Annotated in this window: 52 protein-coding genes, 1 tRNA gene and 2 rRNA genes (2 of these 55 cut by a window edge); 13 read left to right on the top strand and 42 right to left on the bottom strand. The window is 62.8% G+C overall.

Translation table 11 applies throughout. From position 1 onward, the window contains the following. The 4 genes from gpmI to G452_RS19530 all read right to left on the bottom strand — a co-directional run. On the bottom strand, positions 1–1,223 hold the 5' portion of the coding sequence (gpmI, locus tag G452_RS0113065) for a 2,3-bisphosphoglycerate-independent phosphoglycerate mutase (protein WP_022662707.1). The gene continues 313 nt to the left of window position 1, outside the view; only the first 1,223 of its 1,536 coding nucleotides appear in the window; its start codon is at positions 1,221–1,223; the stop codon falls past the left edge of the window. After that, a complete protein-coding gene (rsfS, locus tag G452_RS19535) occupies positions 1,220–1,630 on the bottom strand; it encodes a ribosome silencing factor (protein WP_022662706.1) in 411 nt (136 codons plus the stop codon). Before rsfS ends, gpmI begins: the two co-directional genes overlap by 4 nt. Further along, positions 1,627–2,229: a nitroreductase family protein gene (locus G452_RS0113055; RefSeq protein ID WP_022662705.1), complete on the bottom strand. Its 603-nt coding sequence runs from the start codon at positions 2,227–2,229 to the stop codon at positions 1,627–1,629. Before G452_RS0113055 ends, rsfS begins: the two co-directional genes overlap by 4 nt. Before the next feature lie 66 nt (positions 2,230–2,295). Continuing rightward, positions 2,296–3,129 carry a DUF547 domain-containing protein gene (locus tag G452_RS19530; protein WP_022662704.1) on the bottom strand — a complete coding sequence of 278 codons (834 nt, stop codon included), beginning with the start codon at positions 3,127–3,129 and terminating at the stop codon, positions 2,296–2,298. Between the two features lie 268 nt (positions 3,130–3,397). On the opposite strand from G452_RS19530, the gene G452_RS0113040 reads away from it, so the two are divergent. The 3 genes from G452_RS0113040 (at position 3,398) to G452_RS0113030 (ending at position 5,817) form a co-directional block, all read left to right on the top strand. Beyond that, positions 3,398–4,705 (top strand): phenylacetate--CoA ligase family protein, encoded by a 1,308-nt coding sequence (locus tag G452_RS0113040; protein WP_022662703.1) that lies wholly within the window; start codon positions 3,398–3,400, stop codon positions 4,703–4,705. Positions 4,706–4,743: 38 nt separating this feature from the next. Then, positions 4,744–5,175, top strand: a complete 432-nt coding sequence (locus tag G452_RS0113035; RefSeq protein ID WP_022662702.1) for an ACT domain-containing protein — start codon at positions 4,744–4,746, stop codon at positions 5,173–5,175. 297 nt (positions 5,176–5,472) lie between these two features. Continuing rightward, positions 5,473–5,817 carry an Hpt domain-containing protein gene (locus G452_RS0113030; protein WP_022662701.1) on the top strand — a complete coding sequence of 115 codons (345 nt, stop codon included), beginning with the start codon at positions 5,473–5,475 and terminating at the stop codon, positions 5,815–5,817. Positions 5,818–6,104: 287 nt separating this feature from the next. Here the strand turns inward: G452_RS0113030 and dapB are convergent, their stop codons facing one another. Genes dapB through uvrB form a run of 4 tightly spaced genes read right to left on the bottom strand, consistent with a single transcriptional unit; the run spans position 6,105 to position 12,293 of the window. Beyond that, entirely contained in the window at positions 6,105–6,881 is a 777-nt protein-coding gene (gene dapB, locus G452_RS0113025; protein WP_022662700.1) for a 4-hydroxy-tetrahydrodipicolinate reductase, read from the bottom strand. After that, entirely contained in the window at positions 6,878–9,226 is a 2,349-nt protein-coding gene (gene ligA, locus G452_RS0113020) for an NAD-dependent DNA ligase LigA (protein WP_022662699.1), read from the bottom strand. The genes dapB and ligA overlap by 4 nt, the downstream gene beginning before the upstream one ends. Continuing rightward, complete coding sequence (locus G452_RS19525; RefSeq protein ID WP_022662698.1) at positions 9,223–10,281, bottom strand: potassium channel family protein; 1,059 nt, start codon at positions 10,279–10,281, stop codon at positions 9,223–9,225. The genes ligA and G452_RS19525 overlap by 4 nt, the downstream gene beginning before the upstream one ends. Beyond that, the gene (uvrB, locus tag G452_RS0113010; protein WP_027189238.1) at positions 10,278–12,293 is read right to left on the bottom strand and encodes an excinuclease ABC subunit UvrB; all 2,016 of its coding nucleotides are present in this window, start codon (positions 12,291–12,293) and stop codon (positions 10,278–10,280) included. The genes G452_RS19525 and uvrB overlap by 4 nt, the downstream gene beginning before the upstream one ends. Before the next feature lie 100 nt (positions 12,294–12,393). Here uvrB and G452_RS19520 point away from each other — a divergent pair, with 100 nt between their 5' ends. The 4 genes from G452_RS19520 to G452_RS0112990 all read left to right on the top strand — a co-directional run bounded on the left by G452_RS19520 (position 12,394) and on the right by G452_RS0112990 (position 14,456). Further along, entirely contained in the window at positions 12,394–12,903 is a 510-nt protein-coding gene (locus G452_RS19520; protein WP_022662696.1) for a hypothetical protein, read from the top strand. Further along, positions 12,903–13,214, top strand: a complete 312-nt coding sequence (locus G452_RS0113000) for a hypothetical protein (RefSeq protein WP_022662695.1) — start codon at positions 12,903–12,905, stop codon at positions 13,212–13,214. Before G452_RS19520 ends, G452_RS0113000 begins: the two co-directional genes overlap by 1 nt. Further along, complete coding sequence (locus tag G452_RS0112995) at positions 13,211–13,930, top strand: sulfite exporter TauE/SafE family protein (RefSeq protein ID WP_022662694.1); 720 nt, start codon at positions 13,211–13,213, stop codon at positions 13,928–13,930. Before G452_RS0113000 ends, G452_RS0112995 begins: the two co-directional genes overlap by 4 nt. Positions 13,931–14,021: 91 nt before the next feature. Then, positions 14,022–14,456: a hypothetical protein gene (locus G452_RS0112990; RefSeq protein WP_022662693.1), complete on the top strand. Its 435-nt coding sequence runs from the start codon at positions 14,022–14,024 to the stop codon at positions 14,454–14,456. Positions 14,457–14,544: 88 nt separating this feature from the next. Here G452_RS0112990 and aat read toward each other — a convergent pair whose 3' ends face one another. The 4 genes from aat to G452_RS0112970 are packed head-to-tail and all read right to left on the bottom strand — an operon-like array spanning position 14,545 to position 18,586. Continuing rightward, positions 14,545–15,228 carry a leucyl/phenylalanyl-tRNA--protein transferase gene (gene aat / locus G452_RS0112985; RefSeq protein WP_022662692.1) on the bottom strand — a complete coding sequence of 228 codons (684 nt, stop codon included), beginning with the start codon at positions 15,226–15,228 and terminating at the stop codon, positions 14,545–14,547. A 26-nt stretch (positions 15,229–15,254) separates the two neighbouring features. Then, positions 15,255–17,603, bottom strand: coding sequence for an ATP-dependent Clp protease ATP-binding subunit ClpA (clpA, locus tag G452_RS0112980; protein WP_022662691.1), 2,349 nt, complete (start codon positions 17,601–17,603; stop codon positions 15,255–15,257). A gap of 6 nt (positions 17,604–17,609) precedes the next feature. After that, positions 17,610–17,924 carry an ATP-dependent Clp protease adapter ClpS gene (gene clpS / locus G452_RS0112975; protein ID WP_022662690.1) on the bottom strand — a complete coding sequence of 105 codons (315 nt, stop codon included), beginning with the start codon at positions 17,922–17,924 and terminating at the stop codon, positions 17,610–17,612. Positions 17,925–17,977: 53 nt separating this feature from the next. Beyond that, positions 17,978–18,586 (bottom strand): class IV adenylate cyclase, encoded by a 609-nt coding sequence (locus G452_RS0112970; RefSeq protein WP_022662689.1) that lies wholly within the window; start codon positions 18,584–18,586, stop codon positions 17,978–17,980. A 64-nt stretch (positions 18,587–18,650) separates the two neighbouring features. Between G452_RS0112970 and crcB the strand changes: the two genes are divergently transcribed. Then, positions 18,651–19,025: a fluoride efflux transporter CrcB gene (gene crcB, locus G452_RS0112965; RefSeq protein ID WP_022662688.1), complete on the top strand. Its 375-nt coding sequence runs from the start codon at positions 18,651–18,653 to the stop codon at positions 19,023–19,025. A gap of 44 nt (positions 19,026–19,069) precedes the next feature. Then, positions 19,070–19,414, top strand: a complete 345-nt coding sequence (locus G452_RS0112960) for a DUF190 domain-containing protein (protein WP_022662687.1) — start codon at positions 19,070–19,072, stop codon at positions 19,412–19,414. A gap of 10 nt (positions 19,415–19,424) precedes the next feature. On the opposite strand, the gene G452_RS0112955 is transcribed toward G452_RS0112960, so the two are convergent. The 18 genes from G452_RS0112955 to G452_RS0112870 all read right to left on the bottom strand — a co-directional run bounded on the left by G452_RS0112955 (position 19,425) and on the right by G452_RS0112870 (position 37,249). Then, entirely contained in the window at positions 19,425–20,282 is an 858-nt protein-coding gene (locus G452_RS0112955; protein ID WP_022662686.1) for a CheR family methyltransferase, read from the bottom strand. 9 nt (positions 20,283–20,291) lie between these two features. Next, the gene (locus G452_RS0112950) at positions 20,292–22,583 is read right to left on the bottom strand and encodes a chemotaxis protein CheA (protein WP_022662685.1); all 2,292 of its coding nucleotides are present in this window, start codon (positions 22,581–22,583) and stop codon (positions 20,292–20,294) included. A 60-nt stretch (positions 22,584–22,643) separates the two neighbouring features. Further along, positions 22,644–24,761 (bottom strand): methyl-accepting chemotaxis protein, encoded by a 2,118-nt coding sequence (locus G452_RS0112945; RefSeq protein WP_022662684.1) that lies wholly within the window; start codon positions 24,759–24,761, stop codon positions 22,644–22,646. 103 nt (positions 24,762–24,864) lie between these two features. Next, the gene (locus G452_RS19515) at positions 24,865–25,401 is read right to left on the bottom strand and encodes a DUF2062 domain-containing protein (RefSeq protein ID WP_022662683.1); all 537 of its coding nucleotides are present in this window, start codon (positions 25,399–25,401) and stop codon (positions 24,865–24,867) included. 17 nt (positions 25,402–25,418) lie between these two features. Then, a complete protein-coding gene (gene fusA / locus G452_RS0112935) occupies positions 25,419–27,470 on the bottom strand; it encodes an elongation factor G (protein WP_022662682.1) in 2,052 nt (683 codons plus the stop codon). After that, positions 27,467–28,360 (bottom strand): hypothetical protein, encoded by an 894-nt coding sequence (locus G452_RS0112930; protein WP_022662681.1) that lies wholly within the window; start codon positions 28,358–28,360, stop codon positions 27,467–27,469. Before G452_RS0112930 ends, fusA begins: the two co-directional genes overlap by 4 nt. 45 nt (positions 28,361–28,405) lie before the next feature. Further along, positions 28,406–29,140 (bottom strand): outer membrane protein assembly factor BamD, encoded by a 735-nt coding sequence (locus G452_RS0112925; RefSeq protein WP_022662680.1) that lies wholly within the window; start codon positions 29,138–29,140, stop codon positions 28,406–28,408. Then, positions 29,133–30,062 (bottom strand): thioredoxin-disulfide reductase, encoded by a 930-nt coding sequence (gene trxB / locus G452_RS0112920; RefSeq protein WP_022662679.1) that lies wholly within the window; start codon positions 30,060–30,062, stop codon positions 29,133–29,135. The genes G452_RS0112925 and trxB overlap by 8 nt, the downstream gene beginning before the upstream one ends. 4 nt (positions 30,063–30,066) lie before the next feature. Next, the gene (trxA, locus tag G452_RS0112915; RefSeq protein ID WP_022662678.1) at positions 30,067–30,387 is read right to left on the bottom strand and encodes a thioredoxin; all 321 of its coding nucleotides are present in this window, start codon (positions 30,385–30,387) and stop codon (positions 30,067–30,069) included. Positions 30,388–30,545: 158 nt separating this feature from the next. Further along, complete coding sequence (gene tsaD / locus G452_RS0112910; protein ID WP_022662677.1) at positions 30,546–31,613, bottom strand: tRNA (adenosine(37)-N6)-threonylcarbamoyltransferase complex transferase subunit TsaD; 1,068 nt, start codon at positions 31,611–31,613, stop codon at positions 30,546–30,548. A gap of 10 nt (positions 31,614–31,623) precedes the next feature. Further along, positions 31,624–32,631, bottom strand: coding sequence for a class 1 fructose-bisphosphatase (fbp, locus tag G452_RS0112905; protein WP_022662676.1), 1,008 nt, complete (start codon positions 32,629–32,631; stop codon positions 31,624–31,626). 73 nt (positions 32,632–32,704) lie between these two features. Continuing rightward, positions 32,705–33,499 carry a PDC sensor domain-containing protein gene (locus G452_RS19510; RefSeq protein ID WP_022662675.1) on the bottom strand — a complete coding sequence of 265 codons (795 nt, stop codon included), beginning with the start codon at positions 33,497–33,499 and terminating at the stop codon, positions 32,705–32,707. Positions 33,500–33,573: 74 nt separating this feature from the next. Further along, entirely contained in the window at positions 33,574–34,383 is an 810-nt protein-coding gene (locus G452_RS0112895; RefSeq protein WP_022662674.1) for a tetratricopeptide repeat protein, read from the bottom strand. Then, the gene (locus G452_RS0112890) at positions 34,367–34,687 is read right to left on the bottom strand and encodes an FtsB family cell division protein (RefSeq protein ID WP_022662673.1); all 321 of its coding nucleotides are present in this window, start codon (positions 34,685–34,687) and stop codon (positions 34,367–34,369) included. Before G452_RS0112890 ends, G452_RS0112895 begins: the two co-directional genes overlap by 17 nt. 6 nt (positions 34,688–34,693) lie before the next feature. Next, positions 34,694–34,972: a hypothetical protein gene (locus G452_RS0112885; protein ID WP_022662672.1), complete on the bottom strand. Its 279-nt coding sequence runs from the start codon at positions 34,970–34,972 to the stop codon at positions 34,694–34,696. Between the two features lie 25 nt (positions 34,973–34,997). After that, positions 34,998–35,555: a CDP-diacylglycerol--glycerol-3-phosphate 3-phosphatidyltransferase gene (gene pgsA / locus G452_RS0112880; protein WP_022662671.1), complete on the bottom strand. Its 558-nt coding sequence runs from the start codon at positions 35,553–35,555 to the stop codon at positions 34,998–35,000. 104 nt (positions 35,556–35,659) lie between these two features. Next, positions 35,660–36,550, bottom strand: coding sequence for an Mrp/NBP35 family ATP-binding protein (locus tag G452_RS0112875; protein WP_022662670.1), 891 nt, complete (start codon positions 36,548–36,550; stop codon positions 35,660–35,662). A 54-nt stretch (positions 36,551–36,604) separates the two neighbouring features. Continuing rightward, entirely contained in the window at positions 36,605–37,249 is a 645-nt protein-coding gene (locus G452_RS0112870; protein WP_022662669.1) for a protein-L-isoaspartate(D-aspartate) O-methyltransferase, read from the bottom strand. Positions 37,250–37,415: 166 nt separating this feature from the next. Here G452_RS0112870 and G452_RS0112865 point away from each other — a divergent pair, with 166 nt between their 5' ends. The 3 genes from G452_RS0112865 to G452_RS0112855 all read left to right on the top strand — a co-directional run bounded on the left by G452_RS0112865 (position 37,416) and on the right by G452_RS0112855 (position 40,246). Continuing rightward, entirely contained in the window at positions 37,416–37,844 is a 429-nt protein-coding gene (locus G452_RS0112865) for a CBS domain-containing protein (RefSeq protein WP_022662668.1), read from the top strand. Between the two features lie 136 nt (positions 37,845–37,980). Beyond that, a complete protein-coding gene (locus G452_RS19505) occupies positions 37,981–39,318 on the top strand; it encodes a M23 family metallopeptidase (protein WP_022662667.1) in 1,338 nt (445 codons plus the stop codon). 355 nt (positions 39,319–39,673) lie between these two features. Further along, positions 39,674–40,246: a hypothetical protein gene (locus tag G452_RS0112855; protein ID WP_022662666.1), complete on the top strand. Its 573-nt coding sequence runs from the start codon at positions 39,674–39,676 to the stop codon at positions 40,244–40,246. A gap of 121 nt (positions 40,247–40,367) precedes the next feature. On the opposite strand, the gene lon is transcribed toward G452_RS0112855, so the two are convergent. The 9 genes from lon to G452_RS0112810 form a co-directional block, all read right to left on the bottom strand. Beyond that, positions 40,368–42,824 carry an endopeptidase La gene (lon, locus tag G452_RS0112850; RefSeq protein WP_022662665.1) on the bottom strand — a complete coding sequence of 819 codons (2,457 nt, stop codon included), beginning with the start codon at positions 42,822–42,824 and terminating at the stop codon, positions 40,368–40,370. 111 nt (positions 42,825–42,935) lie between these two features. Further along, on the bottom strand, positions 42,936–44,183 hold the full coding sequence (clpX, locus tag G452_RS0112845) for an ATP-dependent Clp protease ATP-binding subunit ClpX (protein WP_022662664.1): 1,248 nt from the start codon (positions 44,181–44,183) through the stop codon (positions 42,936–42,938). Between the two features lie 9 nt (positions 44,184–44,192). Beyond that, the gene (gene clpP / locus G452_RS0112840; protein ID WP_022662663.1) at positions 44,193–44,795 is read right to left on the bottom strand and encodes an ATP-dependent Clp endopeptidase proteolytic subunit ClpP; all 603 of its coding nucleotides are present in this window, start codon (positions 44,793–44,795) and stop codon (positions 44,193–44,195) included. Between the two features lie 136 nt (positions 44,796–44,931). Beyond that, the gene (tig, locus tag G452_RS0112835) at positions 44,932–46,380 is read right to left on the bottom strand and encodes a trigger factor (RefSeq protein WP_022662662.1); all 1,449 of its coding nucleotides are present in this window, start codon (positions 46,378–46,380) and stop codon (positions 44,932–44,934) included. Positions 46,381–46,430: 50 nt separating this feature from the next. After that, positions 46,431–46,515 (bottom strand) — tRNA-Leu (locus G452_RS0112830). Positions 46,516–46,601: 86 nt separating this feature from the next. Beyond that, positions 46,602–47,966, bottom strand: a complete 1,365-nt coding sequence (gene thiD, locus G452_RS0112825) for a bifunctional hydroxymethylpyrimidine kinase/phosphomethylpyrimidine kinase (RefSeq protein WP_022662661.1) — start codon at positions 47,964–47,966, stop codon at positions 46,602–46,604. 118 nt (positions 47,967–48,084) lie between these two features. Beyond that, the gene (locus tag G452_RS0112820; RefSeq protein WP_022662660.1) at positions 48,085–48,513 is read right to left on the bottom strand and encodes a hypothetical protein; all 429 of its coding nucleotides are present in this window, start codon (positions 48,511–48,513) and stop codon (positions 48,085–48,087) included. Between the two features lie 151 nt (positions 48,514–48,664). Continuing rightward, positions 48,665–49,582, bottom strand: coding sequence for a MerR family transcriptional regulator (locus tag G452_RS0112815; protein ID WP_022662659.1), 918 nt, complete (start codon positions 49,580–49,582; stop codon positions 48,665–48,667). A gap of 401 nt (positions 49,583–49,983) precedes the next feature. Further along, positions 49,984–50,676, bottom strand: coding sequence for a hypothetical protein (locus G452_RS0112810; protein WP_022662658.1), 693 nt, complete (start codon positions 50,674–50,676; stop codon positions 49,984–49,986). A gap of 233 nt (positions 50,677–50,909) precedes the next feature. On the opposite strand from G452_RS0112810, the gene G452_RS0112805 reads away from it, so the two are divergent. Next, positions 50,910–51,299: a MucR family transcriptional regulator gene (locus G452_RS0112805; RefSeq protein ID WP_022662657.1), complete on the top strand. Its 390-nt coding sequence runs from the start codon at positions 50,910–50,912 to the stop codon at positions 51,297–51,299. Between the two features lie 135 nt (positions 51,300–51,434). On the opposite strand, the gene G452_RS0112800 is transcribed toward G452_RS0112805, so the two are convergent. The 3 genes from G452_RS0112800 to G452_RS0112790 form a co-directional block, all read right to left on the bottom strand. Continuing rightward, positions 51,435–53,600: a malate synthase G gene (locus G452_RS0112800; protein WP_022662656.1), complete on the bottom strand. Its 2,166-nt coding sequence runs from the start codon at positions 53,598–53,600 to the stop codon at positions 51,435–51,437. An 838-nt stretch (positions 53,601–54,438) separates the two neighbouring features. After that, positions 54,439–54,553: ribosomal RNA gene (gene rrf / locus G452_RS0112795) — 5S ribosomal RNA — on the bottom strand. Positions 54,554–54,588: 35 nt separating this feature from the next. After that, a 23S ribosomal RNA gene (locus tag G452_RS0112790) occupies positions 54,589–56,506 on the bottom strand (it continues 1,013 nt past the right edge of the window).

Raw genomic sequence — 56,506 nt, 5'->3', positions numbered from 1 at the left:
GCCTCCATCTTTCCGGAATGGCCGACCATGTCCAGATTGGCGAGGTTGCAGACGAGCAGGTCGTAGTCCGGCATCAGCTCCAGCAGACGGGACGCGACCTCCGACGCGCTCATTTCGGGCTTGAGGTCGTAGGTGGCCACGTCGCGGGGCGAAGCGACCAGCTCGCGGTCCTCACCGGGAAAAGGCTCCTCGCGGCCGCAGTTCAGGAAGTAGGTCACGTGGGCGTACTTCTCGGTCTCGGCGATGCGCAGCTGGCGCAGGCCGAGTCCGGAGACGACTTCGCCCAGGCAGCCGTCCAGACGCTGGGGCGGAAAGGCCACGGGCAGGGGAAATCCGGATTCGTAGCGCGTCATGCTGGCCAGGCCCGCAAGGCTCGGCACGTCGCCTCGCTCGAACTCGTCGAAATCCTCGCTGAAGAAGGCGCGCGTGAGCTGGCGCACGCGATCCGCGCGGAAATTGAACAAAAACACGCCGTCGCCGTCCCGGATCACGCCGTCAACGTCTTCGATGAGCCGAGGCTTGACGAATTCGTCCGTTTCCCCGGCGACGTAGGCGTCGCGCAGTCCGCGCAGCGGCCCTTCGCAGCGCTCGCCCACGCCGTGCACCAGCGCGTCCCAGGCCACCTTGGTGCGGTCCCAGCGGGTGTCGCGGTCCATGGCGTAGTAGCGGCCCATGAGCGTGGCGATGCGCCCGGCGCCCATGCGCCTGCGGGCGTCGCGAAAATCCTTGACGTAGCCCATGCCGCTGGTGGGCGGCGTGTCGCGCCCATCCAGGAAGGCATGCACGAAAATGTCCTCCAGGCCCCGGTCGCGGGCCATTTCCACCAGCGCGTACAGGTGCTCCTGGTGGCTGTGCACCCCTCCGTCCGAAAGCAGCCCGAGAAAATGCAGCCTGCCGCCCTTGGCCTTGGTCGCGTCCATGAGCTCGACCAGCGCGGGATTCTCGAACAGCGAACGGTCCTCAAGGGCCATGTCGATGCGGGTCATGTCCTGATAGACGATCCTGCCCGCGCCGATGTTCATGTGGCCGACCTCGGAATTGCCCATGAAGCCTTCGGGAAGGCCCACGGCGCGGCCGCAACAGCTCAGGGAGGTGTTCGGCCAGCGTTTCAGCAGCCGATTCAGATTCGGAGTCCGGGCCTGGGCCACGGCATTTCCCGGTCCGGCGGGCGCAATGCCCCAGCCGTCCAGGATCAGCAGCAGCGTCGGCTTGCAGCCGCTCATTCCGCGTCCTCGTCGTCGCTCCCGGCCGGGGCGGCCTTGGGCTCGAAAAGGCGCTCCGCCTCGGACCAGAGCCCTTCGATATTGTAGAGCGAGCGCTTGTCGTCCTGGAAGATGTGCACGACCACGTCGTTGAGATCCACCAGGATCCAGGCGCCGCTCTGGTAGCCTTCCATGCCGAGATAGCCGAGCTTCTGCTCGCCGGAACGGTCCAGGAGCATGTCCGCCAGGGACTGGGCATGACGCACGCCGCGCGCCGAAGCCACCACGATGGTCTCGGTGATGGGACAAAGCCCCTCAACGTTCATGGCCGTCACGTCCACGGCCTGCTTCTCGTCCAGCCATTCCACCACGAGCCGCGCCTTTTCGAGGTTGCTCGGGGAACCGGGCACTTTTTCCGTCTTGTTCATCGTTTTTCCACTTTTTCCGGGCCGTACTCCGCAAGAACCACCTCGCCGAGCCCACGCTTGGGCACGTGATGCACTTCCTGCGCGTCGCGCCAGTATTGTACGCTTCCGTCCTGGGGCATAGGTTCGAGCACGACCTCTTCGGCAGGCTCGCCCAACGCCAGAACATAGAGAATATCCACTGTTTCCGGGATGTCCAGATCCGCCCGCAATCCCTCGCGGTCCAGAGCGCCCAGCATGCAGCCGCCGATCCCCTCCGCCCGCGCCGCCAGGAGCATGGTCTGGCAGGCGATGCCCGCGTCCACCTGGGCGTGGGAGGCCTTTTCCCGGTCCGCGCAGACGACGACGTACCCAGCGGGACGTTCGCCCGGCTGCGGCCCTGGCCAGTCCTTCAGATAGGCGGCCCAGACCAGCCGGGCGAATATCCGCGCGTTGGTCGCCGCATCGACCGAAAGGACATAGCGCAACGGCTGAAAATTTCCGGCGGATGCCGTCCGGCGTGCAAGGTCCGCCAGCCCGCGCAGCGTGTCCGGAGACAGGCTTTTGTTTTCCCGAAACCGCCGCACCGATCTTGTGGCGAGCACAAGTTCTTGAAGATTCATACGCTCTCCGAATCGCCCCGTCTTGTATAGAAATTGCGGCGCGGAGGCAATGCACGCCGCCATACCCTACTGCGCGCCCCTGCTCCCGCTCCCGGATCGGCCCAGATCGTTGAGGCTCCAGTCATACGGGAGATAGCGAAGCCGCAGGGTTCCCCCTTCGGAAGCCTGGTCCATGGCCCGCAGAAGCTCCGGCCCGGCCAGGCCGCGCACGAAGGCCTCGGCCCCCTGCGCGAAATCCTCCGCATACCATCGAAAGATACGGCTGAGAAAGAGTTCCCCGTCGCGCACGAAAACCGCATCCGGGTCGTTGACGAACGCCCGGGCCGCATCGTCGAGCTGCCCGTCCACCCGATCGGGCGCATACAGCTCCGCCCGCAGAGGCGGACAGCTGACCGCCGAACAGTTCAAGGCGAAATGAATGCGCGGATCCGCGAAGCGCCGCCGCAAGACCTCGTGCTCGATGTAGTCCAGGCTGACTTTTCTTCCCGCGTAATTCACGAATTCGATGCTCCAGGGACTCTCGAACCAGGAGCCGATGTCCTTGATGGACTTCAGGTCCGGATAGCGCGTCAGGATCAGATGCAGGGTCGCGGCGTTGTAGAGGTCGATGTGAAACGCCAGGGACTGCTCCGCGCTCATCTCCTCCGGGCGCGCACTGGCCAGCAGGGCCAGAAAGGCGTCCAGCCTGGCCGTCTCCCCGGCGAGCGTGGCGTAGTCCACCAACCCGCCGCGCACCACCTCGCCCAGCAGCGCGTCGAAATCGTTCCAGGTCCGCTCCGCCTGCGGCGAGTCCAGCCCCGGCAGAATCGGTTTTCCCGCACTCCCGGCGTCGGCATGGCCGTAAGCCAGGACAAACAGCGCGGCCGCGACCGCAAATATCCGCTTCGTTTTGCTTCTCACGTCTTTTCCATACACGCGGCAGCCCGAAAAGAGAACGCCCGCAGCGGCGAAAAAGTCCCCCCGACCTTGACGGAGAACCGTGTTTCAGGCATGGAGATTCCATGCTTGATAACGCCCTTTTCCAGCGCTTTACCGGTTTCTTCAGCGGCTTCTTTACGGAGCCTCAAGAGCCCGTGGCGTAAGGAGGCGTAAGCACGTCGAACCAAGGCCGCGGGCGCACCCGCGGCCTTTTTTGTTCCGCATTTCAGCCCCAAAAGGAGGACCGGAGATGATCTTCGACGTGGAACATGAAACCCTGCCCCGCGAGGAACTGGAAGCGCTGCAACTGCGCCGCCTGCAATCCCTCGTGGAGCGCGTCTACCACAACGTGCCGTTCTACAAGAAACGCCTCGAGGAAAAAGGGGTTCGCCCCGGCGACATCCAGAAGCTCGACGACGTGCGCCACCTGCCCTTCACCGAGAAGCAGGATCTGCGCAACAATTATCCGTACGGCATGTTTGCCGTCAGCATGGAGAACATCGTCCGCATCCACTCCTCGTCCGGCACCACGGGCAAGGCCACCGTGGTCGGCTACACCCACCGCGACGTGAAGAACTGGGCCTCGCTCATGGGCCGCTGCTTCGCCGCCGCGGGCGTCGGCCCCGGCGACATCCTCCACAACGCATACGGCTACGGCCTGTTCACGGGCGGCCTGGGCGCGCACTACGGCGCGGAAGCCGTGGGCGCGACGGTCATCCCCATGTCCGGCGGAGCCACCCGCCGACAGATCATGATCATCAAGGACTTCATGGCCACGGCCATCTGCTGCACCCCGTCCTACTCGCTGCACCTTGCGGAAACCGCCGAGGAACTGGGCATCGACTTCCGCAAGCTGCCCCTCAAGGTCGGCATCTTCGGCGCGGAGCCCTGGTCCGAGTCCATGCGCAAGGACATCGAAGCCAAGCTGAACATCCAGGCCCTGGACATCTACGGCCTTTCCGAGATCATGGGACCGGGCGTGGGCATCGAATGCGCCGAGGCCCAGAACGGCCTGCACATGCAGGAAGACCACTTCCTGCTGGAGATCATCGACCCGGTTTCCGGCGAACCCGTGGCCCCCGGCGAGATGGGCGAACTGGTCATCACCACCCTGACCAAGGAAGCCATTCCCCTGCTGCGCTACCGCACCCGCGACCTGACCCGGCTGGAATACACCCCCTGCCGCTGCGGCCGGACCACGGCGCGCATGATGCGCGTCCAGGGCCGCTCCGACGACATGCTCATCATTCGCGGCGTGAACGTCTTCCCCCAGCAGATCGAATCCATACTCCTGGACACCGACGGGCTGGCCCCGCACTACCAGCTCGTGGTCGACCGCAAGGGCACCATGGACACCCTGGAGGTACGCGTGGAAGTCAACGAAGGCGTGTTCACGGACGAGATCAAGGGCCTTCAGTCCCTGGAAAAGAAGGTCCAGGGCTCCATCAAGGAATTCCTCGGTGTGACCGCCTCGGTCAAGCTCGTGGAGCCCAAGGGCATCGAACGCTCCATGGGCAAGGCGCAACGCATCATTGATTTGCGCAAGGAAGCCAAGTAACATCGCCATGCGAAACCAGAAAACCAGAGAGGAGAGCCATGAAGGTTGATCAGCTGTCCATCTTTCTTGAAAACAGAGCCGGCCGCCTGGCGGAAGTGACCAAGATCCTCAGCGACTCCGGCGTGAACATCCGCGCCCTGTCCCTGGCGGATACTTCGGACTTCGGCATCCTGCGCCTGATCGTCTCGGACTTTGAAAAAGCTCGCAACGAACTGAAAAACCAGGGCTTCACCGTTGGCCGCACCACCGTGGTGGCCGTCGAAGTGGACGACCAGCCCGGCGGCCTGCACAACATCCTGAGCATTCTCCAGGCCGAGAACATCAACGTGGAATACATGTACGCCTTCGTGCACCAAAGCTCGAACCACGCGGTGATCATCTTCCGGTTCGACCGCACGGACCAGGCCATCGAACTGCTCAAGAAGCACAACCTGACCATCATCCCGGGCGAAAAGCTCTACAGCCTCTAGCCCGTTCCGGACGGGGAGATTCCGGTCTCCCCGTCCTCTTCCCCATCCGAACGCGACGCGATTTCCGGCACCGCACCCGCTGCGAACGCTGCCGCCTCGGCTCCCGGCGAATCCTCGGCGCGTTTCGTTCTGTTGGTTCGCGAGGATTCACCCTGCCCTCCCCGGTCTTGTGTCCAATAAAATACTCAAACACATTGCCGAAGCCGCCCGTCATGCGTATAAGGGCCTGAATACCGTCAACCGCGTTGCCGGAACAACCGGGCTGTCACGCCGGGCCGACAAGAAAAAGAGAAAGAAATGCACAACGCCCCCATCAGCAAAGCCTGGTTCGAAAAAATGAAGGGAAAGGAACCCTTCGTAACCCGCCTCTTCACGGTCTTCCTGCGCGAGGAACCGCTGCGCGTGGCCAAAATCCACGCCGCCGTGGAGGCCCGCGACCTGGAACAGGTCAAATACCTCGCCCACTCCCTTAAAGGTGCGGCGGCGACCATGGGCGCGGAGCCACTCCGCGAAACCTGTCTCGAACTGGAAATGGCCGCCAAGGACAACGACGAGGCCGAAAGCACCCTCGCCCTGGAACACATGGACCGGGAGGTCCGGCGGGTGTACGAGCTGATGCAGGACTGGCTCAAGGAACAATAGCCGTCAGGAAGAAGAATGCCTCCGGCGGCCAAGGGGCCCGCGGCCCCTTGGAACCCCATTCTGCGCGGCTGGTCCGCAAAAGATCTGTCTCCCCCTTCTCTACCAACAGCGAGGCCGCTTCCGGGCGCAAAGCGTCCGGAAGCGGCCTCGCTGAAGACCTCGCGAAAACACGTCTTACCTGAATGCCCCCCCCCGCGCCGAAGCGGGAATGCGCAGCATCCCGCTTCGGCGCAGACAGGGAGTCCAGAGGGCCGCGGGCCCTCTGGCCGCCGGAGGCATGCCTTTTCCTAGAACATGTCCTGCATGGTGTAGAGCCTGCCGGGCTTTTGCGCGCTCAGCCACTTGGCCGCGCGCAGCGCGCCCTGGGCGAAGGTTTCGCGCGAGTGCGCCCGGTGCGTGACCTCGATGCGTTCGCCCGGCCCGAAGAAGAACATGGTGTGGTCGCCGACCACGTCGCCGCCGCGCAGCGTCTGCACGCCGATCTCGTTCTTGGGCCGCGCGCCGATGATGCCGTCGCGGCAATGCTGCTTCACTTCGTCGTAATCCCAGCCGCGCGCCTCGGCCAGACATTGGGCCAGCTTGAGGGCGGTGCCGCTGGGCGCGTCCTTCTTCATCTTGTGGTGCGTCTCGACCATTTCCATGTCGTAGGCCGGGCCAAGGGCCTTGACCAGTTCGGGCAGGATCTTGAGCAGCACGTTGACGCCCACGCTCATGTTCGGAGCCCAGAACAGGAGCTGCTTCTTCGCGGCCTCGGCCAGCACGGCCTGCTGGGCCTTGTCCAGTCCGGTGGTTCCGATCACTGCGGGGTTGCCGTGCTTCCCGGCGATCTCGGCCATTTTCAGGGAGGCTTCGGGCGCGGTGAAATCCACGACAACGGCTCTGGGAGCGGCCTTGAGCAGTTCCTCCAGCTTGTCGGAAACCAGGCAATCCAGCAATTCCAGCCCGTCCGTGTTCCCGGAACGCTCGGTAACGCCCGCGAGATTGAGTTCCTCGTCCGCCTTGGCCAGCGCGGCCAGGGTCGCGCCCATGCGCCCCTTGGCGCCCATGATGATCACGTCGGTCATACGCCCTCCTTGTCTTCCTCCAGGCCCAGCAGGGCCGTGAAGGCTTCGTAATCCAGTATGTTCAGACCGAGTTGCCGGGCCTTGTCAAGCTTGCTCCCGGCCTTTTCCCCGGCCACCACGTAGTCCAGCTTTTTGGAGACGCTTCCGGCCACAATGCCGCCGCGCGCCTCCACAAGCTTCTCAGCCTCGCCCCTCGGGATGGGCAGGCCGCCCGTGAAGAGAAAACGCTTGCCCGCGAGCGGGCCTCCGGCATTGGTCGCGGCCTGGGTGCCCTTGGGCCAAAGTCCGATTTCGCGGAAGCGTTGCAGCAATTCGCGGTTCTTCTCGTTTTCGAAGTATTGGACGATGCTCTCGGCCACCACGCCGCCCACGTCCGGAATGTCCTGAAGTTCCTTTTGGCCCGCGGCGGCCAGGGCGTCGAGGTCGGCGTAGCGCTCGGCCAGGGCGCGGGCCGTCTGCTCGCCCACGTGCCGGATGCCCAGGGCGGCGATGAGCCGGGCCAGGGTGGCTTCCTCGCGGGCCTTGGCCACGGCGTCCACGAACTTCCGCGAGGATTTCTCGCCCATGCGTTCATAGGCCAGGAGCGTGGAAGCCCGCAGCAGGAAAAGATCGGCGGGCGAACGGAGCGAGCCGTCCGCCACGAGCCGCATGATCCACTCCTTGCCCACGCCTTCCATGTCCAGCCCGGCCTTGGACACGAAATGGACCATGCCCCGCTCCAGTTGCGCCGGGCAGGAGGCATTCACGCAGCGCAGGGCCACCTCTCCGACGGCGCGTTCGAGCCTGCTTCCGCAGGCCGGGCAATTCTCCGGCGGCAGGATTTCCCGCTCGGAGCCGTCGCGCTCGTCCGCAAGGGGCCGCACGAGCTGAGGAATCACGTCGCCCGCGCGCTGGACCAGAACCTTGTCCCCGATGCGGAAATCCTTGTTCGCAATCTCGTCGAAGTTGTGCAGCGTCGCACGCGAAACCTCGACGCCGCCCACGCCCACAGGCTCCAGCTCGGCCACGGGCGTGACCGCGCCGGTACGGCCGACCTGGAAGATCACGTCGCGCAGCACGGTGGCGGCCTGCATGGCCGGAAACTTCAGGGCCAAGGCCCAGCGGGGGGCGCGGGCCGTGAATCCGAGAAACGATTGCAGACGGCGGTCGTCCAGCTTGGCCACGACCCCGTCGATCTCGAAAGGCAGCTCGTCGCGTCGGCGCTGCAATTCGGCGAAATACCGCTCCACCTCGCCGGGCGAATCGCAGAGCCGCACTTCCGGGGGGATGGCGAAGCCCAGCCGGGCCAGCCCGCGCATGAGCGACTCCTGCGTGGTCCAGTCCGTGCCTTCTCCCTGGGCAAGGCCGATGCCGTAGGCCAGAAAGCGCAAGGGGCGCGCAGCGGCCACGCCCGGATCGAGCTGGCGCACGGAACCGGCCGCGGCATTGCGCGGGTTGGCGAAAACCTTGTCGCCCCGCTCGGCCTGCCGCTCGTTGAGCGCATGGAACTCGGCCTTGGACATGACCACCTCGCCGCGCACTTCCAGCAGCTCCGGCGGGTTGTCGCCGTGCAGGCGCAAGGGGATGTTGCGCACGGTGCGCATGTTCCGCGTCACGTCCTCGCCGATTTCGCCGTCTCCGCGCGTGACGGCCCGGACGAACCGCCCGCGCTCGTAGATCACCTCCACGGCCAGGCCGTCCATCTTCGGATCGACCCAAAACCGCCCCAAGGCCGTATCCGGATCGTCGAAAACGGCTGCGGGCAGGCCGGAGAGATCCGGAGGATTGCCGCTGAGGTCGAGCAAGTTGCGCCCCCCGGCCAGCCGGGCGCGCAGGGAGTCGAGGTCTTTCTCGAAGCCCTTTCGGTCCGCCCCATGGGGACGCAGCAGGCGCTCCTTGACGCTCCGCCGGATTTCCGGATTGTACTTGACCCGCTCGGCCTGCTCCAGCGCACGCCCCAGAGCGCGCTCCAGCGCGGCGCGGGCCTCGGCCTGGACGGTCTCGACAAAGGAATTGCGCAGTTTGTCCAGGGCGAATTCGCGCCAACTGGAAAAGTCCAGCCCCTCGGACGCGCTCTCGTCCGGCAGGACCATGCCGTTGTCCAGGCTCAGCAGGGGCAGGGAGTGCCGAACGGTCTCGAAGCCTTCGGCCGGAGCCCCGCCCACGCGGCGCGTGGGCGAATCGGGATCGGCAAGATCCGGATGGGCCTCCTCCAGCGCCTGGAGTTCCCGGAAAAGCTCGTCATACTCCGCATCCTCGATTTCAGGATCGTCGAGCACATAGTAGCGATGGTTGTGGTAATCGAGAAGCCGCCGCAGCTCGCGCACGCGCGCGGCAACGGACGACGGCGCGCCCTCCGGACTCACGAATGCCCCCCCTTGCCGTAGAGGTCGTGGTGCATCCGTTGCAGGTCGGTGCGGCGGCCGACCATGAGCAGCGTGTCTTCCATCTGAATGACTTCCTTGGGACCGGGGTTGAAGATCATTTCCCCGTTGCGTTTCTTGATGGCGATGATGATCAGGTTGTAATGGGCGCGAATCTGCGACTCGATGAGATTCTTGCCGTGCAGGTCCGAATCCTTGGGCACGAGCAGCTCCTCCATCTGGAGGTCGATCTTGCCCTGCATGGCGATTTCCAGAAAGTTGGTCACGGTGGGCCGGAGCACGTTCTGGGCCATGCGCACGCCGCCGATGAGGTGGGGCATGACCACGCGGTCCGCCCCGGCCAGCTTCAGGCGGGAAATGTGCGACTGCTGGCTGGCGCGGGCGATGATGGTCAGGCTCGGACAGAGCTGCCGGGCCGTGAGCGTGACGTAGACGTTGGCCGCTTCGGACGAGAGCGCCGAGATCAGCGCCTTGGCCTTGCGCAGCCCCACGGAGAGCAGCAGCTCGTCGTCCGTGGCGTCGCCCTCGATGCAGAGCACGCCGTCCAGCTCCATCTTCTGGATCAGATCCTGGCTCTGCTCGATGACCACGGGCACGAAGCCCTCGTTGCGGATCTCGTGCACGACCACGCTGCCGATACGGCCGTAGCCGCAGACGATGAAGTGGTTTTCCAATTTGCCGATGGCTTTCTGCATTCTGCGTCTCCCCCAGAGAACCTGCAAGCGGCCCTCCAGCAACACCTGGGAAAAAGAGGCCACGATGTACATGAATCCGCCCACGCCGCTCATGATCAGCGTGGCCGCGAACATGCGCCCGGTCTGCGAGAGCGGGTGCACCTCGCCGTAGCCCACCGTGGAAAGGGTGATGACCACCATGTAGAAGCTGCTGGCGAGATCCCAGCCCTCGATCCACATGAAGCCGACGATGCCGAAGGCGAATATCAGCAGCAGCAGGGCGCTGCCCACGATCAGGTTCCAGAACGTGCCCATGCGCTGCTTCATTTCGAAGATGCGCTTGTTCATGGCTTGCAGCGTCATGATCCCCCCAGTTGCAGAATGCGCTCGCGCAAGGGGCCGATGCGGTCGCGAAGCCCGGCGGCGCGCTCGAATTCCAGCTCCTTGGCCGCTTCGCGCATCTCGCGCTCCAGCTTGCGCACGATCTTTTCCAGTTGGCGAGGATCATCGCCGTACACGCCCAGTTCCTCGGCAGCCCTGGCGAACTCGACCTTTTCCGCCTCGGCCAGCTTGCTCGCCACCTGAAAGCCCTCGCCAAGGGCCTTGCGGATGCTCTGCGGCGTGATGCCGTTTTCGACGTTGTATTCGAGCTGGCGCTCGCGGCGTCTCCCGGTTTCGTCCATGGCCTTGCGCATGGCCGCCGTAACCTTGTCCGCATACATGACCACGCGGCCTTCCAGGTTGCGCGCGGCCCGGCCGAAGGTCTGGATGAGCGCGCCCGCCGAGCGCAGAAAGCCTTCCTTGTCCGCGTCCAGAATGGCCACCAGGGAGACTTCCGGCAGGTCCAGCCCCTCGCGCAGCAGGTTGATGCCCACCAGCACGTCGAATTCCCCGGCACGCAGCGCCCGCAGGATGGCCATGCGCTCGATGGTGTCGATGTCCGAATGCAGGTAGCGCGTGTTCACGCCCATCTGCTGGAAATATTCGGTCAGATCCTCGGCCATGCGCTTGGTCAGGGTGGTCACCAGCACCCGCTCCCCGCGCTTGACGCGGGCCTTGCACTCGCCGAGAAGATCGTCGAGCTGGCCCGCCGTGGGGCGCACTTCCAGCTCCGGATCCACAAGGCCCGTGGGCCGGATGATCTGCTCGACCACGAGCCCCTGCGCGCGGTCCAGTTCCCAGGGGCCGGGCGTGGCCGAGACGTACACGGCCTGCCCGATGCGATCAAGGAATTCCTCGAAATTGAGCGGCCTGTTGTCCAGGGCCGAGGGAAGGCGAAAGCCGAAATCCACCAACGTGGACTTGCGCGAACGGTCGCCGTTGAACATGGCCCCGACCTGGGGCACGGCGATGTGCGACTCGTCCACGAAGAGCACGAAATCATCGGGGAAATAATCGATGAGCGTGGCCGGGGGCTGGCCGGTCCTGCGCCCGTCCAGATGCAGCGAATAGTTCTCGATGCCGTTGCAGTAGCCCAGCTCCTCGATCTGCTCCAGGTCGAACATGGTCCGCTGCTCCAGGCGCTGGGCCTCCACGAGCCGGTTGTTCTCGCGGAACCAGGCCAGACGCTGCTGCAACTCGCTGCGGATGGCCTCGCGGGCGCGCTCCAGGTTGTCCTGGTCCGAAACATAGTGCGAACCGGGATAGATCACGGTCTTGCGCATCCGGGCCTTGACCTCTCCGGTGAGCGGATCGGTCTCCAGGATGGAGTCGATCTCGTCCCCGAAGAATTCCAGGCGGATGGCCTGTTCGCGGCTGTAGGCGGGAATGATCTCGACCACGTCGCCGCGCACCCGGAAGGTGCCCCGGTGGAAATCGTAGTCGTTGCGCTCGTAATGCACCTCCACCAGCCGCGCCAGGAGCGACTCCATGCTCATGGCCTGGCCCTGCTCCACGGGAATGATCATCTTGGCGTAGTATTCGGGCGAACCGAGTCCGTAGATGCAGGACACCGAGGCCACGATGAGCACGTCGCGCCGCGTGAGCAGCGCGTGGGTCGCGGCGTGGCGCAGCTTGTCGATGTCGTCGTTGATGGACGAATCCTTCTCGATGTAGGTGTCCGAGTGCGGGAGGTAGGCTTCCGGCTGGTAGTAATCGTAATAACTGACGAAATATTCGACGGCATTGTTCGGGAAAAGCGCCTTGAACTCTCCGTAGAGCTGCGCGGCCAGGGTCTTGTTCGGGGCCAGCACCAGGGCCGGACGATTGATTTCCGCGATGACGTTGGCCACGGTGAAGGTCTTGCCGGATCCGGTCACCCCCAGCAGCACCTGGTCGCGCACTCCCGAACCGAGATTCGCGACGATTTCGCGAATGGCTTCGGGCTGGTCCCCCGTGGGCGTGTATTCGCTGACGAGTTCGAAACGTTCCGGCATGATTTCCATCCTTTCCGCCCCGCGCATCCCCTTGTGCGCGCAGACGAAACATCGTATCATCGGCTCCCGATTCCAGCAATCAGCCGAAACGGAGCAGCCAATGGAAGTGACCGTCCTGACCCCGGAAACCGCGCCGCCGTGCGAACGCTGCTGCGCCGTGTCCATGATCATCAAAAGCTTCAAGGGCCGCCGCGACGTGGAAGTGCACCTCTTCCGCCCCGTCGGGAACGAAGAGGAGAAGCGCTACGACTGGTCCAAGCTTGTGGGCCCCTTGCTGCCGGAAGCCCCCTGCCCGCCCGAGTCGAGCAGGAAGGTTATCCTGGAGTCCTTTACGGTGCGGGAGCGGGACCGGATCATCAATTACCTGAAAGAGCAATACGCCACAAGGCTCAAGGCGCTGCGTTCCCGCCCGCTGGAATTCCCGGTTCCCGGCGGTCTGCCCGCCCTCTCCGACCTGGACGAAAGCAAGAGCATCGGCCTGATCCGCTTCGAACGCATTCCCAGCTATTCTCTGGACATTCCCCTGCACGGGCTTTACGACCTTTCGCAGCACCCGCCCATCGTCGACGCAGTGGACGCGGCGGACGCAAAAGACGCCGTGGAGGAATAATGCCCACCGACACCGCCCTGGCACTGATCAAGGCCTACAAGGAAAAACGCGCGCGCAACCCGGGGGCGGGCAGACGCACGCTGTTCAAATACCTGCTCTGGGACCGCTTCGAAGGGCGCATGATCATGGACTCCGAACTGGACGAAATGGCCGCGCAAAGCTCCAATCTCTACGAACTGACCCTCAAGGTGGTGGAGCGCGAGCGTCCGGCCCTGGCCTCGCCCGCAACCCGCCCGGCCCTGGAAAAGGAACTGCTCCGCTTCTTCCAGCTCAACGCGCCGGACCAGCTCCCCCAAAGCCCCACGGCATGAGCTGGGCCTGGCTCTGCCTCGTGGCGGTCCTGGCGGGATTCGTGCAGGGCCTCAGCGGCTTCGGCTCGGTGCTGCTCTCCCTGCCCCTGCTCTGCCTCTTCCTGCCGATCAAGACCGTGATCCCCCTGATCGCGCTGCTGGCCTTCTGCATCAACCTCTGGCTGACCCTGGAACTGCGCCGCCACCTTCGCCCCCGGCGGCTCGGCCTGCTCCTGGCGGCGACCCTGCCTGGCGTTCCCGTGGGCGTCTACACGCTCAAGACCGTGCCGGCGCAGTGGCTGGAAATCTTCGTGGGCGCCGTGCTGGTTCTCTTCGCCCTGCACTCGCTGCTGACCACGCCCAAATCCCGCACGCTCCACCCGCTCTGGGCCGCCCCCGCAGGCTTCCTGGCCGGGGTGCTCGGCGGCAGCATCGGCACCAACGGCCCGCCCATCATCCTCTACGCTTCGCTCCAGCCCTGGCCCAAGGATGAAATCAAGGCGTCGCTCTCCGGATACTTCCTGGCCGCGGGGCTGCTCGTTTCCGGCACGCACGCGGCCACGGGGCTGATCACCCCGGAGGTGCTCCGGCTCTTCGCCATGGCCCTGCCCGCCCTGGCCGCGGGGGTTCTCGGCGGCATCGCCGCCTACCGCCGCCTCGGAGAAGGTCATTACCGCAAACTCATACTCGGAGCGCTTTTCGCTCTCGGCGTGATGCTTTTTGTCCGCGCCGTTTGAACCGGGCATCTCTTTTTTTCACATAATCCTAAAGTCACCCGCACCTCCGGCCGATAATGCTGTCGCATGGCATACATCCCCAGGAGGAGACATGGACAACCTGTTGCATGCGACCTGCTTCAAGCAGGCCCTCGACCTCGCCAAGGCGGGGCGATGGGAAGAAGCGCGCGAAACGCTCCGGGATCTCCAGGACGAATATCTGGCCCTTTGCGAAGAAAACCAAGCGCTCAAACAGCAGCTCTGCGAGGTGGCGGACACGCTCGACCTTGCCGGAAACATGCGCTTCGACGGACGCAAATACTGGCTGGAGCTCGACGGGCGCCGCGAGGGACCATACTGCCAGGTCTGCTATGACCGCGACGGCAAGCTCATGCGCCTGCAAAAGCAACAGCGCCACTGGCAATGCAAGGGCTGCGGAAATCTCTATCTCATGCTTGAATCCTCCGAAAAGCAGGCCAAGCAGACCAGACAAAGCGCGGTTCCCTCCCGGCTGCTCAAGACTCCCATCCCCCTGTTCGTGAAATAACGCGCCGTTCAAATAATAAAATAAACGGACCCTTTCGAATAATACTCGGAAGGGTCCGCGACGTTTTCAAGGCCATGCAAAAACGAACCTACGGCGACTCGTGCCACGGCTCGCGCTCCGTGGGGTGCTCCAGGGCCAGGGCGAGACGCTCCAGGAACTCCTTGCGCCGGATCTCCCTCGCGCCGAACCGGAGCAGGTGCGCCGTGGTCTGCTGGCAGTCCACCAAATCGTACTGATGCCGCTCCAGACGGCGGACCAGATGCACGAAAGCGACCTTGGAGGCGTCCGGCTCGGAAAAAAACATGGACTCGCCGAAAAAGGCCCGGCCCAATGCCACGCCGTAGAGCCCTCCGGCCAGACGGTCGCCGAGCCAGGCTTCCACGCTGTGGGCCAGTCCCAGCTCATGCAGCCGGATGTAGGCTTCCATCATTTCCGAAACGATCCAGGTGCCCTCCTGTCCGGGCCTGGGCATGGACGCGCAGGAACTGATCACGCCTTCAAAGGCGCGGTCAAAGGTGATCTCGAACTTTCCGGAATTCAGGATGCGGCGCAGGCTGGAGGAAACGTGCAGTTCGGAAGGAAAGAGCACGAGCCGGGGATCGGTGCTCCACCAGAGAATGGGCGAGCCGGGAGCGTACCAGGGGAAAATGCCGCAGGAATAGGCGTTCAGCAGGCGTTGCGGCGAAAGGTCGCCCCCCACCGCGAGGAGGCCGTCCGGGTCGGCCTCTTCGGGGCTGGGGAAAATGGGTTCGTCGAAAAGTCGATAAATCATGCCGCGGGCCGGGGCCTAGGCTCTGCCTACTGCATCCGCCCGGTCACGAAGTCGAAGACGAAATCGCCGGAGGCCTCGTTGCCCTTGGGCTTGGCTCCCTGCACGTCCACGCCCTCGCGCAGGCGCACGACGACCTTGCCGCCCTTCTGAAGCTCGCCGAAGAGCAGTTCCTCGGCGATGGCGTCCTTGATTTCGCTCTGGATGATCCGGGCCATGGGCCGCGCGCCGAAGGTCGGATCGTATCCGAGCCAGGCCAGGCGCGCCCGCGCCTCTTCGTGAAGAACGAGCCGCACCCGGCGTTCGCGCAGCTGCTCATTGAGCTCGGCCACGAACTTGTCCACGATGCGCTCCATGATCGGCTGATCCAGGGAGGAAAACGGCACCACCGCGTCCAGACGGTTGCGGAATTCCGGGCTGAAGAGCTTCTCGATGGCCCGGAGCGCGCCTTCCTTGCGGTCGTCGTCCTGGCGGCGCTGGAAGCCGATGCCGCCCTTGGCGATCTCCTGGGCTCCGGCGTTGGAGGTCATCAGCAGGATCACATGGCGGAAGTCGGCCTTGCGCCCGTTGTTGTCCGTGAGCGTGGCGTAGTCCATGACCTGGAGCAGGATGTTGAAGACATCCGGATGGGCCTTTTCAATCTCGTCGAAGAGCACCACGCAGTGCGGGTTCTTGCGCACGCCCTCGGTGAGCAGTCCGCCCTGGTCGAAGCCGACGTATCCCGGAGGCGCGCCGATCAGCCGGGCCACGGCGTGCTTCTCCATGTACTCCGACATGTCGAAGCGCAGGAAGCCCACATGCATGACCTCGGCCAACTGGCGGGCCAGCTCGGTCTTGCCCACGCCCGTGGGGCCGGTGAGCAGAAACGCTCCCGTGGGGCGTCCGGCCTGCTTCATGCCCGCGCGGGCGCGCTTGATGGAGCGGGCCAGCAGTTCCACGGCCTTGTCCTGGCCGAAAACCACACCCTTGAGTTCCTTTTCCAGATCCTGCAACCGATTGCGGTCGTTGCCGGAAAGCCGTCCGGCCGGAATGCGGGCCATGGACGCGACCACGCGCTCCATGTCCTGCACGGTGATGCGGTCGTCCTTTCTGGAACGCCCGGAAAGGCGGTACCGCGCTCCGGCCTCGTCGATGACGTCTATGGCCTTGTCCGGCAGGAAGCGGTCGTTGACGTGCCGGGCGGAGAGCTTGGCCGCCGCCCGCAGCGCGGGCAGGGTGTAGACCACGCCGTGGTGCTGCTCGTAGTAGGGCTTGAGGCCCTTGAGGATTTCCACGGTCTCGTCCACGCTCGGCTCGGCTATCTCGATCTTCTGGAACCGGCGCGAGAGCGCGCGGTCCTTCTCGAAATGGTTCTTGTATTCCTCGTAGGTGGTGGAACCGATGCAGCGCAGCTCCCCGGACTGGAGAAACGGCTTGAGCAGGTTGGAGGCGTCCAGGCTGCCGCCGGAAACGGAACCGGCCCCCACGATGGTGTGGATCTCGTCCACGAAGAGGATGGCGTCCTCCACGGCCTGAAGCTCGTTGAGCACGCTCTTGAGCCTCCCCTCAAAATCGCCGCGGTACTTGGTCCCGGCCATGAGCGCGCCCATGTCCAGGGCGTAGATCTGGGTCTTGTGGAATTCCTTGGGGCCCTTTTCCTCGGATATGAGCAGGGCCAGGCCCTCGGCCATGGCGGTCTTGCCCACGCCCGGATCGCCCACGAAGATCGGGTTGTTCTTGCGCCGCCGGGCCAGAACCTGCACCGTGCGCTCCAGTTCGGCCTCGCGCCCGATGAGCGGGTCGATCTTGCCTTCCTTTGCGCGCATGGTCAGATTCACCGTGAACTCGTCCAGCGCCGTCTGCTTTTCCTCGGGCTTGCCGGGCATGCCGCCGGGCGAGACGCCCGGACCCACAGGACGGGCCGCAGGCCCGCCGCCCAGAGGCTCGCTCGCGGAAGTGAACGGATCCTCCTTCTCCAGGCCGTGCGAGATGTATTCAAGCACGTCCAGGCGGGAAACGTCCTGGGTGCGCATGAAGTAGACCGCGTAGGAATCCTCTTCGTCGAACATGGCCGCGAGCACGTCCCCGACCTCGACCACGTCCTTGCCTGAGGCCCGCTTCTGCCAGACGGCGCGTTGCAGCACCCTGCGGACGCCGAGGGTCTGGATGACCTCTGTTTCGGTGTTCGCGGGAAGAGCCTCGAGGTTTTCAGCGAAAAATTGTTCGAGCTGCTCGCGAAGCTTGGCCACATCCGCCCCGCAATGGGTCAGGATGGCTTCTCCGTGCCGCTCCTGGGCAAGCGCATAGAGCAGATGCTCCAGAGTGAGGTACTCGTGGTTGCGCCGCTTCACCTCGTTCACCGCGGAAGTGAGCGCGTTCTCAAGTCCCTTGCTCAACATGGCTTTCTATTCCCCCTCCATGCTGCATTTCAGAGGGAAACCGGCGCTCCTGGCCAGCCGATGGACGGTGTCCACCTTGGTCTCGGCCACCTCGGCCGGGTACACCCCGCAGACGCCCTTGCCTTCGTTGTGTACGGCGAGCATAATCAGCGTCGCCTCGGTTTCCGTCTTCTTGAATACATGCATGAGTATCTCGACCACGAAGTCCATGGTCGTGTAGTCGTCGTTGAGGAGCACAACCTTGAATTTTCTGGGCTCCCTGACCTCATGTTCATCATACAGGCCTGTCTGGGAATCATGGTCCGCAAACGGCTTTCCCATTGTCAAAGCTCCCTCGATCCTTTTCTGCGCTTACCTGTGAGAATAAGCTCGATTCATGGGGATGTCGAGTACCGACACCCTGAAATTTCCCGTTCCAGCCGGGCGCGCTCTTCCTCGGAAAAAACAAAACAATCCTCGTGGTCCAGCCCTTGCCGCTCCCGCCAGGCGCGATTCAGGGCGTGGTAGGTGTCGCGCGTTGTCAGGGCGTCGTGCAGTTCCAGACGCCCTGCGAGCACGGGAATGAACTCCTCCGGCCCTTCGATCTCAACGAAATCCCCGAAGGGCAAATGATCGAGGCAGACCTTGGCGTCCTCGGCGATCCACTTCTCCCGGACCTTCTCATAGGCGAACATGGCCCTGTAGCCCAGCGCCTCCAGGCCCAGGCGCATGGCCCGCATGTCCTCGATCCCGGTTTCGTATTCCCGCCGCAGCTTCACGGCGGAAGAGTCCTCGCACGGAGCCTTGACCGTGAGCACGGCTCCGGTCGGAGTCCGGCGCAGGCGCAGCAGAAGGCCTCGCTCGCGCAGGCTCCGCCCCTCGTCGTCAAAGACGAGGTTCTCCTCGAAATATCGCCCCTTGCAGATCGCTCCGAGCGCCGAAAGCCGCGCGCGCAGGGCGGCATGGTCCACGTCCAGGTACTTGAGTTCCGCCTCCACGCTCATGGGCACTTTCCTCCCGCCCCGACAATTGCTACTCTCCGGCAGCGACCACAAAATGGAGCATGCCGTGACCAAAATCCTCGTCCTCGCCCTGGGCGGCGCAGCCGGAACCCTCTCGCGCTACTGGCTTTCCGGCGTGGCCCAGCGGCTTTTCAGCGCGTCCTTTCCCGCGGGCACCTTTGCCGTGAACATGGCCGGAAGCCTGCTCTTCGGACTGCTCTGGGGCCTTTTCGAAAACCGCATCGGGTTCAGTCCGGAACTGCGCCTCCTGCTTCTGACGGGCTTCATGGGCGCGTTCACGACCTTCTCGACCTACATGTTCGAATCCGCCGCATTGCTTCGCAGCGGCCAGCATCTGCTGCTCGCGGCCAACGTCGTCGGGCAGAGCCTGCTCGGCTTGACCCTCGTGCTGGCGGGCATGGCCCTCGGTCGGCTGATCTGAGCCTACAACACGACTCCGCAACCCGCAAACCGGATGGTGCACCGATGAATCTTCCCAAGCAGGCGGAAAGGCTGCGAATCTTCATAGGCGAAGGCGACAGGAGCGACGGCAGGCCGCTCTACGAAGCCATTGTCCAGGAAGCGCGCAAGGCGGGCCTTGCCGGAGCCACGGTGCTGCGCGCCGTCATGGGCTACGGGGCCAACAGCCGCGTGCACTCCAACAAGATCCTGCGCCTCTCCGAAGACCTCTCCCTGGTGGTGGAAATCGTGGACGTGCCCGAAAAGATCGGTGCCTTCCTGCCTCTGCTCGACAAGATGATCACCGAAGGACTTGTGACCCGCGAACCCGTGGAGGTGATCTTCTACCGCCACTCGCGGCAGCAGCAATGAACAGGCCCGGTCAGACCTTGCGGTAGATGGTCGGGGCCACGGGCACCAGGGGCACGTCCATGCCCGTCAGGCTTTCGGAATGGCCCGTGAACAGGTAGCCCCCGTCCGCGATCTGGGCCGCGATGCGCCGAAACAGCCGTTCCTGCGTGGGCCGGTCGAAATAAATGACCACGTTGCGGCAAAAAACGACGTCGCGCGGCTTCTCCAGATGAAACGGCTCCATGAAGTTCATCCGCTCGAAACGAACCAGGGACCGAAGCTCCGGGGCGATGCGCATCAGGCGTTTTTTCGGATCCTTGCTCCGCAGCAGATACTTCTTCCTCAAGGGGGCGGGGATGTCGTCCATCTTGTCCATGACGTAGACGGCCCGCCGCGCCGTATCGAGAACGCGCTGGGAAATGTCCGTGGCCAGCACCTCGAACCGAAAGCCCTGGCACCGCTCGGCGAATTCGCTGAGCACCATGCACAGGGTGTACGGCTCCTCCCCGGTGGAGCACCCCGCGCTCCAGACGCGCAAGGCCCTGCCGCCGCGCAGCCGGGAGTGCAGCCCCGGCAGGATGCTGCGGGTCAGCGCGTCGAAGTGGTTTGATTCACGGAAAAAATGCGTGGTATTCGTGGTTACCGCGTCATAGAGGTGCGGCAATTCGTCCTTCTGGCCCTGCTCGCTGAAAAGGTAATCCCGGTAGCCCGCGTAGCTTTCGATGCCGAGCAGGCGCAGCCGCTTGTGCAGCCGCGCTTCAAGCATGGGCTTTTTGCTGGGCGGCATCTTGATGCCGAGCTGGGCGGTGATGAAATCGGACAGGAGCAGAAAATCCTTGTCCGAGAGCGACGAACCGCGATTCTTGGATGGAGGAGTGCCCCCGCTCATGGGCCCCTCCTACGCGGACTCGGCAACGACCCGCTTCATCAGGCCCGGGACATCGAGAATCAGGGCGATGCTGCCGTCCCCCTTGATGGTCGCGCCGGAGATGCCGTCCACGTCCTTGTAGATCTTGCCAAGGCTCTTGATGACCGTCTGGTGCTCGCCGATGACCTTGTCCACCACGATGCCCACGCGGCGGCCTTCCAGCCCGACGATGACCACCTGCTCGATTTCGGGCCGGGGAGCATTGATCTCGAACCACTCCCGGAGCTGGATGTAGGGAACGATCTCGCCGCGCAGGTAGAGGATCCTGCGGTCGCTTCCGGCCTCGTCCTCGGCGCGCAGCTCGACGCACTCCTCCACCACGGCCAGCGGGACCACGTAGAATTCCTCGCCCACGCGAACCTGCAACCCGTCGATGATGGCCAGGGTCAGCGGCAGCCGGATGGTGATTTCCGTGCCCTCGCCCTTGGTGCTGGCGATCTCGATCCGCCCGCGCAGGGAATCGATGGCCCGCTTGACCACGTCCATGCCCACGCCGCGCCCGGAAACGCTCGTGACCTGCTTGGCCGTGGAAAAACCCGGCTCGAAGATGAGGTTCAGGATGTCCGCGCGGGAAAGGTCCGATTCCGGGCTGATCAGGCCGCGCTCCAACGCCTTGGCGCGGATCACGTCCGGGTCGATGCCCTTGCCGTCGTCCAGGATGCGGATGAGCACCTCGCCCCCGGAATGCTCCGCGGAAAGGCGGATCGTCGCCCTGCGGGGCTTGCCCGCGGCCTCGCGTTCGTCCGGAAGCTCCACGCCGTGATCGATGCTGTTGCGCAGCAGATGCACCAGCGGATCGGCAAGACGTTCGATGACGGTCTTGTCCAGCTCGGTGTCGGCACCCGTGGTGGCCAGCTCGATCTCCTTGCCCAGCTCGCCGGACAAGTCGCGCACCAGTCGGCGGAACTTGCTGAAGGAAGTGCCGATGGGCAACATGCGGACGCCGAGAGCCGTGTCGCGCAGTTCGTCCGAAAGCCGTTCCAGATCCTCGGCCAGCCTCTTGAATCCGGAATCATCGCGCTCCTGGGCCAGCTGGGTGATCTGCGCCTGGACGATGACCAGTTCCCCCACGAGATCGACGAGGGAATCGAGTTTTTCCGCAGCCACGCGGATGCTCGTGACAGCGTCCTGCTGGCGGGCGGCGTCCGCTTGGACCGCTGGTTTCGGCTGCGGCTCGGCTGCGGGAGCGGGCTTGGGCGCGGGCTTGGCGACAGGCGCTGGCTTCGGCTCGGCTGCGGGAGCGGGCTTGGGCTTCGGCTCGGCTGCGGACTTGGGGGCTGCTGTCGGCTCCTGGACCTCGGAAACAGACGCGGCCGGGCCATCCGGCAACGACGCTTTCGAGGGGGTGGAATCCAGCAGTTCCCAGCCTTCGTCCTCCGGGGCCGCGTTCAGCGGTTCGGAAGCCTCGACCACCTCGATTTCAAGCGGCGCATCGGAAAAGAAAAACACGTCCTTGACGGCTTCTTCGTCATGCGCGGTTTCCAGGAGCACTTCCCAGGAAACGTAGATATGGCCGGGAACGTAGCTCTCCAGCGGCGGCACGGCTGCGTCGTCGGCCCGCACCTCGCAATGTCCGAGTTTGGCGAGCTCTTCCAGAAGCGGTTCGATGTGAAAATCCTCCCCGGTATCCGGGGAAAGGGGGGAGATGCGCACGAGCATGCGCCGAAGCGGCTGCTCCGTGCCGGCGGCAGGTTCTTCGGACTTCTCGCCGGCGGAAGAATCGGAAGCTGCTTCAAGCTCGGCTGCGGCGTCCTGCGCGCCGTCCACCCCGGCTGCATCGGCGTCCACAGGGACATCGGCGTCAGCAGGGGCATCGGCGACGGGTTCCTCGGCGACGGGTTCCTCGGCGACGACAGCGGTCACGCACGCTTCCGGCTCAGCCTCGCCGGAAGAGATGCAGCGCAATTTCTCAAGGATATCTTTGGCTTCGGCAGAATCGACTTCATCACCGCCGCCCTCGTCCAGCATGCGCTGGATATGGTCCCGAACGGCAAAAACCTGGTTGAGCAGAGGGCGGGTCACCTGAAGCTGGCCATTGCGGACCATGTCGAACATGGACTCCACCTCATGGGTGAACTCCGCGATGTCGTCGAAGCCGAACATGGAGCCCGAACCCTTGATGGTGTGCAAGGCTCGGAAAACCCGGTTGACGATATCCATATCGTCGGGGCGGCCTTCGAGTTCGAGCAGGGTCGTTTCCAGTTCGACGAGCAGCTCGTAAGCCTCTTCCCGGAATATCTGCCTGTTGATGTCGTCGGACAAAAGCCCCTCGCTCCGGCGCGCCTGGCGCGCTTTCGGGTTATTCGCCGCCCATGGCGGATGTTACAGGAATTGTATCTCCGCCCTGGCCGTTTCGTCATCCAAAGGCGTCACCTTGATCCTGACCTTTTCGTTCTTGAACTCGGCGGCCCCCAGCAGAATGCCCTCGAAATAATCGAACAGGCCGCGCTTGGAGCGGTAATTCATGAACAGCCGATCCCCCTTGTCCTCGAAGGTGAAATTCGGCGGCTCGATGCCCGGCTGGGCCTTGGTCAATTGCGCATGCACGTCGTTCATGCGCAGATAGAACGCTTTGAGCTTTTCGTCTTTCTTGAAGTAACGCGGATACATCTCATGGAATTTGCCCATGGTGAAGCGGCCCACCTCAAGGAAGACCTCGCGGACGCTCTTGTTGGTTTCCTTGGCTATGGTCTCGCACATCTGCGTGAAGACCTTGTCGGGGTAGCCCTGGGTGGGCAGGAATGTCGGGTTGCCCAACTCTTCCTGGAGGATGCGGTAGACGCGGTCCCCCTTCTTGCGGGCGAAGTCCTGGATCAGCTTCGGAAGCACGCCCCGCATTTCATGGTCGGACGACCGAAGGCGCAGCTGCTGCCCCGCGTCTTGGGTGAAGTTCAGGGAAACGCCCAGAAGCTCCTGCGAGAGCTGGGCAAGGTCGCGCGTGGCGGAAGCGGTCTGCCCTGCCCCTTCGTCCGCTTCGGTGGCGACCTGGGCGATGCTCTCGATGCTGTGATTGATCTCTTCGGCGGCGGAAGACTGCTCCTCGGCGGCGGTGGCGATCTGGGCCGCCCGCTGGACCATGTCCTTGATGCCCGCCATGATCATCTCAAGAGCGCGTCCGGCCTGATTGGCCATTTCCGTGCTCTCGCCGACCTGTTCGCCCGTCTCTTCCATGGACCGCATGGCCAGACGCGAACGTTCCTGGATGGTCTTGATGGCCTGCTCCACTTCCTTGGTGGCGGTCATGGTCTTTTCGGCCAGCTTGCGGACCTCGTCCGCGACCACGGCGAAGCCGCGCCCGGCGTCGCCCGCGCGGGCGGCCTCAATGGCGGCGTTCAGGGCCAGCAGGTTGGTCTGGTCGGCGATGTCGTTGATGACGCTGATGATCCGTCCGATTTCACCGGCCTGGCTGTCGAGCTGGTGGATCATGCCGGAAAGCTTGTCCGCGGATTGGGACACGCCGTGGATGGCGTCCACGGCCTTGCGGACCATCTGCACGCCCTCCTGGGCGGACTCGTTGGCGCCGTCGGCAGCGGAAGAAGTGGCCGAGGCGTTGCGGGCGACCTCCAGAACCGTTGCGGTCATTTCCTCCATGGCGGCGGCCACGGTGTCGGTCTGCTCCTTCTGGCGCTGGGCTCCCCTGGCCTGCTCGTCGGCGGAGGCGGAAAGCTCCTCGGAAGCCGAGGCCACGCGCTGGGCCAGCAGGCTGACTTCCTGCCCGATGCCGAGCATGTCCTCTTTCTGCTTTTCCAGCTCCTTCTGCTTCTCGATCAGGGAATGCAGGTCGATATAGGAACAGACCACGCCGAGCACTTCGCCCTTGTCGTCAACGATGATGTTGGCGTATTGGCGCATGGTCACTTCGCGGCCGTCCCACATCCTGACCACGCTTTGCTCGTCCACGGCCTGGCGCGAGCGCAGCGCCCGCCCCGCAACGGAGGTGCCTTTTTTGTTCTGGAAGACCTGCCCCGGCGTAAAGCCGATAACCTGCGACACGGGCTTCTTGACCAGCTCCATGACGGCGTTGGTGGCCGCGAGAATATTGCCTTCGCGGTTCGTCACCAGGACCGGGTTGCGCAGCGACTTGAGCGCATTCTGAAAAAAAACGGAGGCTTCGTGCTGTTCGGCGACCGCCCTTCCGAGCTGTTGCAGCAGGGGGCTAAGCTCCCCGGCGGAAACCGATTCCAGCAGCAGCCGGGGATCGCCCGTGGCGGCGAATTCCTCTGCGACGCCGCGTGCGCCCCGGACAGAGATGGACACGAGCCGCGAGGCCAGTATGGTCAGGATGAAGGCGATGACGACGCTGACGCCGAGAACGAAGTTGACGTCAAGGCCGAAGGCCTGGGACAAAAGCACGGCTCCGGCGAAAATCAACGTGAGCACTGTCCCGAAGATCAGAGTTCTGTTGCCGGTTCCGAGAGCCAGCGGCGTATTCACGCTCATGCAACCTCCATTTCATCCCACTCTATCGGCAAACGCCGAAAAAAACGAGCCCCGACAATTCAGATTATTATGCTTTTCGCATGAACTTGGCAATGCGCCTCGCCTATTTCTCGTGCGGGTGCCGCATCTCCGCTTCGATGCGCCGCCGCCTCCGCTCGTGCCGAAGCATACGGTACCGTCTAACAGCTTGCAACGAAACAAAATATGTCAAAAGCGCAGCCACTACGCCGAAGACCACGCCCCCGGTAGTCATGACCAGGAACACGTCCCAGCCCGTGGCGATGAGCTCTTTCATGGCAAGGTGCTTCGGATCGAACGTCACCCCCTCGAAAGGCATGACCAGCTTGCCGATCACGAACAGGAAGGAATAGAAGGGCACCATGGTGAAGACGTTGGAATAACAGGTTGCGAGCCAGGCCGAGAGCTTGTTCGTGCGCAGGAAGAAGGCCAGGACAACCACGGTGATCGTCTGGAACGGAATGATCGGCAAGGCCCCCACGAACACGCCCAGGGCCAGTCCCAGCGCGATGTTCTGCGCCGAGGCGTTCTGCCGGATGATCCGCAGGTACCAGTAATGGGTGATGCGCTTGGTCCGCGTCCACCAGTGGCGGCGGTCCTCACGTGTCGTCTTTTTGTTCATTCGGTGCCCGTTCGGCGCTATTGCAGGACATCGAACCGGGCGAACTTCATGACAAAGCCGGCCCTGCCCTGCGTGGCCGAGCGTAATTGCGTTGAGAAACCGAACAGGGAAGCGAGCGCGGCTAGAGCCTGCACTGTCTTGACGCCGCCCCGGTCGAGCATGTTTTCGATCTTCGCGCCCTTGGAGCCGAGCAGCCCGATGACCTCGCCCACGAAGTCGTCGGGAACGCTGATCTCGACCCACATGATGGGCTCAAGCAGTTGCGGACTGGCGGCTTCCAGGGCCTTTTTCAGGGCCATGGCCGCGGCCATGCGATACCCCGCGGGCGAGGACTCCCCGTCCTTGCGCTGAAGCTCCAGAACGCGCACGCGCACGTCCTGGACCGGATAGCCCTTGATGACGCCGCTTTGCAGACCGTCGTTCACCCCGTCCGCAACGGCGTCCATCCAGGCGGCGGGCCAGAGCGCCGCGTCCACCTCGAAAACCACGTCGCGCCCCTTGTCGCGCTCGCGGGGCTCCACGCTCAGGCGCACGCCCCCGAAATGCATGTCCTCGCCCAGTTCGCGATGGAAGACGCCCTCGGCCTCGGCCGTGGCGTTCACGGTTTCCTGATAGACGACCTGCGGGTTGCCCGTGCGCGGGCTGAGACCGTATTCGCGTCGCAGCCGCTCCAGGATCACCTCCAGGTGCAGTTCGCCCATGCCGGACAGCACGACCTGCCCGGTGTCTTCGTCCCGAACCACTTCCAGGGTCGGATCCTCAAGCAGGAATTTTTCCAGCACCTCGTCGAGCTTGTCGCCCTCCTCGGAGTTGCGCGGCTCGATGGCCAGGGAGATGACCGGCTTGTATCCGGCGATCTGCTCCAGCAGGAGCGGAGCCTCGCGGCAGGCCAGGGTGTCGCCCGTTCGGGCATACTTCATGCCCGCCGCGGCAACGATCTCCCCGGCAACGGCCTCGTCGATCTTTTCCTTGCGCCCGGCATGCAGCCGGAACAGACGCGCCACGCGCTCGTCCTGGTCCTGGGTGACGTTGTAGACCGTATCCCCGGCCTTGATCCGGCCGGAATAGACGCGCATCAAGGCGAGCTTGCGGCCCGAGTCCATGCTGACCTTGAAGACCAGAGCGGAAAGAGGTTCGGCAGGATGCGCGGGGAAGGAAATCCGCTCCTCCACGCCGGGCTTGACGCCGCTGGCCTGGGGCACTTCCGCCGGACTGGGCAGATACAGGCAGATGGCGTCCATGACCGGCTGCACGCCGATGTTCTTCAGCGCGGAACCGCAAAGCACGGGCACGAGCCGGCCCGCCAGGGTGGCGCGGCGAATGGCCGGATGCAGCACCTCCGGCGTGCAGTCGCCGCCGCCGAGGTAGCAGTCGCAAAATTCGTCGTCCTCTTCGGCCAGCGTTTCCAGCATCCGCTCCCGCCAGGGAGCGACGCGCTCGCGCTCCGAGTCGTCCATGGGCACGCGCCTGTATTCCAAAATCTTGTTGTCCACGTCGAATTCCAGGCGTTCCATACTCACGAGATCGAAGACGCCCTCAAGTTCCTGGCCCTCGCCGTCCGGACACTGCAACGGCAGCGGCTTGACCCGCAAACGCTTGACCATGGAATCGAGAACCGCCGCGTAGTCCGCGCCGAGCCGGTCCAGCTTGTTCACGAAGGCGAGCTTTGGGACGTGGTAGTGCTCGGACTGCCGCCAGACCGTCTCGGACTGGGGCTCGACTCCGCTGACGCCGCAGAACACGCCCACCGCGCCGTCCAAAACGCGCAGGCTGCGCTCCACCTCGATGGTGAAGTCCACATGGCCCGGCGTGTCGATGATGTTGATCAGGCAATCCCGCCAGGGCGTCGAGGTCATGGCCGAGGTGATGGTGATGCCCCGTTCCTGCTCCTCGGGCATGTAGTCCATGGTGGCCGTGCCTTCGTGGACCTCTCCCATGCGGTGGATCTTTCCGGAATAATAGAGCATCCGCTCCGTAAGCGTGGTCTTGCCCGCGTCGATGTGCGCGATGACGCCGATATTGCGCAGCTTATCCAGATATTTTGCGGCCTTGCCGGTCGGCTTGCTCATTCTTCCTCCGTTTCGCATTGCTCTTCGGAACGCCAGGCGGTTCTTCGGACCTGGAAAAACTCGGAATGAAGATCGGGAAACAGCCAGCAGGCTTCATGTCCGGGGCCGAAAACAAGCGGAAAAGCCGCAAGGGCATCCTCGGCGCTGGAGCCTGAAGCGAAGCAGGCCTGCCCTCCGGCCCGGACGATATGGTCGAATTCCGGACCAAGATGCGCGAACCGGTCGTCCGGCAACGGCGAATCGGCTCCGGCCACTTGAAAACGTCCGTCGGGGTGCGCGAAGGCAAGGGCCTCGAGGTCCGCGTCCGCGCCCTCCCCCTCCAGGAAGACGGCGATGCCCGCCTGCGCGGGAGCGGTCCAGAGGCGACGCGAAAAACCATCGGCGAATCCGTCGGGAACCAGTCCGCTCGTGCCGCCGAAGGCCAGGACGATGCAGGATTCGCCGTTTTCCGTCGATGCCTCGATCAATTCCCGGACCTTGCCGCGCGGCAGTTCCAGGACGGCCTCCTGTCCGGCCAGTTCAAAGGCGGCGAGCACCGCCTCGGACGAGGGAGCGTCCTGCGGCCCGCGCGCATGCACGGCGAGAACCGTTCCGATTCCGGCATTCAACGCAGGCAGGAGCGCCGCGAGAATACGCGCCGGGGACGCGCAGGAGGCGTCGAAAAGCAGGAGGCAGACGTCGGCGGGAGCGGCCAGCTCCAGGGACTCGAAGCCCTGGGTCCAGACGCGGGCGCAGCGTGTTTCGGAACAGGGCGCGGGAGCGCGCCAGGCGTATTGCCGTGCGATGGCGGTCTTGAGCAGGGCCCGCCGTTCAGCGGACACGGCTTCGTAGGCCGCGGCAAAGGTTTCGTCGTCAAGGCAGGCGTCAAGCGCCCAGGTGGGAATCGTCATTGGGGCTTTCCTGCGAAAAAGCGGCCCTGGGGCCGCCTGTACTCGTTACAACCAATCCCGGACGAACTTGTACCAGCTATCCTGCAATCGCATCCGTTCCTCCTCGGAGAGCGTCTTCTGATGCTCATAGTAGGAGTATTCGGCACGCTTTCGGGCATATTCCTGGATATCCGGGAGGTCCGGGAAATTCTCCACGATGTACTTGTACCGGCTCCAGGCCGGGCCGTACTTTTTGGTGCGCCAGTAGAAATCCGCGATGAAGACCTCGTGTTCGGCGAGGATGCGGCGGCTCTTGTGGATGTATTCCTTGGCCTGGGCCGCGTAGTCCGATTCCGGAAAGGCGTCGATGACCCGCTGGAAATACTCGATCCCTTCCTTGATGTTGTCCTGACGGCGGTCGATGGACTCGAACTGCTTGAAGTTGGACATGCCCACCTGAAACAGCACGTAGGGAATATCGTCGTGCACGGGATGCAGCGCCTCGAATTCCTTGTAGGCGTCCGCGGCGAGCATGAACTTGTCGTCCAGGAAGTAGGCGTCGCCCAGGCCCACTTCGGCCTTGGGGGTGAAGGGGCTGAAGGGATAGTTGTCCTTCAGCTTCATGAAATATTCCGCAGCGTCCGAATACTCCCCCTGGCTCATGGCGTCGGCTCCGGCCTCGTAAAGCTCCTGAGCCGTGTCTTCCGGCCTGGGCAGGAAGTAGTAGTCGATCAGGCCGCAGCCGGAAAGCGTCGCCGCCAGCAGGACGATCGGGAGAATGCGCAGAAAGGTTTTAGGCATCGAGCTGTTCCAGATAGGCGAAGGCGGTGTTTGCGGCGGTGGCGCCGTCGCCCACGGCGGTGGCCACTTGACGGCAGTGCTTGGAACGGATGTCGCCGGCGGCGAAAATGCCGGGAACGTTGGTGCGCATCTCGGTATCCGTGAGCACGCCGTTGGCGTCCATGTCCACTTCCTTGGGAACGAAGCCGACATTCGGCGCGAACCCGACAAAGACGAACACGCCGTCCACTTCGATCACGGACTTTTCTCCGGAATTGCGGTTCTCCACCGCCACTCCGGTGACTTCGTTCTCGCCGAGAATCTCGGTGACCACGGAGCTGCGGATCACTTCAATCGCCGGGTGGGTGAAGCATTTGTCCTGGTAGCACTTCAAGCCGCGAAAATCGTCCCGCCGGTGGATGAGATAGATTTTCTTGACCAGCTTGGCCAGATAAAGGGACTCCTCCAGGGCGGAGTTACCCCCTCCCACCACCGCCACGGTTTTGCCGCGATAGAAATTCCCGTCGCAAAGCGCGCAATAGGACACGCCGCGACCGATGAGACGCTGCTCGCCCGGCGCGCCGAGCGGACGGTACCGCGCTCCCGTGGATAGAATGATGCACTTCGCGTGAATCCATTCCTCGCCCACGAGCAGCTCGTGTCCCTTTTTCCCTTCCGGGTCCACCCGCATCTCCCGGACCTCGTCCAGGATCTTTTCCGGCTTGTATTTGTCAAGCTGGGCCGCAAAGGCGTCCGCCAGCTCGTAGCCCTTGAGGCCCTCCGGAAAGCCGGGATAATTCTCTATCTCCTCGGTGAGCAGCACCTGCCCGCCGGGTGAGAGCTTCTCCACCATGAGGGTGCGCACGCCGGAGCGCAAAAGGTAAAGGGCGGCCGTCATTCCGGCCGGGCCGCCCCCAATAACGACAGCGTCGTAGGATTTCATTGGCTTACAGGGCCTTTTTGCTGATCATTTCCTTGATGCTGCTCTTGGAAACCGCACCGGTGGTCTGGTCGACCACTTCGCCGCCCTTGAAGAGAATCAGAGTCGGAATGGCGCGGATGCCGTACTTGCTGGGAGAAGCGGAGTTCTCGTCCACGTTCATCTTGCAGATCTTGACCTGACCTTCGTACTCGGTGGCCAGCTCGTCGATGACCGGACCCATGGCCCGGCAGGGGCCGCACCAGGGCGCCCAGAAGTCCACAAGCACGGGAATGTCGCTTTGCAGCACTTCCTTTTCAAAATTGCCGTCCGTCACCTGGAACGCCATATCGATCTCCTTTGTTTTCGGAAGGAATCCATTATCTTCCTGCTCCGCCCGGCCGGGAACCCCGCGCCGTTCGGTCACTCTCGTCAATCATTGTAAACTAGTGCCGCCCCAGGAAAGTGTCAAGAAGCATCGGCGTCCGCTCCTGCTTCCCGGGCCATTCAGGCTCCCAGTCCGACCCAGTCCAGAGGCACCTTGCGCCCGCGCGGGACCGCCTCCAGATCAAGTCCGTGATAAAATCCCGCGCGCGCGAGACGCTCTCCCGCACAGGCGACCATGGCCGCATTGTCCGTGCAGAGCGAAGGCGACGGAAGAACCAGTTCCAGGCCGTTGCGTCCGGCCAGTTCGGCCATTGTCGCGCGAAGCATGGAGTTGGCGGCCACGCCGCCCGCCACGATCAGCGCCTTCGCCTCCGGAACGCGCCGGAGCGCTCTTTCCGTCTTGATCCGCAGCGTATCAGCCACGCTCCAATTGAAGGACGCGCAGACCACGGCCAGCTCGGCGCGCACCTCCGGCGCGAGGGCCTCCGGCCCGGCCAGCGACGGCAAGGCCAGATGCGGATGAGCGTCCACGTGGTTGACCACGGCGGTCTTCAGGCCGCTGAAGCTGAAGTCCAGGCTGTCGTTGTCGATGAACGCGCGCGGAAACATGCCGTGGTCCGGCTCGGCGCCGCTTGCCAGATCGTCGATGAGCTTTCCGCCCGGATAAGGCAGATTGAGCCGCTTGGCCGCCTTGTCGAAGGCCTCACCGGCAGCGTCGTCCAGGGTCCGGCCGAGCAGCCGGAAATCGTGATCCGCGTGCACCGCGTAGGTGTGCGTATGGCCGCCGGAAACCAGCAGGCCCAGGGCGGGAAACGGAATGTCCCGTTCGAGCCCTGCGGCGAGCAGGTGCGCATGCAGATGATTGACGCCCACGAGGGGCGCGCCGATGGCCAGGCTGAGCCCCTTGGCAAAGGAAAGCCCGATGAGCAGCGCGCCGAGCAGGCCCGGACCGCGGGAAACCGCGATGCAGGAAACAGCCTCGGAGCGGACACCGGTCTCTTCCAGCAAGGCGCGGTACAGGCCGGGCAGAACCCGCAGATGCTCCCGCGAGGCGATTTCCGGCACGACCCCTCCGAAAAGGGCGTGCACGTCCACCTGCGAGGCCAGCCGCTGCCCCAGCAAACGGCCGTTTTCCACCAACGCGACCGCGGTTTCGTCGCAGGATGTCTCGATTCCCAAGCAGAGCATGATGATCCGGCTATTCGCCCTTGAGGATTTCCATGACCTTGAGCACGTCGCTGCGCGACCCGATGAACAAGGGCACGCGCTGGTGCAGGTGGTCGGGTTCGATGTCCAGGATGCGACGCTCGCCGTCCGTGGCCAGCCCTCCCGCCTGCTCCACGATCATGGCCATGGGATTGGCCTCGCACATCAGCCGGAGCTTGCCGCGCGGCTTGGCCGGATCCCGATGGTCCGCCGGGTAGAGAAAGATTCCGCCGTAGATCAGGTTGCGGTGGAAATCGGCCACGAGAGAGCCGATGTAGCGCAGGCTGAAGGGACGCTTGATGGCGTTGTCCTCGCCCTTGAAATAACGCATGGCCTTGCGGGTGGCGTCGTCCCAATAGAGTTCGTAGCCCTCGTTCACGGAATAGATCTTGCCTTGGTCCGGGATGCGGATGTTCGGATGGGAGAGCAGGAATTCGCCCACGCCCGGATCCAGGGTGAAGCCGTGCACGCCTTCTCCCGTGGTCAGCACGAGCATGGTCGAGGAGCCGTACATGATGTACCCGGCGGCCACCTGCTCGGCGCCCTTTTGGAGCACGTCGCTGTGCATGACCTCGGAATCCGCAGGACTTTTGCGCCGATAAATGGAAAAAATCGTCCCGATGTTCACGTTCACGTCGATGTTCGACGAACCGTCCAACGGGTCGAAGATGAGCACGTATTCCCCGGTGGGGTAGCCGCGCGGAATGCCGATGATGTCGGCGTTCTCCTCCGAGGCCATGGCGCAGAGCACGCCAGCCTTGGAAAGGCGGTGAATCAGGATGCTGTTGGCGTATTCGTCCAGCTTCTTGACCTTCTCGCCCTGGACGTTGACGTCCCCGGTAAAGCCCAACACGTCCACCAGGCCGGCCTTGTTCACCTCGCGGGAGATGATCTTGGCCGACATGATCAGCTCGTTCAACAGCAACGTGAAACGACCCGTGGCCTTGACCTGGGACTGACTGTACAACAGGTGTTCCGTAACGGTTATCTGTTGCGGCACTTCAGCCTCCCATGAAAGTTGTGGATCGGTCGAACGGATCGACATTCTACCCCATTACCAGAAAAAGGACACCCTAAAAAGGAAGCCAGCCGCTGTCTTCGCGCTCCTGCTTCACGCAGGGAGTGGCGTAGACATAGGGATCGCTGCCGACGTAGCGCACGATCCAGACCCAGCGTTCGCCCCCGGCCTCGACCTCGCCCGCCACGTCGTCCTCGAGCATCTCCTTCCAGGGGAGAGCCTTGAGCGGGGCGGTGTCCAGGCCATGATTCATGGTCCAGGCGCCGCCGCCCGGCTGGAGCAGCACCAATTCGTCGGGATTCGGGCAGAAGCTCAGCAGGGTGCGGGGATCGACGCTGACGAGAATCAGCCCGGCGAAATCCGCGTCCTTGAAATACGGCGTGCCGACGTAGAGTTCCGGCCCCAGTTCCGGGTAGTCCACCACGGTCTGGAGGAAAGTGCTTCTCCAATTCGCCTCGTAGACCAAGGGGTCGCTGATGCGCTTGAGCGGCTCCTCCGGAACCCGGTCCAGCATCCAGCCGTCCTTGTCCACGACGATCATGCTGTGCACCCAGGGATAGCGGAGGAAGAGCAGGTCGATCCACTTCTGGTCCGGGTAGGAATCCCGGTCCGAAACGTAGCGGATCATGGACTTGAGCGGTCCGTCGACCGGCGTCATCAGCCGGGCGAGCTTCTCCTGGTTGGGGTTCTCGAACTGGTAGGCGTCGAGATTCACTTCCGGGTCGGGGTTCACGAAGGTTCCCACGTCCTGGGCGACCTCCTTGGTGCCCTGCCAGCTCTCCTTCAGGGTGGAGCAGGCCGTGGCGAGCAATGCCAGGAGAAGCAGAGGGAGAATATGTTTCAGGCTCAATTCCGATTGCCTCGACAGGGGTTTTCACCGCGCTTGCAGCCAAGGCGCGGCAGGGATGGTACGAAAAGGAAGAATCAGTCCGCGTTCTGGCGGCGCACCCTGGCTTCGAAACGAGCCGCCAGCATTTCCAGGGCGCCGATCAGCCGGTTCTTGGCGTGCTGGCTGAAGACGTCCTCGTCGGGATCGGGCTCCTGCTGCGGCGAAGATTGCCGCTCCACGATGCCCGCCTCCATCTCTCGGATGCGCCCGGCGAGTTCGTCCTTGTCCGCCCCTGTCGCGCGGGACCAAAGCTCGCGGTAGATGTCCTGGGCGCCCTGATAGTCGCCCTGGGCGGCCAGCAGATCGGCCATGGTCTTGGTGCGCAGGCTGCCGCCCGCGCCCTCGGTCTTGCGCGTCACCGCTCCTTCGACGACAACGGAACGCCGCTGCGGTTCCGTCGGTTCGAGTCGGGGAGCGGGTTCGGGCAGAGGGCCAACGAGCTTGTCGGAAAGCGAGTTCACGCCTTCGAGCATGATGTCGGTCCAGTGCACGGGCCGCCCTTGCAGCCACGAAGCCACGAGCATGAGAAACACGGCGAAGTCGCGGTTTTCATGCGGCTGTCCCTGGGCCCAGAGCTTCCAGAAGGAAGGATACCCCCCCAGGGCCTCCACGACCCGCCTGGACTGCTCCAGGGCCTCGTCGCTGCGCCCCAGGTCGGACAAGACCTGCACGAGCAGCATCCGGGCCTCGAGGTATTCGGGATGCCTGTCCAGGCCGGACCGCAGCGTGGACACGGCGTTTTCAAGTTCGCCGACCTGGACGAACAGTCTCGCCAGGGGGAAAAATACCCGCGAGCCGGGCTCCAGGCTCAATACTTCTTGGAACCACTCAATCTTTTGCTGCATCCCGGCCTTCTCCGGCGGCTTCGCCGTCCTGCGGAAAAACGTAGAGCACCTCGTTTTTCCGTACGTAGTTCATGCGCTCGCGAATCATGCGCTCCTGATAGTCCGCATCGGACTCCAGGCGAAGAATGTCGGCGCTCAGGTCGCGGCTTCTCGTTTCCAGCCGGTCCACCTCGGCCCGCAGGCTCTGGTAGCGGTTTCTGAGATCCAGATACGACAGAGCGCCCCGCTCCCCCCAGACCAGCCCCAAAAGGAGATAGAGATTGAGGAGCACGAGAAGCCCGACAATGACCCGGCGTCCAAACATGAGACCTCACTGCAGACGGTCGGAACCGGATCGCTTTTCCATGAACTGCGAAAACGGCAGCCGGAGTTCCTCAAGAAACTTGGCCGTGGCGCGTTCGATGCGCTCCACCTCATCCTCGGAGAGCTGCATATGATCCACCTTCTCCAGAAAACGCTTCAGAAAGTCGAACTCGTCCAGCAGACTGGCGCCGAGATCAAGCTTCCGGAGCTCCGGTTCGAGCTCAAGAATCGTCTTCAGGCAATTGGTGATGCGGATGACGCGGTTCACGGTCTTGGTTTCCTGCATGAACGCCTACCCGGATTAGACTTTGTCAGCCTTCCCTTTCCTGTCCGTGTAGCAGGTTTGCATAGAAGTTGTACAGATAGTTCCAGCCCGAAAACACGGTCAGGACCAGGGCCGCATAGAGCAGGAACGTCCCGATTCGCAGGAAATCCAGCCCGAAAAAGTCCCGGCCGTAGATCAGGGGCACCAGGGCCACGATCTGGAGCACGGTCTTGAGCTTGCCGTATTTGTCCGCAGCCACGACCAGCCCGCGCTCCGCGGCGATGGCCCGCATTCCGGTCACGGCCAGCTCGCGGCCGATGATCAGGATGACCACCCAGGCCGGAGCGCGCCCCTGCTGCACGAGCATGACCAGCACGGAGCAGATCAGGAGCTTGTCCGCCAGCGGATCGAGGAATTTGCCCATGCTCGTGACTTCTTTCCGCCGCCGCGCCAGCATGCCGTCGAGCATGTCGGTGAGGCAGGCCGCGATGAAAACCAATGTGGCAAGCCACGCCGTGATCGCGCCCGGAAAATACATCAGCAGCACGATCAGCGGGACAGCCGCCACACGACCGAGGGTCAGCGAGTTGGGCAGATTGAACATCCGCAAAGGCTCCTTCTGGTGCGCCGCCTCGGACCGCCCCCAGCGGCGCGGCCCGAAACGGACGGACGACGCCCGAAACCCGCAAGCAGGCCCCGGAGCGCAGCCTAATTATGGACCGAGCTTGCGGCCTCGAGGCTCTTGAACGCGGCTTCGGCGACACGGTCGCCCAGTTCCAGCAACGCCGTCTTGGCCGGCGTTTCCTCGTCCAGCAGGACCACGGGAGTTCCGAGGTCGCCGGCCACCACGGTGGCGGGATCAAGGGGAACCGCACCCAGAAAGTCCAGGCCGTATTTCTCGGCAAGCTCCTTGCCGCCTCCGCGCTTGAAGAGGTCGATGCGCTCGCGGCAATGCGGGCAGATCAAGCCGCTCATGTTTTCCACCACGCCCAGGATGTTGGCCTTGGCGTACTGAAGGAAATTGATGGACTTGCGCACGTCGGCCAGAGAAACCTCCTGCGGCGTGGTCACGACCACGCAGAGGGCCTCAGGAATGGTCTTGAGCACGGTCATGGGCTCGTCGCCGGTGCCCGGAGGGGAATCGACGACCAGGAAGTCCAGCTCGCCCCACTGCACGTCGGAAATGAACTGCCGGATGGCCGAGGTCTTCATGGGCCCGCGCCAGAGCACCGCCTGGTCCGGATCCTTGAGCAGGGATTCCATGGAGACCACGTGGAGATTTTCGGAATAGGCCTTGGGCATGATCAGCGACCCGCGATCCACGTCGAGCAGGCCCTTGAGGCCCATCAGGGTGGGCACGCTGGGGCCGTGGATGTCCACGTCCATGAGCCCGACCTTGAATCCCTTGCGGGCCAGGGCCGCGGCGAGGTTGACGGAGATGGAGCTTTTGCCCACCCCGCCCTTGCCGGACATGATGAAGAGTTTGTATTTGATCTTGGCCAGGGTCGAGGAAATCAACCCGTCCTGAATCTTGAGCTTGGCGCTGCCGCCGTCCTTGCCCGCCGAGGGGCAGGAGCCTCCAGAAGAACACGAACCCATTGTATACTCCTTGTCCCGCCCTGCGGCGGGGTTCATGATCGAACGCGAAACGACCTACCAGCCGTGGGCGCCCACCAGATCAACGAAGCTCACGCCTCCGAGGTCGGTCTTTCGCACCTCGCCGTCCTGCTTTTCCACGAGAAGCAAGTTCTGGTTCCCGCGCGATACGCCCACGGGAATGACCAGCCGTCCCGGGTCGCCGAGCTGCTCCAGCAACGGCTCCGGCAGATTCGGGCCGCCCGCCGTGACCATGATGCGGTCAAAGGGGGCTTCGTCCGGCCAGCCCAGGGTGCCGTCGTCCAGCTTGCAGCGCACGCTGAACAGGCGCATATCCAAAAAACGCTGCCGCGCGGCGAAGAAAAGCGACTTGATCCTTTCGACAGTATAAACATCGGCGCCCATGCGGGCAAGAACGGTGGCCTGATATCCGGAACCGGTGCCGATCTCCAGCACCCGCATGCCGGGCCGAACCTGGAGCACCTCGGTCATCAGCGCCACCACGTAAGGCTGGGAAATGGTCTGTCCCTCGCCGATGGGCAGCGGGCAGTCCAGATAGGCCTTGGCGGCGAGCGCCTCTTCCACGAAGATGTGACGGGGAATCTCACGCATGGCGGACAGCACGGCGGGGTCGCTGACGCCCCGACCTTCCAACTGCTCCCGCACCATGCGTTCCCGGGTTCGTTTGGGATCGACCCGCAATTTGCCTCCAACGGTTTCGGCACGCTATCCAGGCGGATGGATGACCAGATTTTCGAGGCCAAGTCAACCGAGACGCGCACTCCAGGCAAATATCCATTGACAAACCCAAACAAGTATGAAATGATTTTTATCAATTATTACAGGATGATTAAGCTGCGGAGGGGTAATGAAAGTCAAAGATATGATGTCTTCGCCGGTGTTTTCCCTCAGGGAAACGGACACCTTGCACAGCGCGCGGGAAATGATGCAGATGCAGCGCATCCGGCATATCCCCATCGTCACGGCCGACAACACCTTCATCGGGCTGATCACCCACCGCGACCTGCTCTCGGCGACCATCTCGCATCTTGCGGAAGTGGACCCGGACACCCAGCGCGAAATCGATTCCGGCATTCCGATCCAGGAGATCATGCGCACCGACCTCAAATCCATCTCGCCGGATGAACACCTCGGAGACGCGGCCAAGGTGCTCCTGAACCACAAGTACGGCTGCCTGCCCGTAGTGGAAAAAGGAAAGCTTGTGGGCATCATCACTGAAGCAGACTTTCTCAAGCTGACCATCCAGCTGCTCGAAGCACTCGACAACGACGCCTGATCCCCTCCCTCCCCAAGCGTTCCCACCAATTGCGGAACGCTTCCGGACACTCTTTTTCCGCAAAGCCCCCTTCGGGGCTTGTTCCCTTCGACGTTTGAATGTAGACAAATTCTAGAAGACATACACGGGAGTGAGCATGACGACACTCAATCGCAAGCCCGCCAAGAAAAACGGGCGCATCATCATTCTGGTTCTCCTCTTTGCCGCGCTCGCCGCTGCGGCGTGGTACGTCCTGCGCGACACCACCCCGCCCGCTCTGACCATCGCCCCGGAACAGGGCTATCTGAACGCGGACTCCGTCATCACGATCACGGCCATGGACGAGGGCGTCGGGCTGAAACGCCTCAGCGTGCGTGTCCTGCAGGACGGCAAGGACCGCTTCAGCGTGGACAAGTCCTTCCCCTCGGCCCAGCGCAGCCACCAGGAAAGCATTCAGCTCAAGGGACAACCCCTGGCCGACGGTCCCATCGAAGTGGCCGCCCGCGCCGACGACCACGGCTTCTTCCTGTTCTCGGGCTCCAAGGAAAGCCGGGTCACGCTGATCCTGGACACCAAGTCCCCGCGCATCAACATGATCAGCACGCAGCACAACATCAACCAGGGCGGCAGCGCCTTGGTCGCCTTCGAGGTCAACGAAGATCTGCGCGAGTGCGGCGTCGAGGTCGGCGACTGGTTCTTCCCGGCCTACCGCCAGGAAAACGGAACCTATCTCTGCCTCCTCGGCATGCCCTGGGACGTGGCGCCCGCGCAATTCTCCCCGGTGATCCGGGCCGTGGACCTGGCCGGAAACAAAACCACCCGCGCCCTGCCCCAGCACGCCAACGCGAAGCACTTTCGGCAGGACCGCCTGAATCTTCCCGAGAGCTTCCTGGTCAGCAAAGGCGAGCTGTTCAAGCGGGTCTTCCCCAATGACCCGGAAACGGATCCCTTGGGCCGCTACATCAAGATCAACAACGAGCTGCGCACGCAAAACCGCGACCAGCTGCGCGAAATCGGCCTGGAAACCGCGCCCGCGCCCCTCTGGAGCGGCTCCTTCCTGCGCGCGGCCGGGGCCACCACCGCCAACTTCGGCGACAACCGCGACTACTACTACAACGGCGTGGCCGTGGACAATCAGACCCACCTTGGCGTGGACATCGCCAACCGCCAAAACAGTCCCATCGAGGCGGCCAACGACGGCAAGGTGGTCTATGCCGCATTTCTCGGCATCTACGGCGAATGCGTCATCATCGACCACGGACTGGGCCTGCAAAGCATCTACGCGCACCTCAGCCGCATCGACGTGAACCTCGGAGACATGGTCAACAAAGGCCAGCAGGTCGGCCTTTCCGGGACCACAGGGCTCGCCGGCGGCGACCACCTGCACTTCGGCATGCTCGTTTCGGGCCTGCCCGTGCAGCCCCGCGAATGGTGGGACGCCGGCTGGATCGCCCACAACATCACGCCCAAGCTCGAATCCCAGGCAACCCAGTAGCCGCCGCCTCATCAGGCTCCGGCATTTGAAGGGCGGGAGGCAATGCCTCCCGCCCTTTTTCCATTCTTCCCCCGCCTTGTCTCCCCGCTCCCGATCCCATCCCGTCGAACTCAGGAGCAGAACAAAGCCTCCTGCGCGCCTGGTCATAGTCGTTTGCCCGGTGCATGGGGACTTTTTTCCGGATGCCCCTTGGCGGCCTCGGCGCTCGTTTCGGCTCCGTCCCTTTGATTTCCCCTGCCATCCGGGGCCTTCCGGATCCATCCGACTTCGCCGCGCGCCCACAGATATTTTTGCGTCGCCCAAGGCATTAATCTTGCTTACGATAACTGAAGGAGAATTATTCCGGAGGGAAATCATGAGCGTCATCGACACCAGCCAGTCCTCTTTGAGCACCGGCCGTCTCGGCCAGTCCGGTTCGGGCCTGCCCGGCATCGGAACCAGGCAACTGTCCGAGGATGAGCTGAAGCGCCTTGAGGAACTCACGAACAAGATGATGGACCTGCTTGCAGAGACCGACGGGCAGCCCAGCGACGAGCAGCGCGGACGCATCCGGGAAATCGAGAACGAAATCGCGAAGATCACGGGGAAACGCCCCCGGCGAAGTCTGGCCGCCGCCACAGCCAAGCTCCCGCTGAAACACAGGGACCAGGACAAGGAACAGGACACCCTGGCGGTGGAATCGCCGTTTCTGATCCAGGAACGCGTCGCAGGCGCGACCCTGCCCAAGGAGAAGCAGATCCAGGGGGAAGGCACCCTGGCCGGGCCGTTGAACAATGCGGCCGCCAGCTATCTTGCCTTGATCGAAAGCGGCGGCCTTCCCACCCCAACGGGACCGGTGTCGGGCTACGCCGCATCCGGACGGGCGCTGTCCTCGCCCGGATCCGAAGCGCTTTCCGGAGGCGCGCCGCGCCTGAATCGTCACGTCTGAAACCGTTTCGACCATCCCGCCTGGCCCGAACCGAAGACTCCGTCCCGAAGCGCGGAATACGCATAAAAAAACGGCCCGGAGTCTCCTCCGGGCCGTCGTCATTTCATTTACGTCCGCGCAGTCAATGCGTCCTGCCGGGCCGTTGTTCCTTGAGCAGCAGATTGGCGATGGGCTCGTCGGGCTCTCCGCGACCGCAGAAAATGGTTTCCGCGTTGTCGCATTCCAGAGCGCGCTCCAAGACCTCGTCCATGTGCTCCACGGGCACGATGGTCAGGGCGTCCTTGATCTCGACCGGAACGTCCTTGAGATCCTTCTCGTTCTCCTTGGGGATCAGCACCATGCTGATCAGTCCGCGATGGGCCGCCAGCAGCTTCTCGCGCAGGCCGCCGATGGGCAGCACCCGCCCGCGCAGGGTGATCTCGCCGGTCATGGCCAGATCGTGCCGCACCGGGATATTCAGCAGGGCCGAGACCACGGAGGTGGCCAGGGTGATACCGGCGGAAGGCCCGTCCTTGGGCGTGGCCCCTTCGGGCACGTGCACATGGATGTCCACTTCCTGGTGGAAGTCCCGCTTGAGCCCGAAGACGTCCGAGCGCGAGCGCAGGTAGGAAATGGCCGCCTTGGCCGATTCCTGCATCACGTCGCCGAGCTTGCCGGTGATGACGACCTTGCCCTTGCCGGGCATGAGCGCCGTTTCGACCACGAGCAGCTCGCCGCCCATCTGGGTCCAGGCCAGTCCCGTGGCCACGCCGACCTGCGCGGTTTCCTCGCGTTCGCCATGGCGATACTTGGGCACGCCCAGGAAGGATTCCAGCTGCGGCGTATCCACAACGACCTTCATGTCCCGATCATCCGCTTCCACGATGCGCATGGCCGTCTTGCGGCAGATGGCGGCGATCTCGCGCTCCAGGTTGCGCACGCCCGCCTCGCGGGTGTAGGTGCGGATCAGCTGCACCAGGGCGTCGTCGGCCAGCTCCAGGTTGCCTTCCTTGAGGCCGTGCTGCTCCAGCTGCTTGGACATCAGGAACCGGCGGCCGATTTCGCGCTTTTCGGTTTCCAGGTAGCCGGGCAGCCGGATGATCTCCATGCGGTCCTGCAACGGCAGGGGAATGGAGTCCAGCGTGTTGGCCGTGGTGATGAAGAAGACCTTGGAAAGGTCGTAGTCCAGATCCAGGTAATGGTCGTTGAAGGTGCCGTTCTGCTCCGGGTCCAGAACCTCCAGCAGCGCGGAGGACGGGTCGCCCCGGAAATCCGTGCTCATCTTGTCCACTTCGTCCAGGCAGAGCACGGGGTTGTTGAACTTGCAGCGCCGCAGCGACTGGATGATCTTGCCGGGCAGAGCGCCCACATAGGTGCGCCGATGCCCGCGAATCTCGGCCTCGTCGCGCACCCCGCCCAGGGACAGACGGATGAATTCGCGGTCCGTGGCCCTTGCGATGGAGCGGGCGATGGAAGTCTTGCCCACGCCCGGAGGGCCGACAAGGCAGAGAATCGGCCCCTTCATGGTTTCCACGAGGTTTTGCACGGCAAGGTACTCAAGGATGCGCTCCTTGGGCTTCTCCAGGCCGAAATGGTCCTCGTCGAGCACGGCGCGGGCCTTGTCGATGGCGATGTGGGTTTCCTTGATCTCGCCCCAGGGCAGGTCCAGAACCCAGTCCACGTAGTTGCGCAGCACGGTGTATTCCGCGGAGCTGGGCTGCATGGTCCTGAGTTTCTTGACTTCCCGGAGAACCCGCTCGCGGTTCTCGTCGTTCATCTTCTTTTCGAGCAGGCGCTTTTCCAGCTCGGCCGCTTCGGCCACGGGGTCGTCGTCGCGCCCCATTTCCTTGTTGATGGCCTTGATCTGCTCGTTGAGATAGTAGTCGCGCTGGTTCTTTTCCATCTGGTCCTTGACCCGGCCCTTGACCCGCTTCTCGATGGTGGCGATCTCCACCTCGCCGAGGAGCAGTTCATAGGCGCGCTCAAGGCGCTCGTAGGGAGGAAGCAGTTCCAGCACTTCCTGTTTCTTGCGGAAATCCACCTTGAGGTGGGGCATCACGGAATCGGCCAGTTGTCCGGCCTCCGCAATGCCGGCCATGGCGGAAATCGCCTCCGGAGCCACCTTCTTGTTGGCTTCGCCGAAGGCTTCCAGCGCTTCCTGCACGGCCCGCACCAGCGCCTTGACCTCGGCTCCCTCTTCCTGGCGTTCGGCGATGCGCTCGACGCGCGCCATGGGGTATTCGTCTTCCGAGGAGATGACGTTGGTGGTGGGATCCCAGCGGCCGCGCCAGAGACCCTCGAAGAGCACCTTGATGGTCCCGTCGGGCAGGCGAAGCATCTGGAGAATCTTGCTCACGGTCCCGACCTCGTAGAGATCCTCGGACTGCGGCTTTTCCTTCTCGGGCGTCTTTTGCGTCACGAGAAAGATTTTCTTGTCGAAGTTGGCGAGCGCGCTCTCGATGGCCTTTACCGACGCCTCGCGCCCGACAAACAGGGGCACGATGGACCTCGGAAACATGACCACCTCACGCAGGCTCATCATGGGCAAGGTGACAAAATCCATGGGGGAATCTTTCGGGTCGAAACCGAATCTCGGCATGCGTTCCTCCGTAAGGCATAAACGTCCGCTCCGGGAATCGGAGCGGAGTTCATTTCAAGTAATACCGGAACGCAGGATGTCAATTGCCGGAATACCGGCTTGTCGCCGACATCAGGCGCTCTTCACTTCCTGCTGGTAGATCAGCAGGGGATCCACCTTCTTCTCGACCACGGCCTGGTTGATCACGCACTCCTTGACGCCCTCCAGGGACGGCAGCTGGTACATGATCTCCAGCATCACGCTCTCAAGGACGTTGCGCAGGCCGCGCGCGCCCGTCTTGCGCTCGATGGCCCGCTTGGCGATGGCCTTGAGCGCGTTGTCCGTGAAGCGCAGGGTCACGTCGTCCAGGCTGAACAGCTTCTTGTACTGCTTGCTCAGGGCGTTGCGCGGCTCCACCAGGATGCGGACGAGGTCTTCCTCGGTGAGCTCCTCCAGAGAGGTGATCACGGGAATGCGGCCGACGAATTCCGGAATGAGGCCGAACTTGACCAGATCGTTGGGTTCCACTCCGGCCAGCAGCTCGCTCGTGGAGGCCTTGCTCTTGGTCTCCACCTTGGCGCCGAAGCCCATGGCCGACCCCTGCATGCGCTGCTGCACGATGCCTTCCAGTCCGATGAACGCTCCGCCCAGGATGAAGAGGATGTTGGACGTGTCCATGCGGATGAATTCCTGCTGGGGGTGCTTGCGCCCGCCCTTGGGAGGAATGTTCGCCTGGGTGCCCTCGATGATCTTCAAGAGCGCCTGCTGCACGCCTTCGCCCGAAACATCGCGGGTGATGGACGGGCTGTCGCCCTTGCGGGAAATCTTGTCGATCTCGTCGATGTAGATGATCCCGCGCGAGGCCGCTTCGATGTCGTAGTCCGCGTTCTGCAGGAGCTGCACGAGGATGTTCTCCACGTCCTCGCCCACGTAGCCCGCCTCGGTGAGCGTGGTGGCGTCGGCGATGGCGAAGGGAACCTTGAGCACGCGGGCCAGGGTCTGGGCCAGCAGCGTTTTGCCGGAACCCGTGGGGCCGATCAGCAGAATGTTGGACTTGTCAAGTTCCACGTCGTCCTTGCCGGCGGACGAGGCGTAGAACACGCGCTTGTAATGGTTGTGCACGGCCACGGAGAGGATCTTCTTGGCCTGATCCTGGCCGATCACGTACTGTTCGAGCAGGGCCTTGATTTCCTGCGGAGGCAGGAGCCGGCCGTCCTCGAACTCTTCCTGGACGTGCTCCTGGGCCATGATGTCGTTGCACAGCGCGACGCATTCGTCGCAGATGTAGACATCCGGCCCGGCGATCAGCCGCTGCACCTCGGATTGCGCCTTGCTGCAGAAGGAGCAGCACAGCTCTGTGGTATCGTTCTTTCTGCTCATGAGCGCTCCCTAGCTTTTCTCAGGGGCATGATCCCGTGAAACCATAATACTGTCAATGATGCCGTACTTCTTGGCTTCTTCGGCGCCCATAAAATAATCGCGCTCGGTATCATGCTTGATTTTTTCCAGATCCTGACCCGTGTGGTGGGCCAGAATGCCGTTGAGATCCTCGCGCATGCGCAAGATCTCGCGGGCCTGGATGTCGATGTCCGTGGCCTGTCCCTGGGCGCCGCCCAGGGGCTGGTGGATGAGGATGCGGCTGTGCGGCAGCGCGTAGCGCATTCCGGGCGCGCCCGCACAAAGCAGCAAGGCGCCCATGCTCGCGGCCTGGCCCATGCAGAGAGTGGCCACCGGAGCGGAGATGTACTGCATGGTGTCGTAGATCGCCAGGCCCGCGGTCACGGCGCCGCCCGGCGAGTTGATGTACATGTAGATCTCTTTTTCCGGATTTTCCGATTCCAGGAAAAGGAGCTGGGCGCAGATCAGGCTGGCGACATGATCGTCCACGGCGCTGCCCAGGAGCACGATGCGGTCCTTGAGCAGGCGGGAATAGATGTCGTAGGCGCGCTCGGTGCGGCCGGTGGTCTCGATGACGATGGGTACGCTGGGCATGGCCTCTCCTTGCGTTATGAAGACGTATCGGCGGCTGGCGCTGAAACATTACCCGCCGCCCGCCCAAAGGCGAGCGGCGGGCGCGACGCTCACAGCGGCATGATGGGGCATTTCGCCCCGGGAGGCAAGCGCCTCGTTATTCCTTATCCCCGGACTCGTCCGCGGACTTTTTCGCGGCGGGCTTCTTGGCCGCGGGCTTCTTGGCAGGAGCCTTCTTGGCCGGAGCCTTCTTGGCTGCGGCCTTCTTGGCCGGGGCCTTGGCTTCGGACTCTTCGCCGCCCTCTTCCTCGACGGCCGGGGCGTCCACTTCGATCACCTTGGCGTTCTCGAAGATGAACTCCATGGCCTTGTCGGCCAGAAGGCGGTCGCGCAGGGGCACGACAAGACCGTGCTCCTCATAGTACTGCTTGAGGTTGTGGAAGGGCTGCCGGGTCTGCATGGCCATCTGGCTGATGGCGATGTCGATCTCCTGGGGCGTGACCTCAAAGGCCTCCTTGCGGGCCACGGCCAGCAGGAAGAGCTCGGCGCGGACGCCTTCCTCGGCCTGGGTGCGGTATTCCTCGCGCAGCTCGTCGAGGCTCTTGCCCGTGGAGGACAGGCTCTTGCCCTGGCGGTCCAGGCGCTGCTCCAGGTCGGCCACGAGGCGGTCGATGCGGTCGGCGACCATGCTCGGCGGCAGCTCGAAGTCGAGCCCTTCGAGCATCTTGTCCAGCAGCTCCTTGTGGGCCTTGCTCTTGGCGAGCTGGGTGCGCTGGCTCTTGTAGGACTCCACGATGGCGGTGCGCATGGTCTCGACGGAATCGAACCCGGCCTTCTTGGCGACCTTGTCGTCCATGGCCGGAACGATGCGCTCCTTGACGGCGTGGACAGTGGCCTTCATGGTCAGCTTCTTGCCGGCGATGTTGGTATTGATGAAATCTTCGGGGAAAGTGATTTCCTTTTCGCCCATGGCGCCGGGTTCGAGGGTCTTGAGCAGTTCCTCGAACTCTTCCAGGGCCTGCCCCTTGCCCAGGGTCAGGTCGAAGCTCTCGGCCTTGATCCCGTCCACGACCTTGCCGTCCTCGTCGTAGGCTCCGAAGCTCACGGTGACGACCTCGCCGTCCTTGCCGGGCCGCACGTCCTCGACCACCTTGACCTCGGCGGCGTTCTCGAGGATGCGCTTCTCGACCTCGGCGATCTCGGCCTCGTCCACCTCGACCTTGTCCATTTCCACCTCGAAGGAGGAATATTCGGGCAGGTCGATTTCCGGAGCGGCCTCAAAGGAAATCGTATAGACGAAGTCCTCGTCGCGAACGAGTTCCTTGGCGTCCACGTCGATGCGGGACACGGGCTGCACGCCCATTTCCGCCATGATCTCGTTGATCTGGTAGTTGATCAGGTCCGTGGTGGCTTCGCCGTAGATCTGGGCGCGGAACTTGGCCTCGATGACGGAAGCCGGGGCTTTGCCCTTGCGGAACCCGTGCACTTCGTGTCCGCGCTTGTAGAGCGCCACCGTGGTGGCCAGGGCGGCGTTGACCTCCTCCGCGGGGACCTTGATCGAGATTTCCCGTTTAACCGGGGACAATTCTTTGATTTCGTATTCCATGATTCCAATATCCTCCTCAGGTCATGCCGTTCTGCGTCGCTTGAAATATCTGGTGCGAGAGGGGAGACTCGAACTCCCATGGACGAGGCCGCTGGATCCTAAGTCCAGTGCGTCTACCAATTCCGCCACTCTCGCAAAAGGGACGCTTATAGAGCACCCCTCATGGGCGCTGTCAACTCCAATAACCACTCCCGCTGCCGAGACAACCCCCGGCGAGCAGGTTATTTCACTTTTTTCAACACCCGCGCCACGAGCCGCACAAGTTCCGAGGGCTCCGACGCCCAAAGGCAGATTCCCCCTTCCACCCCGAACGCCCCCTTGTCCACCAGGGCGCCCACGCTCAGCGCGGCCTTGTGCTGGGAAAGCGCGTGATACGCCCCCCACTCCAGGGCGGCGTCGCTGTTGCGGGCCGGTCCGGCCGGAGCGTCGGCGCGGTCGAAGCGGGCCACGGAGACGTGCAGCCCTTCCAGGGCGGCGAGAATGTCCTCGCCGGGCCGCAGACTCAGGCAGCAATGCAAATCCTCCCGGACCTTGCGGGCGGAAAGCAGCGCTGCTGCCTCGTCGCGCTCCACGCCGAAGGCCGGACGTCCCGCCAGGACGACGCGATCGTCCGCGGCCCGGCAAAGCGGCGCATCCAGACTGGCCACGTCGTCGAACCCTGCGGCGTACGGCATGGCCAGGGCGAAATTCATGCCTGCGCGGCCCACAAGCCTGCCCAGACCGGGCATGGCCGCCAGCTCGTCCACGGCCGCAGCCAGGGCGCGCAGCACGGGCCAGCGCTCGCGCTCCTTGAGCAGCGGGGCGATATGGTTCGGCGGTCCGCTCCCATGCCCCACCTGGATCTCGTCCCGAAGGCAGAGGTTCAGATAGCGCTGGGCCTCGCGCACCGCCTGGGAGAGCTCCAAGCCATGTCCCAGATGCGCCGCGATGGCAGCGGAAAGAGTGCAGCCCGTCCCATGGTTGTTCTTGGTGCCGACCCGCCGCTGCATGAAGGGCAGCGGCTTTTGTCCGGGCCTGGCGTACCAGTCCGTGGAGGCCACGGAATCCAGGCCGTGCCCGCCCTTGATCAGAACCGCGCGGGGCCCCATCTCCAGCAGGCGCGCCGCAGCCAGGGCGATGTCCTCCGGCGTGCGGATGGCCATGCCGGTAAAGAGTTCCGCTTCGGGGATGTTCGGGGTCAGCAGGGTCGCATGGGGAAAAATCAATTCGCGCATGGCCTCCACGGCATCGTCCTGGAGCAGCTTGTGGCCGCTCTGGCTGACGCAGACCGGATCCACCACGACGGGAAAGGCGACCTGGCGGAGAAAGGGGGCCACGGCTTTCATTATGGAAGCAGAAAACAGCATCCCCGTCTTTGCCGCGGCGACGTCGATGTCCGTCAGCACGGTCTTGAGCTGCTGCGCGACGAACGAAGCCGGGGGCGCATGAATGGCGTCCACCCCTTTCGTGTTCTGGGCGGTCAAGGCCGTCAGCACGGAAAGGCCGTACCCGCCGAGTACGGTAATGGCCTTGAGATCGGCCTGGATGCCTGCGCCGCCGCCGGAATCGGACCCGGCGATGGTCAGGATGCAGGGGAGCTTTTTCATGGGAACCTCGGATGCGTAGTCACGGCGAACGCAGAGGAGCGTTCGTCACTGCCGCGCCGCAAGGTGCATAGCAGGAAAACGTTGCGGGGGGAAGTCAACTTGGACGGAGCAATCCGGATCAGCCGCAGGAAACCTTGACGTAGTCTTCGAGGGCGACGCCGTCCCAGGTCTTGCTGGTCCAGTAGGCCGTGGCCCAGATCATCAACGCGGTGGCCTGGAGATCGTTGAGCCTGCGCAGCTTGACTTCCAGATTGCTCTTGCTCGCGCCGTGCTGGATGTGCGCACCGCGCTCGTCGCAGGCCTCCTCGACGCGCAGCTGAAGATAGGCCTGCTTGGACTGATTGGGGAGGAGCTTGACCTCGCGGTGGGCTTCGAGAACGGTCTTGAGCTCGGCCACGGAAAATTCGTTGGAGACGTTGCGGATGCAACGGAAGAATACGTCCACGGCCCAGGGCAGGATGAACTCGGCACCGGCGCTCTTCGTCTTGAAGAACTCCTTGAGCCACTTCTCCTGGTCGTGGGTTATCCTTGCAGCAACCTGCGGCATGCGCCCCCCCTCCGCCTCGTATGACATGTTACGACCCAATAACCTGAAATACGTTCATACATCAAGACTTTTTCTAGTAATAATTGATCGTCGGTTCCGCATAGCCCAATACGCCAAAAGCGTACAGGATAAGTTGCACCCCGCCGGAAAATCATCGATTCCAGGCGTCGAAACCGTCCTTGACCTTCTTGAACAGCGACAACAAGAGCGAATCCGGCACGTCGTTGCCGTTGATGTTCAGGCGAACGATCTCCGTCACCGTATTGCGGCTGGGGGTCACGGTCTTCTGGGTCACGAGCACCACGTGCTGCTCGCGGGCATCTTCGGAATCGCGCGCGGAAACGAGCAACACCCAGTGGTCGTCGCGCTTTTCCCAGGACATGTCCATGCGGCGTCCGGCAGCGGCGTTCCGCTCGATCATGAACACGAAATCCCGCAGGGCGAAATGCTTCTGCACCTTGCCGAGCACGCCCAGGTATTCGCCCTGCTCGGTGCGGATGACCAGCGGACGGGAAAGATATTCTTCCGAAGGGAACACGGGAGCGCCGGAACCGCCCTGCCGAAGCAGCCGTTCCAGCTCGTCCTTGGCGCGCCGCAGGGAGGCCACCTCCTGCTCCATCTGCTCCAGCGCACCGAGGTAGCGTTTTTCGCTCTGCTGGCGCTCTTGCTTCAATCCGGCGAGCTCGTCCCGCAGGGAACGGATCTCGCTCCGGAACAGGCTCTGGTTCTCAAGCAGGTCGGTCATCTTTTCCAGCACGCCGCCCATGCCCCGGACCATGCTGTCCATGTCCTCGGCAGGTTTTTCGGAGCGCGCCTCAGCGACGGAACCGCCGGACGCGTAGCGCAGCGCCAGCTCCTGCTCGATTTGTTCCGTGGACCAGTTGTTGTTGAACATCTCGCGAATCCTCCTGAAAATATCGATCACTTCAGCCGGGTAACGCTTACGCCTCCCCTCTCCACCCTGAGAGGGGACAAATTCAGAGAACCTGTCCTTATAATATACGACGGTGGACGGCGGGATATTGAGCTGCCGCGCCACCTCGCGCAGACTGATGAACTTCTTGGTCATCCGTTTTTCGCCAACTGTTCATTGTTGTTCAACTGTCCGATAAATATCCGCGCTTTCTTCTGTTGTCAACACTTTTCCAAAGAGTTTGCGCATCGTCGTTGTTCACCACTGAACAGTTGTTCATTACTGTCCACCCGGCAGGCAGCCATCGCGAGTGCGCCCCGCGACGATCCTACCAGCTCTCCTTCGCCGTCTCTTTTCCCGTCTGCGCCCCCTTCCAGAAAAGACGCATTCCCCTCGCGCAGGGCGATGCGAATGCTCCCCGTCTTCCTCCCAAGGGCAGAACACGTTCCGGAAGCTCGCGTCGCGATTCGCCCCCCTCCCCTCCTCGCCGATAAGGTAGGGACAAAAAAAGGGAGGCTTATGCCTCCCTTGGATATGCACCGCTTGATGCGGCTTCGTTACTGCGTCATGGTCGTTGGTTCCCCCCCGCCCGAAGGGGGAGTCGGCTCTCCGGAGCCCTGCTCTGGCGAGGCTTCCTCCGAGGAGGGGACCGGAGCGGATTCCTGAGGGGGCTCCTGGACGGATTCCGGGCGCGTCTCGTCCCCGGACGGCTTCACCTCGGCCTGCCCCACGGGATCGGGCCCGGCCGGAGCGGGCTGCACGGCCGCCGGAGCGGCGGCAGGATGGCGAAGTTCCAGCAGCAACGCTTGGATCTGCTGCAATTTTGCCGCTTCCGGAGCGGAGCCGAGCTGCGCACTCAAAAACGAAGTCTTTTGAATCATGTCGTCGAGCATGGACTCCATGAGGATCTTGACCACCGTGGCCCTGCGGCGCTCGTCGATATTGAGCAGCTGCGCGTTGATCCGTCCCATCTGTCCGAGGATGTCGTCCACGTAGGCGTCCAGCGAGGTCACGCTGTTCTTCATGGCGTTGTAGTCCTGCACCTCTCGCGCCAGGCCGCTGAGATTCCGGTTCAGGCCGAAGAAGAAGATGGCGACCAGGACCAGGGAAAGCAGAGAAATCACGAGCGATATTCTACTCAGGTCGCGGCGGGATGCGGACGCGGGGCTCCCGGCAAAATTATCGGGCTTCGATTCGGAAGGAGCCTTGCCTTCCCGAGGTGTCGAGGCGGTTTCGTTGTCGTTGAGCATGATCTCCCCTCCTGTGCGCAAGGATGAATTGGTACATGAAACGATGCGATAGTTGGCTATACGACATGGCCCGGCACACGGCAAGGGAAGCCGACGCCTGTCTCCGGACCGTCACCTTGAGATGCGGAAAACCTGAATCTCAAGCTCTGGACGCCTTTCTCGCGTCATGCTAAATATTCTTGTTCTTATACAAGCAAAACGCTGTTAACAGAAATATTTCAAAGGAGCCCGCCATGGATGAATTTCTCAAGGAAGCTCTCGAAATCGCAAAAGCCCAGGCAGGCGTGCGGATCATGACCGACGAGGAGATCACGGAAATGGTCCGGCAGCTCTCCGAAAGCATTCGTGGACTTGCGGAAGGAGCCGCGCCGAAACCTGTTTCCGATTTCCCGGATCCGCAAAAGGCGATCCGCGAACAGAGCATCGTCTGCCTTGAATCCGGCCAGCCTTTCAAAATTCTCACCAAAAAACACTTGGCGAAATTCGGACTGACCCCGGACGAATACAGGGCCAAATGGGGATACAGGAAGAACCAGCCTCTTGTCTGCAAAGCGCTCCAGCGCGAACGGCGCAAACGAATGCAGGAGATGCAGCTTTGGAAAAAGCGCGGCAATGTCGCCTGACGCACCGGAGAGGCAACCGCAGGCCGAATCGCGCCCAAAAAGTGAAGAGCGCCGTGGGAACAGCCACGGCGCTCTTTTCTGTTTCAAGCCGGAATCGGCGGCACGGCATACCGTTCACGGACGCCAGCCGAACGATCAGCCGAACCGGGCCTTGGCTTCACGCCTTCTGGCGTGAAGAAGCGGCTCCGTATAGCCGCTCGGTTGCTCGCACCCCAGGAAAATCAAATCGCTGGCAGCCTGGAAGGCCACGCTGGCATCGAAATCGGCGGCCATGGGCCGATATGCCGGGTCGCCCTGGTTCTGGCGGTCCACCACGGCGGCCATGCGCCTGAGCACGGCCGCGACCTGATCGCGGGAACACACGCCATGCCGCAGCCAATTGGCGATGTGCTGGCTGGAAATGCGCAGCGTGGCGCGATCCTCCATCAGGCCCACATCGTTGATGTCCGGCACCTTGGAGCAACCGATGCCCTGGTCGATCCAGCGCACGACATATCCCAGGATAGACTGGCAGTTGTTGCTCAGCTCGCGCTCTATTTCCTGGGCAGACGGACGGCCGGCCCCCATGAGCGGGATCGTCAGCAGTTGATCGAGCGTGGCCCGGCGTTTCCCGGACAACTCGCGTTGCCGAGCGAAAACGTCCACCTCATGGTAGTGCATGGCGTGGAGAGTGGCCGCCGTGGGAGAGGGAACCCAGGCGCAGTTGGCGCCCGCGCGGGGATGCGTCCCCTTGGTCTCCACCATCTCGGCAAGCCTGTCCGGCTTGGCCCACATGCCCTTGCCTATCTGGGCGCGTCCGCTCAGGCCACAAGCCAGCCCCACGTCCACATTCCAGTCCTCATAGGCGGCGATCCAGGGCTGGGACTTCATCTCCTCCTTGGGAACCATGGGCCCGGCCTCCATGCTGGTGTGGATTTCGTCGCCGGTCCGGTCCAGGAAACCCGTATTGATGAAGATGATCCGATCCTTGGCGGCCCGGATGCACTCCTTCAGATTCAACGTGGTGCGGCGCTCCTCATCCATGATTCCCAGCTTGAGACTGCGCGCGGGCAGATCAAGAGCCTTTTCCACATGCTCGAAAAGCTCGCAGGTCAGGGCGACTTCCTCCGGCCCGTGCATTTTCGGTTTGACGATGTACACGCTTCCCGCGCTGCTGTTCCGCAGGCGAGAGCGTCCCGCAAGATCATGCGAAAAAATCAGCCCCGTGGCCATGGCGTCGAGAAATCCTTCGGGCAGCTCTCTGCCGTCCGCATCAAGAACCGCCGGGGTGGTCATCAGGTGCCCCACGTTGCGGACCAGAAGCAGACTCCGCCCCGACAGCGTCACGGGTTCACCCGAAGGGCCGACAAAGCGTCTATCCGGATTCAATCCCCGCGTCACGCGCTTGCCGCCCTTGACGAACGCTGCCTCCAAATCGCCGCGAACCAGTCCGAGCAAATTCGCATAGGCCAGGGCCTTGTCGTCGCCGTCCACAACAGCGACGGAGTCCTCGCAGTCGAGAATGGTGGTCAAGGCGGATTCCAGAAGAACGTCCTTGATGCCGGCTGGATGGGAACCGCCCACGGCATGTGCGCGGTCGATTTGCAGTTCGACATGCAGCCCGTTGCTGCGAAAAACGAGGCAGGCGCCTTGGCTGGCGTTGCCGACAAACTGCTCCGGACGCAGGAGCGAAACCATGGACCCGTCACTCAATTGAACGACAACATGGCTTCCATCCGCAGACAAAGCGTATTTGACCGCGTCGGCATGAGAGCCGTCTTCCAAAGGAACCGACATATCCAGAAACCTGGAAGTTTGGGAGAAAACCAACTCGCCGCGCTTCGGATTGTATTTTGTACCCTTTTCCGCGCCCGCCGACTCAGGAATTACGTCGCTGCCGTACAAAGCGTCATAAAGGCTGCCCCAGCGGGCGTTCGCCGCGTTCAGTGCGTAGCGGGCAATGGTGATGGGCACGACGAGCTGCGGCCCGGCAATGGTGGCGATCTCCGGATCGACATTTTCGGTTTCAATCTTGAAATCAGACCCTTCGGGCAGCAAGTACCCGATTTCTTCCAGAAAAAAACGATAGTCCGCCGGGTCGGGCTTGCCGGGGTTCGTACGATGCCAGTCGTCGATGGAGGACTGCAACGCCTCCCTCTTCGCCAGCAAATGCCTGTTGCTTGGGCCGAGCTTGGCCGCGATGTGCGCAAGAGATTGCCAGAACCCCTCTTCACTCAAGCCTGATCCGATCAAAGCGGATTGAATGACTTCGTGCAGCGGACGGGAAATGGAAAGACCGCCTGACTGGATGCGCTCGGACATCGAAAGACTCCTTTTGCCGATACAGGATATTTCAGGGCATCAACCGGTTTCCGTCCCGGATGGATACGAGCTTTACGACTCGTCGCTCCTGCGGGGGGCGAATTGGCCACTTCCGGACGCCAGGCCGGAGCGTGGAAACGCAGCGCAGGATCAAGCTGGGATTGTACCCGGAAACGGTCAGGAATCAACCCGCCGTGCATTCCCCGCGGTTTGAAATCGAAGACGGCATGACTGAGGTACGATGGGAACGAGACAGGGAATGGATTCAGTGGGATCGGGCTTAGATTCCCTCTACCTCGCGCGGTTGGGGTGAACCTTCGACGCAAGTTGCGCCCTGCCTTAGCGTGTTTGATCGCCAGCCTGCCTCGCGAGAATCGGGAATGGGCAGGATGTGCGCATGTCGCGATGCCGGGCGAGCAGACCATGCGAGGAAGCAAGGCAAGGGGGCGAGCACGGTTGGCTTTGCGGCAAAGCGAAGGGCAGGCGGGCGACGGCGTGTGGCAGCGAGCGACGGCGGGAGACGGCGGACAGAGTCTGGCAAGGCTGGTGCAGGACATACCGCCAGCTCGGCTTCCGAGCTTGGCTGAAGTCCCGGCCGAAAAGGGGCTACTCCGGGAGGTGCCCGGTCAAAATGGGGGGCTGAATGCTGCCCGAAGCGCGCAGAGGCGTGCACTCCCAGCGGCACTGGGAAGCCATATTCCTGGCTGTTCCGGCCGGTCGGATGCGTGGAGGAAGCGGAAGCGAAGGGCGGAGAGAGCGGAGCGGAGAAAAGGGAGCGGAGATTCATGAAACAAAACAGGAGCGCCGTGATTGCTCACGGCGCTCCTGAAATGAAAAGTCCTGGCGACGACCTACTTTCCCACAATTTAAATTGCAGTATCATCGGCGATGAAGGGCTTAACTTCCGAGTTCGGAATGGGATCGGGTGTACCCCCTTCTCCTTGGTCACCAGGACAAATATATAGTTTCATAGGGAGGGAGAGAATGATTACCTAAGCCGCACGACCTATTAGTACCGGTCAGCTGAATGTGTTGCCACACTTACACCTCCGGCCTATCAACCTGGTGGTCTTCCAGGGGTCTTCAGCTCCGAAGAGAGGGAGAACTCATCTTGAGGCAGGTTTCCCACTTAGATGCTTTCAGCGGTTATCCTTTCCGAACATAGCTACCCTGCAATGCCACTGGCGTGACAACAGGAACACCAGAGGTTCGTCCACCCCGGTCCTCTCGTACTAGGGGCAGACCCTCTTCAATTCTCCAACGCCCACAGAGGATAGGGACCAAACTGTCTCACGACGTTTTAAACCCAGCTCGCGTACCACTTTAATCGGCGAACAGCCGAACCCTTGGGACCTGCTTCAGCCCCAGGATGTGATGAGCCGACATCGAGGTGCCAAACCGCATCGTCGATGTGAACTCTTGGATGCGATCAGCCTGTTATCCCCGGCGTACCTTTTATCCTATGAGCGATGACCCTTCCATTCGGGATCACCGGATCACTAAGACCGACTTTCGTCCCTGCTCGAGATGTCTCTCTCACAGTCAAGCTCCCTTATGCCTTTGCACTCAACGGCTGGTTTCCAATCAGCCTGAGGGAACCTTTGCAAGCCTCCGTTACTCTTTAGGAGGCGACCGCCCCAGTCAAACTACCCACCAGACACTGTCTCCAGGCCGGATAACGGCTCTGGATTAGAATCCAAGACTATCAAGGGTGGTATTTCAAGGTTGGCTCCACCGATACTAGCGTACCGGCTTCAAAGCCTCCCACCTATCCTACACATGATAGCCCTAGACCCAATGTCAAGCTGTAGTAAAGGTGCACAGGGTCTTTCCGTCCTTCTGCGGGTAACCGGCATTTTCACCGGTAATTCAATTTCACTGAGTCTCTGGTTGAGACAGTGGGGAGATCGTTACGCCATTCGTGCAGGTCGGAACTTACCCGACAAGGAATTTCGCTACCTTAGGACCGTTATAGTTACGGCCGCCGTTTACCGGGGCTTCGGTTTAGAGCTTCGCTTACGCTAACCCCACCCCTTAACCTTCCGGCACCGGGCAGGCGTCAGTCCATATACGTCGTCTTACGACTTCGCATAGACCTATGTTTTTAGTAAACAGTCGCCCCCCCCGATTCTCTGCGGCTCCAAAAGGCTCAAAAAGCTAGTTTCATCACCTTCTAGAGCTCCCCTTATCGCGAACTTACGGGGTCATTTTGCCGAGTTCCTTAACCAGAGTTCTCTCAAGCGCCTTGGTCTGCTCGACCCGCCTACCTGTGTCGGTTTACGGTACGGTCCGCGCGCGCTAAACTTAGAGGCTTTTCTAGGCAGTGTAGAATCAGTGACTTCTGTCGATAAAGACACGGCATCACGTCTCGGCCTTGACCCGGCGGATTTGCCTACCAGATCAGCCTACACGCTTGCACCGGGATATCCAACGCCCGGATCACCTATCTTACTGCGTCCCCCCATCGCACACTCGCACGGGTACAGGAATATTAACCTGTTTTCCATCGGCTACGCTTTTCAGCCTCGCCTTAGGGACCGACTTACCCTGGGAAGATTAACTTTACCCAGGAAACCTTGGGCTTACGGCGAAGAAGTTTCTCACTTCTTTTGTCGTTACTCATGCCAGCATAATCACTTCTCATTAGTCCAGCAAACCTTCCGATTCACCTTCATCCTATCTGAGAACGCTCCCCTACCGATCGTCAAAGACGATCCCGAAGCTTCGGTACCATACTTGAGCCCCGTTACATTTTCGGCGCAACCCCGCTAGGCCAGTGAGCTATTACGCTTTCTTTAAAGGATGGCTGCTTCTAAGCCAACCTCCTGGATGTCTAAGCAGGATCACCACCTTAACCACTTAGTATGGATTTGGAGACCTTAGCTGTCGATCTGGGCTGTTTCCCT

The sequence above is a fragment of the Paucidesulfovibrio longus DSM 6739 genome (genome assembly GCF_000420485.1).
GTDB lineage: Bacteria > Desulfobacterota > Desulfovibrionia > Desulfovibrionales > Desulfovibrionaceae > Paucidesulfovibrio > Paucidesulfovibrio longus.
This window is presented reverse-complemented; position numbering and strand designations above follow the sequence as displayed.

Bases quoted from the DNA above. Each gene is read 5' to 3' on its own strand.
- rsfS (WP_022662706.1), bottom strand. From the start codon at position 1,630: ATGAACAAGACGGAAAAAGTGCCCGGTTCCCCGAGCAACCTCGAAAAG.
- G452_RS0113055 (WP_022662705.1), bottom strand. From the start codon at position 2,229: ATGAATCTTCAAGAACTTGTGCTCGCCACAAGATCGGTGCGGCGGTTT.
- G452_RS0113040 (WP_022662703.1), top strand. From the start codon at position 3,398: ATGATCTTCGACGTGGAACATGAAACCCTGCCCCGCGAGGAACTGGAA.
- G452_RS0113035 (WP_022662702.1), top strand. From the start codon at position 4,744: ATGAAGGTTGATCAGCTGTCCATCTTTCTTGAAAACAGAGCCGGCCGC.
- G452_RS0113030 (WP_022662701.1), top strand. From the start codon at position 5,473: ATGCACAACGCCCCCATCAGCAAAGCCTGGTTCGAAAAAATGAAGGGA.
- dapB (WP_022662700.1), bottom strand. From the start codon at position 6,881: ATGACCGACGTGATCATCATGGGCGCCAAGGGGCGCATGGGCGCGACC.
- G452_RS19525 (WP_022662698.1), bottom strand. From the start codon at position 10,281: ATGACGCTGCAAGCCATGAACAAGCGCATCTTCGAAATGAAGCAGCGC.
- uvrB (WP_027189238.1), bottom strand. From the start codon at position 12,293: ATGCCGGAACGTTTCGAACTCGTCAGCGAATACACGCCCACGGGGGAC.
- G452_RS19520 (WP_022662696.1), top strand. From the start codon at position 12,394: ATGGAAGTGACCGTCCTGACCCCGGAAACCGCGCCGCCGTGCGAACGC.
- G452_RS0113000 (WP_022662695.1), top strand. From the start codon at position 12,903: ATGCCCACCGACACCGCCCTGGCACTGATCAAGGCCTACAAGGAAAAA.
- G452_RS0112995 (WP_022662694.1), top strand. From the start codon at position 13,211: ATGAGCTGGGCCTGGCTCTGCCTCGTGGCGGTCCTGGCGGGATTCGTG.
- G452_RS0112990 (WP_022662693.1), top strand. From the start codon at position 14,022: ATGGACAACCTGTTGCATGCGACCTGCTTCAAGCAGGCCCTCGACCTC.
- aat (WP_022662692.1), bottom strand. From the start codon at position 15,228: ATGATTTATCGACTTTTCGACGAACCCATTTTCCCCAGCCCCGAAGAG.
- clpA (WP_022662691.1), bottom strand. From the start codon at position 17,603: ATGTTGAGCAAGGGACTTGAGAACGCGCTCACTTCCGCGGTGAACGAG.
- clpS (WP_022662690.1), bottom strand. From the start codon at position 17,924: ATGGGAAAGCCGTTTGCGGACCATGATTCCCAGACAGGCCTGTATGAT.
- G452_RS0112970 (WP_022662689.1), bottom strand. From the start codon at position 18,586: ATGAGCGTGGAGGCGGAACTCAAGTACCTGGACGTGGACCATGCCGCC.
- G452_RS0112960 (WP_022662687.1), top strand. From the start codon at position 19,070: ATGAATCTTCCCAAGCAGGCGGAAAGGCTGCGAATCTTCATAGGCGAA.
- G452_RS0112955 (WP_022662686.1), bottom strand. From the start codon at position 20,282: ATGAGCGGGGGCACTCCTCCATCCAAGAATCGCGGTTCGTCGCTCTCG.
- G452_RS0112945 (WP_022662684.1), bottom strand. From the start codon at position 24,761: ATGAGCGTGAATACGCCGCTGGCTCTCGGAACCGGCAACAGAACTCTG.
- G452_RS19515 (WP_022662683.1), bottom strand. From the start codon at position 25,401: ATGAACAAAAAGACGACACGTGAGGACCGCCGCCACTGGTGGACGCGG.
- fusA (WP_022662682.1), bottom strand. From the start codon at position 27,470: ATGAGCAAGCCGACCGGCAAGGCCGCAAAATATCTGGATAAGCTGCGC.
- G452_RS0112930 (WP_022662681.1), bottom strand. From the start codon at position 28,360: ATGACGATTCCCACCTGGGCGCTTGACGCCTGCCTTGACGACGAAACC.
- G452_RS0112925 (WP_022662680.1), bottom strand. From the start codon at position 29,140: ATGCCTAAAACCTTTCTGCGCATTCTCCCGATCGTCCTGCTGGCGGCG.
- trxB (WP_022662679.1), bottom strand. From the start codon at position 30,062: ATGAAATCCTACGACGCTGTCGTTATTGGGGGCGGCCCGGCCGGAATG.
- trxA (WP_022662678.1), bottom strand. From the start codon at position 30,387: ATGGCGTTCCAGGTGACGGACGGCAATTTTGAAAAGGAAGTGCTGCAA.
- tsaD (WP_022662677.1), bottom strand. From the start codon at position 31,613: ATGCTCTGCTTGGGAATCGAGACATCCTGCGACGAAACCGCGGTCGCG.
- G452_RS0112895 (WP_022662674.1), bottom strand. From the start codon at position 34,383: ATGCAGCAAAAGATTGAGTGGTTCCAAGAAGTATTGAGCCTGGAGCCC.
- G452_RS0112890 (WP_022662673.1), bottom strand. From the start codon at position 34,687: ATGTTTGGACGCCGGGTCATTGTCGGGCTTCTCGTGCTCCTCAATCTC.
- G452_RS0112885 (WP_022662672.1), bottom strand. From the start codon at position 34,972: ATGCAGGAAACCAAGACCGTGAACCGCGTCATCCGCATCACCAATTGC.
- pgsA (WP_022662671.1), bottom strand. From the start codon at position 35,555: ATGTTCAATCTGCCCAACTCGCTGACCCTCGGTCGTGTGGCGGCTGTC.
- G452_RS0112875 (WP_022662670.1), bottom strand. From the start codon at position 36,550: ATGGGTTCGTGTTCTTCTGGAGGCTCCTGCCCCTCGGCGGGCAAGGAC.
- G452_RS0112865 (WP_022662668.1), top strand. From the start codon at position 37,416: ATGAAAGTCAAAGATATGATGTCTTCGCCGGTGTTTTCCCTCAGGGAA.
- G452_RS19505 (WP_022662667.1), top strand. From the start codon at position 37,981: ATGACGACACTCAATCGCAAGCCCGCCAAGAAAAACGGGCGCATCATC.
- G452_RS0112855 (WP_022662666.1), top strand. From the start codon at position 39,674: ATGAGCGTCATCGACACCAGCCAGTCCTCTTTGAGCACCGGCCGTCTC.
- lon (WP_022662665.1), bottom strand. From the start codon at position 42,824: ATGCCGAGATTCGGTTTCGACCCGAAAGATTCCCCCATGGATTTTGTC.
- clpX (WP_022662664.1), bottom strand. From the start codon at position 44,183: ATGAGCAGAAAGAACGATACCACAGAGCTGTGCTGCTCCTTCTGCAGC.
- clpP (WP_022662663.1), bottom strand. From the start codon at position 44,795: ATGCCCAGCGTACCCATCGTCATCGAGACCACCGGCCGCACCGAGCGC.
- tig (WP_022662662.1), bottom strand. From the start codon at position 46,380: ATGGAATACGAAATCAAAGAATTGTCCCCGGTTAAACGGGAAATCTCG.
- thiD (WP_022662661.1), bottom strand. From the start codon at position 47,966: ATGAAAAAGCTCCCCTGCATCCTGACCATCGCCGGGTCCGATTCCGGC.
- G452_RS0112820 (WP_022662660.1), bottom strand. From the start codon at position 48,513: ATGCCGCAGGTTGCTGCAAGGATAACCCACGACCAGGAGAAGTGGCTC.
- G452_RS0112815 (WP_022662659.1), bottom strand. From the start codon at position 49,582: ATGACCAAGAAGTTCATCAGTCTGCGCGAGGTGGCGCGGCAGCTCAAT.
- G452_RS0112810 (WP_022662658.1), bottom strand. From the start codon at position 50,676: ATGCTCAACGACAACGAAACCGCCTCGACACCTCGGGAAGGCAAGGCT.
- G452_RS0112805 (WP_022662657.1), top strand. From the start codon at position 50,910: ATGGATGAATTTCTCAAGGAAGCTCTCGAAATCGCAAAAGCCCAGGCA.
- G452_RS0112800 (WP_022662656.1), bottom strand. From the start codon at position 53,600: ATGTCCGAGCGCATCCAGTCAGGCGGTCTTTCCATTTCCCGTCCGCTG.